Genomic DNA, 55,746 nt, shown 5'->3' with positions numbered 1-55,746 from the left:
CCGATCAGGCGATGGTGACGCTCTTGTCGAGATAGACGTCCTGAATGGCGTTCAACAGGGCAACGCCCTCTTCACGCGGCTTCTGGAACGCCTTGCGTCCGGAGATCAGACCCATGCCGCCGGCACGCTTGTTGATGACCGCAGTACGCACGGCTTCACCCATGTCGGAATGGCCCTTGGAGCCGCCGCCAGAGTTGATCAGGCCAGCACGGCCCATGAAGCTGTTGACGACCTGATAGCGCGCCCAGTCAATCGGGTTGTCGCTGAGCAGTTCGTCATAGACGCGATCATGCGTATGACCAAAGCCGACCGCGCGATAGCCACCGTTGTTCTCCGGCAGCTTCTGCTTGACGATGTCAGCGTTGATGGTCGCTGCCAGATGCACGGCCTGACTGGTGAGGTCAGAAGAGACGTGATAGTCGGTACCGTCCTTCTTGAACTCGGGGTTACGCAGGTAGGACCACAGCACGGTGACCATGCCCAGCTCATGCGCGCGCTCAAACGCCTCGCTGATTTCCTGGATCTGGCGACGGCTTTCCGGCGAGCCGAAATAGATGGTGGCACCAACGGCGACACAACCCATGTCATGCGCCTGCTCAACCTGTGCAAAGATGGTCTGGTCGTAGATGGCCGGGTAGGTCAGCGTCTCGTTGTGGTTGAGCTTGACCATCATCGGAATGCGGTGCGCGTAGCGACGGGCTACCGATGACAGGACACCCAGCGTGGAGGCGACACAGTTACAGCCGCCCTCGATGGCCAGCTCAACGATGTTTTTCGGATCAAAATACTGCGGATTGGGCGCAAAGGAAGCGCCGGCCGAGTGCTCGATTCCCTGATCCACCGGCAGCATGCTCACATAGCCTGTGCCACCGAGTCGGCCATGGTTGAAGATGGTCTGCATGTTGCGCAGTACGTGCGGCGAGCGGCTGCTGTCCATCATGACCCGAGTAACAAAATCGGGACCCGGCAGGTGCAGGTCCTCTTTCTTGAATCCGGCACAGGTATGGTTCAACAGGCTATCCGCTTCCTCTCCCAGCAGCCTGGCGATATCTGTCATTATCTTCATCCTCTTTTCTACGAAAGATTTTGCATTGCCGCAGACCAATGCCGCGGCCTGGACAGCATAAGCAACTATACGTTGCAGTTCATGTCATGTTTTGTCAGTAGTATTCACGCATGAAGGCGGCTGCACTGCATGTCTGTCACAGACGACCACATGTTCAGGGCCGCCATGACGGGTTCCCATTGTGAGGCGACAATGGCCTGGCCCACTTGACCGCGATGCGCGCTACGGCCAGTGCTTCGACGAAAGTCTCATGCCCGCCACGGCGCCCGGCCAGTCAATAATGACGCCCGCGGCGACTGTCTTCGTTTTCCATCTCCCTGCTATGCTGGGGGAAGTTTTCAGATCGGTCCTGATGGCAGTATCAGGGCTATCCTTACCGCTCAATGCTGACCACTTATCATTAATACGGGAGTAGCGACATGACTGTGCGCAAGATGTCCGAGCTGAACCTCGCCGGCCAGCGTGTCCTGATTCGTCAGGATCTCAACGTGCCGATCAAGGATGGAAAGGTCACCTCGGATGCCCGCATTCGTGCCAGCCTGCCCACCATTCGCACGGCGCTGGAACAAAATGCCCGTATCATGCTGATGAGCCATCTGGGTCGCCCGACCGAAGGCGAGCCCAACGACGAAGAGTCGCTGGCACCGGTGGCCAATCACCTGGGTGAACTGCTGGGCATGACGGTGCGCCTGGAGCGCGACTATCTGGAGCAGGACCCCGAGGTGAAGGAAGGCGAGGTCGTGCTGCTGGAAAACGTGCGCTTTAACAAGGGCGAGAAAAAGGATGACGAGGCGCTGGCGAAGAAATATGCCAGCCTGTGCGACATCTACGTGATGGACGCCTTTGGCACCGCGCATCGCGCTCAGGCCTCGACCCACGGCGTGGCCCGCTTTGCCCCGGACGCCTGTGCCGGCCCGCTGCTCTCCTCGGAGCTGGACGCGCTCGAAAAGGCGCTGGCCAATCCGAAGCGCCCGATGGTGGCCGTGGTGGGCGGCTCCAAGGTCTCGACCAAACTCGATGTCCTCAATGCGCTGTCCGAGAAGTGCGACCAGCTGATCGTGGGTGGCGGTATCGCCAACACCTTCATTGCCGCGGCCGGTTACAACGTCGGCAAGTCGCTGTATGAAGCCGATCTGGTGGATCAAGCCAAAGCGCTGATGGAGAAGGTCAACGTGCCGCTGCCCATCGATGTGGTCGTGGCCACCGAGTTCTCCGACAAGGCCGAGGCCGTCACCCGCAATGTGGATGACGTGCGCGACGACGAGATGATTCTCGATGTCGGCCCCCAGACTGCCGAGACCTACGCCGAAGCGCTGCGTGAAGCCGGCACCATCCTGTGGAACGGCCCGGTGGGCGTGTTCGAGATCGATCAGTTCAGCGGTGGCACCAAGGCCATGGCGCATGCCATCGCCGACAGTGACGGCTTCTCGATTGCCGGCGGTGGCGATACGCTGGCCGCCATCGACAAGTACAGCGTCACCGATGATATCTCCTATATCTCTACCGGTGGCGGCGCCTTCCTGGAGTACGTGGAAGGCAAGACCCTGCCGGCGGTCAGTGCGCTGCGCGACGCCGCGAAATAACGCCTGACGACACGCTGCTCAAGCTCGATAAAGGGGCCCTGTTCCTTCCCGGAACAGGGCCCCTTTTGTAACGCCTTTTTGCAAGCATGTTTCCGTGGCCCCCGCTCGGCGCTACACTGCGACAAAGTGCAAAACAGGCCATCCATGAACAAACGACTCTTTTATGCCGGTAGCTGGCCCGATTCTGCTGCCCTGCTCGAAGGTGCCCTGTGGGTAGGCTATGCCTGGAGCATTCAGTGGTCGCTGGTCAACCATCAGAGTCTCGTCTTCCTGCTGGCGACCCTTGTGGTGCTGATCTGCGCGCTGACAACGCTTTTGTGGCAACCGCTGAAACTCACACTTGCCCGCTACCGGGTCAGAAAGCGTCGCACCGAAATGTGGATGCACATTCTCTATCCACCGATGCTGCTGGCACCGCCGCTGTGGTGGCTGCTCGAACGTATCGTCGGCAGCCTGCCCGATGCCCAGCAGTGGACGCTGGCCTGTTTGCTGATGACCGTTGGCTGGCTGGTCTTTCTGATTTCACTTCTGATCAAACGCCTGATCCGCCAGTACCGTCAGTCACTGAGCGATCACGCCGCGGACTGACGGTCTGGCGGGCGGGTGCTCCTCGGCCCTAGAAGCTTTCCCACTCATCCACCGTGGCTGCCCGGGACGAGACGTGAGCGGCCTTCACTCGAGAGCTTTCACCCCTGAAGGCTTCGGAATCTTTCACGCTTTTCGAAGCTTTGGCCGCCAAACGAAACGGTGCTTCAAGCGTGGTCTTCGACTCGGCCGGTGCAGGGCTTTCAGTTGCCGAATGGGTCAGACGAAAGACCGAGACGGCCTCGACCAGCGCCTGTGACTGCTGATAAAGCCTGCGTGACGCTTCACCATTTTTCTCGACCATGACGGCGTTGTGCTGTGTGGTCTGATCAAGCTGGCCGATGGCCTCTCCCACCTGACTGACCCCGGTGCTCTGCTCGACACTGGCGCGGCTGATATCGCCCATGAGGTGGTGAACACGCTTGATGGAGGTCACCACTTCCTCAATGGTCTGACCGGCCTGATCCACCAGCACCGTACCCTTTTCAGTACGGGTAACGCTTTCTGAAATCAGCTTGTTGATTTCACGCGCCGCCTCGGCACTGCGGCTGGCCAGACTTCTGACTTCACCGGCCACGACCGCGAAGCCACGCCCCTGCTCGCCGGCCCGGGCCGCCTCGACCGAGGCGTTGAGCGCCAGAATGTTGGTCTGGAAGGCAATGTTATCGATCACGCTGATGATTTCCGAAATACGCCGTGACCCCTCGTTGATTTCCTTCATGGTGACCACCACGCTGCCAAACACCTCACCACCGCGTTCGGCCACGCCGGCGGCACTGGTGGCCAGCTGTTCGGCGTCGCGGGCATTATCGGCGTTCTGGCGCACCGTGGCACTGAGCTCTTCCATGGCAGCTGCCGTCTGCTCCAGCGCACTGGCCTGCTGCTCGGTACGCGAGGAAAGCTGACTGTTACCCTGCTCAATATGGCCACTGGCATGGGCGACCTCATGAGCGGTACGGCGCACATTGGCCACGGTGTCCTGAAGTCGGTCGGCCGTGCGACTCAACGCGGCCATAATGCTGCGATCCTGCTCGTGGTAACCCGTGCGTGGTGTATCCAGCTCGCCACGGCCGATAGCCTCTGCCAGCGCGCGCACGCCATCGGGTTCAGCGCCCAGCGTTTTCAACAACCCACGCGTAATCAGGGTGGCAATCACAATACCCAGCAGCACCGCCAGCGCGCACAGGGTAATCATGGTGGTCTTGAAGCCACCGCTGATGCCACGTACCACGCTGGCCTCGGCATGATTCATGGTCTCTTGATAATCGATGAAGGCGTTGATCGAGGCCAGCCAGTCCACAAAGGCCGGGCGCGCCTGCGACAGCAGCAGGGTTCGGGCCCCCTCGATATCACCAGCGCGGCGCGCGTCAAGTACGCGATCAATCAGCGGCATGGTACGGTCATGAATTGCGTTGATGCCGTTCAGAAGACGCTGATCTTCGGGCGTAAACTGCTCGCTGTCTGCTGCCATGGCGGCCATGCTGGCGGCAGCGGCTCGGTAATCTGCGGTCAGCTTATCAATCAGTGCCGTGACCTTTGGCAGCTCATTGTCATTGACCAGCGTGGCATCTCTCAGCGCAATGGCTCGATCATGGACACTACCGCGATAGTCGATGGCATGGCGCTGCTTGACGCTGTTGACATCGTTTATGTGGATTAGTCCACGATCAATCTCGCCGACGCGCCATACGCCAATGGTTGTCAGTAATACGATCAAAAAGAGTATTGCAGAGAAACCAAGCATCATGCGGGTGCGAACGCGCATGTTCGAAAGCGTTGAGATGCCTGAAGCCGTCGCCATGAGAATCACCTGCCTTTATTAATGCACTATTAATTAACGCACTATCAATATGGGCAGTAGTTATCGCCTCAGGCCTTCACGACTTGAGTGATGGTGCCGCCAGGAAATTTTATGGCCGCCATAGTCATGGCAAGCATTAAAGCGCCCGGGACAGGCCCGGGCTGACAGAAAGGCTACTGACGCTCCAGCACCAGCAGCGGATCAATACGGGTATCAAACCAGTTCATGCCCCAGTGCAGGTGTGGCCCGGTCGCCCGACCGGTCGCCCCCACCTCGCCGATCACATCCCCCTGCGCCACGCGATCGCCCACCTTCACATCCAGTTTTGACAGATGCAGGAAGTTGGAACTGATGCCGTAGCCGTGGTCCAGCAGCACCGTGCCACCGGTCAGATACAGATCCGGGTTGGCAAAGGTCACGATGCCTCCGGCAGGTGCCTTGACCGGTGTGCCGGTGGCCGCGGCAATATCCATGCCCGAATGCGCAGAACCCGGCGTGCCGTTGTAGACGCGCTGATTGCCAAAGCGCCCGCTGATGCGCCCTTTCACCGGCCAGATGAAGTGCTCGGCAAAGTCGGGAATCCGCTCATCGCGCGTGCGGGCGTCACTGACGCCGGCCTGCTCACGACGAATGCGCTCGGCAATTTTGGGCGGCGGCGACACGGTCTTCGGGGGCACGCCATTGATGCGCTCGACAGGGAAGTCCCGCGGCGTCACCTGGATATTCACCGTGCGCTGCTGCCCATCGGGCGAGGTAATCCCGACCTGACTGGCGCCGGTGGCATCACGGCCGATCCCGAACACCACCGTGCCGTAATCGGTGACCCCCAGCGTGCGCCCGGCATGGGTGACCTGGCTGCCGGGCGGCACCCGCCCGATGACCATGCTTCCCTGCTGGACGTGCTCGGGAAACACGATGGGGACCTTTTGAGTGTCGGCCTCGGCGGGCGCGCTCATCAGCGTGCCCAACAGCATCAGGGCCGGCAAGAGCCCGGACAGGGCGCGGCGCAGACCGGCGGTCGATATCATGACATCAGAAAACATGGGTCACTCACTCTCGAAAGATGATCAGGTCGTCAGCATATAGGGGAGATAAACGATCAGGGCAATCACGGCCAGATGCCCCGGATACCAGCCCAGCCACAGCCAGCGTGGCATGCGCACCACCCGAGGGATGAAACGGGCCAGACCCGCCGCGATCACCAGAACGATCAGGGTGGTCGAAAAGGCCACGCTTTTGCTGATGGTGTAGATATTGAGCTGCGCCGTGATCAAAAGAATCGGCACCCCGGCCAGCCAGGCCCAGATGCGCGCCACGCCGTGATCAAAGTGTTGATAAACCGCCATGGCCAGCATGAACCCCGGCACCATCAGAATACCGAAACGGCCGTACTCCAGCAGTGGGCCCACCGTGTACCAGACAAGGATGGACAGCGCCACGGCGGCGGCACTCATCACCCGAGCGCGCGTCTCGGTGGGCGGTGACACCAGCAGCTGACGCAGCCAGGCGCCCCAGACCAGTCCGAAGGCCAGCGTGAAGCAGACGTTGATCACCAGTACGCTGGAGTAACGCGGCATCAGTATATAGGGTAGCTGTGCGATCAGACCGATGACCAGTATGCGCCGTGCATAGCGCATGGGGTTGCGGGTATCGAAAAGCCCGTGCCAGGCCACCATGGCGGCAAACAGCGGAAACGCCACCCGCCCGATGGTCGAACTCGCCCAGCCGAACTGCCAGGAGAGCTCATTGGACAGCGCATAGCGCACCACGTGGTCCACGGTCATCGAGATCAGGGCGAGCCACTTGCCCCAGTCCGTCCAGTGGGACCGGGGTGCCCGGCGATCGGGCGCCGGGGCCCCGGCGGTTGTATCGGTCATGCGCGCTCCATCATTTGATCAGGTTGGCAGGTCATACCACAGGCCGCGACTGGCGCGGTGCACGCTCATACAAGGACACGGAGACAATTCATGCACTCCCCCATCAACACCGTGATTGTCGGCTACGGGCTGGTCGGGCGCGTCTTTCATGCGCCCCTGATTCGAAGCGTCAGAGGCATGACGCTCAAGGGCGTGGTCTCCAGCCGCCCGGACGACGTTCACGCTGACCTGCCGGACATCGACGTCTACTCGACGCCCGATCAGGCCTTCAGTGACCCTGAGGTGGATCTGATCGTGATTGCCTCTCCCAACGACACACACACCTCGCTTGCCATGGCAGCACTTCAGGCCGGCAAGCATGTGGTGGTCGACAAGCCCGTGTCGCTGGATGGCGAGGAGCTTGAGCACATCACGGCCTGCGCCCGCCATCATGACAGAGTTTTCAGCGTCTTCCAGAACCGCCGCTGGGACGCTGACTTTCTGACCCTGAAGGGGCTGCTGGAGACAGGCCGTCTGGGCGATGTCACCCGCTGCCACCTGCACTTTGACCGCTTTCGCCCCGAGGTCCGCGACCGCTGGCGCGAGCGCCCCGGCCCCGGCAGCGGTGCCTGGTATGACCTGGGCGCGCATCTGGCCGATCAGGCCGTAACGCTGTTTGGCACGCCGCGGGGCGTCTACGCCGATCTGGCCACGCTCAGACCGGGCGGCGGTGCGGTGGATTATTTCCACGTACTGCTGCGCTATGACCACCACCGAGTGGTGCTCTCAAGCCATGCCCTGAGCGCCCATGACGGACTGCGCTACGCCATCGACGGCACCCGCGCCTCCTGGATCAAGCACGGTATCGACACCCAGGAGCAGACCCTGCGCGACGGCGGCACCCCGGGCCAGCCCGGCTGGGGCGAGGACCCGCAGCGTGGCGTACTCTACCAGGGCGACACCGGCGAGAGCGAGTCCATCGATAACGTCCGGGGTGACTATCGCGCCTACTACGACAATATCGTCGCGCACCTGAACGGCGAGGCCGAGCTCGCCGTAACCCCCGAGCAGGCCCGCGAGGTCATGCGCGTGCTCGACGCCGCTCATGAAAGCAGCGCCACACGCTGCGAGGTCGTGCTCTAGTCGGCCTCAGGTCCCGCAGAAGGTCCGAAACACGGCCTCATCGGGCGAGGCCGGCAATGTCCAGGCCTCACGCCCGGGCTGCTCTTCAAACGGGTGGGCGAGAATCTCGCGCAGCGTCTCGAAGGGTTTAAAATCCCCTTCGGCGGCGGCGCTCAGTGCCTGCTCGACCTGGTGGTTGCGCGGGATATAAAGCGGATTGATCGCCTGCATGTGACGGGCGATCTCATCTGCGCTGCGCGCCTCGCGCGCCAGACGGGCCCGCCACTGTTCAAGCCAGGAGCGAATGCCCGCGTCCTGTTCAAACAACGCCAGAAGCGCCGCGTCACCGTCTTCACCGCGAGCACACTCGCCGAGTTGTCGAAACGTCAGGGTGAAGTCGGCGCGCCCGACCCGCATGGCCTCCTGCAGCGCCTCGATCAGCGCCTGATCACTGTCTTCTGCCTGCACAAGGCCCAGCTTTTCACGCATCACTCCAAGCCAGGCGTCGAGATACTGCTCGGAGAAGCCCTGCACCACCTCGGTGGCCCGTTCGATGGCGCGCTGCTCATCGGCGTCAAACAGCGGCAGCATCGCCTCGGCCAGACGCGCCATGTTCCACTGCAGAATCACCGGCTGATTGACGTAGGCATAGCGCCCGCCGGTATCGATTGAGCTGAAGACGGTCTTCGGGTCATAGCGCTCCATGAAGGCGCAGGGGCCAAAATCGATGGTCTCGCCGGCAATCGAGGTGTTGTCGGTGTTCATTACGCCGTGAATGAAGCCCACGCCCATCCAGCGCGCCACCAGCTCGGCCTGGCGCTGCTGGATGGCCTTTAACAGCGCCAGATAGCGATCCTGCTCGGGGGTATCGGAAAGCTCGGGATAGTGGCGCTCGATCACGTGATCGGCCAGCACTCGCACGGCCTCGGCGTCATGACGCGAGCCAAAGTACTGAAAGGTACCGACCCGGATATGACTTGAGGCCACCCGCGTCAGCACCGCGCCGGGTTCCGGCATGCGTCGCATGACCCGCTCCCCGGTCGTGACGGCTGCCAGCGCGCGCGTGGCAGGGATGCCCATGATATGCATGGCCTCGCTGATCAGATATTCGCGCAGCACCGGGCCGAGCGGCGCACGACCATCGCCGCCACGGGAAAAGGGCGTGCGCCCGGCGCCCTTGAGCTGAATGTCACGCAGCTGCCCGTGACGGTCGGTGACTTCACCCAGCAGCACCGCGCGCCCATCGCCCAGCCGCGGCGAGAAGCCGCCAAACTGGTGGCCGGCGTAGGCCTGAGCGACCGGCTCGGCGCCAGGGGGCAGCTCATTGCCGGAAAACCACTCGGTGGCCTGCTGCTCATCGAAGGCAGTCAGGTCAAATCCCAGCGTCTCGGCAAGCGTTTGATTGAAGGCAATCAGGGTGGGCTTTTCAACGGTGACCGGGGTGAAGGGTTCAAAAAAATGGGCCGGCAGACGCGAATAGCGCAGGGTAAAGGTCGGAAACATGGTGACTCCGGCGGCCGGGGCCGCGTATTGATAAAGTGATCCGTCCGGATCAAAAGAATAGAACATCACAGACATGAAGGCCCGGCACTCCCTGAAGAGGCCGGGCCCTGAACAAGCCGGTACAAAGGCGATTAATCAGTCGCTTTGCTTCATGGCCCTGACCATCTGATCGACGTTGAAGCGGAACATGTCGACGTAGGTCGACGCCGGACCATCGTCTTTTGAAAGTGCTTCCACGTACAGCTCGCCGCCGGGCTCGGCACCTGCGGCATTGGCGATCTGCTCGACCAGCCGCGGGTCGTTGGAGTTTTCAAAGAAATAACTCTTGATGTGCTCGCCCTTCATCTGCGTGATGAGTTCTGCCACATCCTTCGCCGAGGCCTCGCTGTCGGTGGTCATGCCCAGAGGCGACAGAAAGGTCACATGGTAGCGGTCGCCGAAATAGCCGAAGGCATCATGGGAGGTCAGGATTTTGCGCCGGGCCTCGGGAATGGCCTCGATCTGCGTTCTGGCATACTTGTCCAGCGACTCGAGCTCCTGTTTGTAGGCATCGCCGTTGGCGCGATATTCCTCGGCCCCGGCCGGGTCCGCCTTCGACAGCGCTGCCACGATGTTGTCGACCCACACCCCGACATTGGCCGGACTGTTCCAGACGTGGGGGTCGGGGCCGTCATGATGATGGTGATGACCGCCGTCACCCTCCTCATGGTCATCGTGATCATCCGCGTCATGGCCGTGATCGTGATCTTCGCCGTCATGGCCTTCTTCATGGCCCTCATCATGCTCGTGCGATGACTCATCCATTTCACGGGTGTGAATGTCCCTTGAGACCACCACGGGCTTGCCCTTGAAGCCGGAGGTGGTGATCAAACGATCCATCCAGCCTTCAAGCCCCAGCCCGCTCATGAATACCACATCAGCGTCGCGCACCCGACGCACGTCGTTCGGCGTCGGCTCATAGGCGTGCGGGTCGCCGTTGGTGCCAATGAGACTCGACACCTCGACCCGGTCGCCTCCCACTTCACTGACCACATCGGCCAGCACGGTAAAGGAGGCCACTGCCTTGATGTCAGCGGCCTGCGCTACCGCCGCCGACAGCGGCGACAGTGCCAGTACGGCTGCCCCGGCCCACCAGACTCTGATCTTCATGCATGCTCCCCGTTTAACAGTAGAAACGCTGGTCCAAAACCCGATCTAGCCGGCCAGGTGTGGACGTGACAGGCGCTGACGCACGATGCCCAGCCGCCCGAACAGAAACGACAGCAGATAGATACCGCTGGCCGAAAGCACGATGGTCGGGCCCGACGCCACGCCGGTATGAAAGGAGATGTTGAGCCCGACGATGCCGGCCAGAAAGGCCACCAGCATGGCGCTGAACATCATGCCCGGCAGGCTGACCGCCCAGAAGCGCGCCGCGACCGCCGGCAACATCATCAGCCCCACCGCCATCAGCGTGCCCAGCGACTGAAAGCCCGCCACCAGATTGAGCACGACCAACAGCAAAAAGAGCACGTGATAGAGATGCCCGCGCCCGCCGACCGCGCGCAGGAACCCTGGGTCAAAGCACTCCATGACCAGCGGTCGATAGATCAGGGCCAGCAGCACCAGCGTCAGCGAGGAAATGCCGGCAATCAGATACAGCGCGTTCTGATCGATGGCCAGAATGGTGCCAAAGAGCACGTGTAACAGATCCACACTCGAGCCCTTGAGCGATACGATCAGAACGCCTGCGGCCAGCGAGGTGAGATAGAAACTGGCGAAGCTGGCGTCCTCGCGTACCGCCGTCGTGCGGCTGACCAGCCCGGAGAGCAACGCTACCGCCAGCCCCACGATCAGCCCGCCCAGCCCCATCGCCGGCAGCGACAGCCCCGCGACCAGAAAGCCGACCGCAGCGCCTGGCAGTACGGCGTGGCTCATGGCATCGCCGACCAGACTCATGCGTCGAAGCATCAACAGCACGCCCACCGGGCCCGAGCCCAGCCCCAGCGCAATACAGGCCACCAGCGCCCGGCGCATGAAGCCGAAATCCACAAAGGGGGCCAGCGTTACGTCATAGACCGTGGTGAGAATGCTCATGCCTGCTCCTCATGCAGTTCACAGGTATGGGCATCCTGACGCCAGGATTCTTCCATCATGTTGGCCCGCTTCAGGTGGTGCGGTTGCAGCACCTCCTCGGTGGGCCCCCAGGCGATCGCCTCACGTGCCATCAACAGCGTCTGCGGGAAGCACTGACGCACCTGGGACATGTCGTGCAGCACGGCAATCACGGTGCGGCCATGCTCGTGCCAGTGGCGGATCAGCGACAGCAGATCGCGGGTGGTGCGCTCATCGATAGCGTTGAAGGGTTCATCCAGCAAAATGACCGGCGCATCCTGCAGCAACAGACGGGCAAACAGCACGCGCTGGAACTGCCCGGACGAGAGTTCGCTGATGCGTCGCTGCTCGAAACCGCCCAGACCAACCTTGTCGAGCGCCTCCAGCGCCCGTGCCACATCCTGGCGCTTCATGCCGCCAAACACGCCCAGTCGATGCCAGTCGCCCATGGCGACGGTATCGAAAACGCTCAAGGGGAAGCTGCGATCAACCTCGGCGGCCTGGGGCAGGTAGCCATAGCGGCTGGCCGACATTCCGGCCCGGTCGATGCGACCCTCGGAGGCGGCCATGGTGCCGGTCAGTGCCTTGATCAGGGTCGACTTGCCGGCCCCGTTGGGGCCGATAATCGCCGTCAGACTGCCGGCCTCGAAACTGCCGGTCACATGATGAACGGCCGGGTGGCGCTGGTAGGTAATGGTGAGGTTTTCAAGGTGGATGGGCGCACCCTTCAGATCAGGGCAGCTCATGGCACGGCCACCGCCCAGTGCACCATGGACCAGAGCCCGACCAGGCCCACCGCTGCCAGCAACAACCGCCAGCCCACCGAGGAGGCCAGAATGGAGCGCTGGCAGCGGCGCATGACATGATCATCGCGCGCACGCTGGGCGTTCGGCGAATCATCCGTAGAAGAAAGGTGACGAGACACGACGTGATTCCATGACGACGCGATGCCGAGCAGACCCACGCTCGGCATCGGGTAAATGTTATAAAGTATCATTACATGAGAGACTTCAGAGTGCAATGACTCTGCGCCGCACGAAGACCTTGAACAAGCGTCTCCAGCGATTTTTCGTCCACGCCCTGGTCGAGCCCTGTCCCGCAGGCCCCCGCCAGCGGGACGATAAACCCTGGCGGGCACCCTCTTCCAAGGGGAGATCAATCCTCGAGTCGTGCCAGCAGCCGCTGACCACGGCGTGACCGGCGGGTACGACGCATGCCGGCCGAAGCCATCTTCCAGCCGACGATCCTGGCCGCACCAACTGCCATACCGCTGGCCGCGCCCCATAAAAGCGCCTGACGCCACTCGATGTCATCCCGATCCGGGTTGACCGGCGGTTCAAAGATACCGTGGCGGAAGGTCTTTTTCATGGCCTGACGCATGGCAATGCCGGTGGCCGCCGCCGTGGCGGTGCCGACCAGCGTCCAGAGAGTTTGAGACTTCATGGCAGTATCCCCTTCAAGTGATCAAGAAAGCCCTTCAAGCCTGGCCGATCCCGTTCGGCGCCACCAGTGCCCATCTACCCGTACTCATCCACCAGTACCCATCCACCAGTACCCATCCACCAGTACCCATGGACAGCTCCGCCGCACTCACGCACCATCCGGCCATCCTTTTAAAGATCCACAGGACCTCCCATGACCGAGCAGCCTCCCGTCATTGTCGAACCAGAACGTACGCCGGCCACCGCCGTGGTCATCATCCTGCATGGCCTCGGGGCCAGCGCCCACGATTTCGACCCGCTCATCCCGGCGCTGTCGCTGCCTGAAGACATGCCGGTGCGCTTTGTCTCGCCTCACGCCCCCCAGCTGGCGGTGACCGTCAACAACGGCATGACCATGCCGGCCTGGTATGACATCACCAGCATGGCGCTCAACCGCGAGATTGATGAAGTCCAGCTCCGAGCCTCGGCACAGCGCATTCATCGTTTGATCGATGAACAGATCGCCAGTGGCATCGATAGCCGCCGCATCGTGCTGGCCGGTTTTTCCCAGGGCGGCGCCGTGGCCTACGAAGCGGCGCTGACCTATCCCGAACCGCTGGCCGGGGTGCTGGCCATGTCGACCTATTTTGCCACGGCCGACAGCATCAAGCCGGACGACGCCAATCGCACCACGCCGATCGGGATCCATCACGGCACCCAGGACCCGATCGTGGATGAAACCCTCGGCCAGCGCGCCGCCCAGCGCCTGACCGACATGGGATATGACGTGGAATACCGGACCTGGCCCATGGTTCACACCATCAGCGCCGATCAGGTACCGGCCATTCGTCAGTGGCTGATCGAACGGCTGGGAGAATAGGGATCTTCATCGCAGGCTCATGAAGCCCCTCAGTCGTTCAGGAGAAAAGGGCAGGCAAGGGAGCTCATGCCCGGCATCAGGAAAATCATGCCTGCCATGCCGGGGCGCTTAAATACGGCGCCGACAGGGCTGATCGCCTTTTACGGCACGGACATGAGATCACGCCAGCGTCATCCTTGGGACATCGCTTCCACAGTCTTTCAAGGTGTCGACATGTCCTTTGCCCAGTCTTCGATCATCGAACCCGCCAGCGGCCGTCCGGCGGACGCCTGCGTTATCTTCCTGCACGGCCAGGGTGGCAGCGGTTACGACTTTGAACCGCTGTTCCATGCACTCGCCCTCCCTGACAGCAGCGCCGTACGCTTTGTACTGCCCGGCGCCCCGATGCGTCAGCTTGAATGCCGTCAGGGCGAGCGTGCCAGCGCCTGGTATGACGCTGCCCCCGGTGAAATCGCCGGCGGCCATGCGCAACAGCAGATGGTCGACGCCGTACGTCAGGTCGAGATGCGCATCGACAGCGCACTGGCCGATGGCATCGATGCCAGCCGGATCATTCTGGGCGGTTTTGGCCAGGGTGCCGATATCGCTGCCCACGCCGCACTGGGCTTTCGCAAGGGGCTGGGCGGGCTGATGATGCTCTCCACGGCACTGGGCACCATGCCCTCCAACACCCATGACGCCAACCGTCATCTGCTGATCACCATGCATCACGGTCGCCAGGACCCGATCGTGGGCGAGGCCGCGGCGCGTCAGCGTTCCGATCAGTTCATACGCATGGGCTATAGCGTCGATTACCACGCCCATACCATGGGCAACGAGTTCTGCGCCGACGAGCTTTCACAGCTGCGCGCCTGGCTGGTCACGCGCTTGATTCGCACCCGCCTGGTCGCCTGATTCACATCGTGTGATGAACAGATTGGATAGCGCTTGATACGACAGCGCCGCCCTTTTGGGCGGCGCTGTCGTCGTTGTCACACTCAGGTTTTCGATGCTCGGGCGGCAATCCGGATGAACTGCGCCCCATCGCGGGGTGGCCGGGTCACAAGGCTTGTGACGAGATATAAAAGCGTCGCGACCGGCAGGCCCCAAAGGCCCGGTGGCAGGCCCAGCGGTTTGAGGCCGGTGACAAAGCTTGCCAGCACCAGCGCACCGGCACCCACAATGCTGACCAGCGCCCCGGCCGCCGTACCCCGCGCCCAGAAAAACGCCCCCACAATGGCCGGCACGGCCACGACCAGCCCGCTTGAGGAGGCCACCGACAGCACCGCAATCAGATCAAGGCGAAGCTCGGCAAAGCCCAGCGCGATCAGTGCAATGACCGGCATCACCCACTTGCCCAGCCGCAGCTGCGCCTGCTCACTGCTATCGCCCTTTGGCGACCGGCGAAGATCACGCGCAATCATTGAGGCCAGCGTCAGCATGATCGAGTCGATGGTCGATACCGCCGCGGCCAGAATGCCTACCATCACGATCACACCCAGCACCGGTGGCACGTGGTTTGAGGCCAGAAGCGTCGGCGTGGCCAGGTCGGCACTTTCAAGCGAGGGAAAGGCTACCAGCGCCGAGAAACCCCACAGCACCGACACCAATGTATAGATAAAGCCAAACACCAGAAAGCCCAGCAGCATGCGCCGCATGGCACTCAGATCCTTCGGCATGAAAAGGCGCTGGCTGACCTGCGGGTTGGACAGGCTGAAAAAGAACCACGGCAGGGTCAGCCCCAGAAAGTTGACCAGACTGAACACGCCGTTGCCCGGCACCGCCAGCGACTGCGGATGCTCCAGCGCCAGTCGGTCAAAAAGCACGCCGAATCCGCCCAGCTCATGCACCACCAGCAGCGCGACCAGCGTCGAGGCCACAATCATGAAAAGGGCCTGCAGCGAGTCGGTCCAGGCCACCGAGCGCATGCCCGCAATCCGCGAAAAGAGAATCGCCAGGAGAGTGGCGACCACCACGCCGGTGGTAAACGACACCGCCCCACCGCTCATGCCAGAGAGCAGATAACCCACGCCTGCCAGCTGTACCGAGGCATAGGGGATCAGAAATAGACAGCTGGTCAGGGTCACCGCGATTGCCACACCGCGGCTTTCATAGCGATGCCCGAGCATCTCGCCAGGGGTGACAAACCCGAAGTGCCGCCCGACGGCCCAGAAGCGCGGACCAAAAATCGCCACCAGCGACACCCCGGCAAAATAGAGAATCTCGAAGCCTAGTGCTCCGACGCCCCCGGCGTAGGTCAGCCCGGCCAGCCCCACCATCATGAAGGCGCTGTAGGTGGTGGCGCTGTAGCTCAATGCCGACACCACACCCCCCATCTGACGGTTGCCCAGGAAGTAGTCGGCCATGCTGCTGCCCTGCCCCTGCCGTGAACGCCAGGCCACGATCAGTGATACCACCAGATACAGCGCCACGGCACTCCAGATCAGTGACTCACTCATGCCGGCCCTCCTCGTCAACTGCTTGTGTGGGGCGGCCAAAATGGCGCGTGGCCAGCGCATTCAGCGCGATTACCAAAAGCCCCAGCACGCTCCAGAGCAGAAAGCTGCCATACCAGGCCTGCACGCGGGACAGCAGCGTAAAGGGCAGCACAATGGCGGGTATCACCAATAGCCATACCACTCCAATCCAGCGTGCCGCGGTCATCTCGTCTCTCCTTTTGCCCATCATTGCCGGCCGACAGCATAGCGTGTTCCACTTATGCTCGAAATAAGCAAAAAAGCGTAGAGCCCAAAAAAACCGGGCCCCAGGCCCGGTCTTTCAACAATGTGTCCCGTCAGCGCAGCTGACTGTCCTTGCTGCCGCGGCGATTAAACCCGGAAGTTCGACTCGTGTGCCGGTCTTCCTCGGCCTGGCAGTTCACGCACAGGCGAACACCCGGCACGGCCTCGCGGCGGCGCTCGGGGATGGGCGCCTCGCACTCTTCGCAGTGCGTCAGGCTTTCGCCCCGGTTCGCCAGATGACTGCGCGCCCGTGCCACGCCCTCCTCCACGGTATCGTCAATCTGATCCTGTACTGCGCCATCTCGTGTCCAGCCGCCGGCCATGATGCTTTCCCCCTAACGCTGAAAAACCGGGCATTGAAGACCCAGCCACACCCGGGCCAGCCAGTCACCGGCCCGAGCAATCTCCTGCTCATGACTTCCAGCATAGCCCAGTACCAGCCCGGCCCGAGTGGCCGGACCTGTAAAATAGCGTGACAGCGGTGAAAGCTGAATGCCTCGGGCGCGTCCTGCCTCGACCAGCGCCTGCTCCTGAACCAGGTCATCGAGTCCGGCCAGCAGGTGCATGCCGGCATGCCCCGTGGAAAGCGTCAGCCCCATCGCAGTAGCAGGTGCCAGTGCCTCGCGCAGCGCCGCCTGTCTCGACCGATAGGCCCGGCGCATGCGCGCCACATGGCGGGAAAAGTGCCCTTGTTCGATAAACTCGGCAAGTGCGGCCTGAGCCACCATCTGACCCTCCCGGTTGAGCCTGGCATTGGCTTGTCGAAAAGGCTCGACCAGCGCCTGTGGCAATACCAGATAACCCAGCCGCAGGCCCGGGTAGAGCACCTTGCTGAAGGTGCCCACGTAGATGACCGGCGCCTGGTCCACCAGCCCCTGAAGCGAGGCCAGCGGCGGCGAGCTGTAGCGAAACTCACTGTCGTAATCATCTTCGATGATCCATGCCCCATGGCGCTCGGCGGCATTCAGCAACGCCAGTCGCCGCGCCAGACTCAGCGTCACACCGCGCGGATACTGATGCGATGGCGTGACGTAAATCAATCTCGGCACTGGCCCGTCGGGGGCACGCTGCGGATCAATGCCCTCGGCATCCACCGGTACAGGCACCAGCGACAGTCCCGCCGCCGTTAGTGCCACCTGCGCACCGCCATAGCCAGGCTCCTCGATCCATGCGCTGTCACCGGGGTCGGCCAGCAGCCGGGCGATCAGCTCAAAGCCCTGTTGCGCCCCCTGGGTAATCAGAATCTGATCAGGCGTGCAGCGCACCGAACGTGACAGACGAAGGTAGTCACACAGCGCGGTTTTAAGTGCCGCCAGCCCACCCGTCGCCTGATAGGCCAGCCACTGTTCGGGCGCGCGCTGCTGATGACGGCGCAGCAGCCGCTGCCACTGCTCGCGGGGAAAAAGATCCAGCGCCGGGATACCGGGCGCAAAGGCGCGGTGGCCACCACCCGATGGGGCACAGGCCGCCAGCAAGCGATCTCCCCGGCGCGATAGTGTCTCGCGCCGAGTCAATGCCGGCGCCTGATGCACCGCCTCGGCCAGGGCAAGCGGGGCCACGAACAGCCCTGCGCCGGGGCGACTTGCTACCAGCCCCTCTGCGGTTAGTCTGTCCAGCGCCGCCAGCGCCGTGTTGCGCGCAATCTCCAGTTCCCGGGCCAGCTGGCGGGACGACGGCAGCGCCTCGCCGGCAGCGAGTTCACCGGCCTCGATCCAGCCGCGCAGTGCGGTGTACAACACCAGGCTCAACCCCGACTCACGGCTTTTCGCCAGCCGAATGGCGAGTGCCTCGATCACCCATGCCGTGCGCGCCAGTCTGCTCAACCGGTTCTCCCTGTTTTCCCGAAACTGGTTCTTATGAAAGAGCCAGTATGCGATCAGGATGACAGACCGTCACCCCACTCAGGAGCCCCCATGTCCCCTATCCGATTGGCCAGCTCATCTGATCTTGAAGCATTGACCGTGCTGCTGGACGGCTATCGAGTGTTCTATCAACAAAAAAGCGACACAGCAGCCTGTCGCACTTTCCTTCACGAGCGCCTGCAGCGCGGCGACTCCCATTTGCTGGTTCATGACGATGGCCCCGGCCCGGACGGTTTCGTGCAGCTCTATCCGGTGCTCTCGACGGTGAGCCTTGCCTCGCGCTGGCTGCTCAACGATCTGTTCGTGGCACCCGATGCACGTGGCCGCGGTATCGGCCGGTCACTGATGCAGGCCGCCGCAGACCTGGCGCTGGAACAGGGCGTACCGGCCTTGATGCTGCGCACCCAGATCCACAATCATGCCGCGAAGGCGCTGTATGAATCGCTCGGCTGGCAGACAAACAGTGATTTCGACACCTATATGCTGACCCTGCCGGTGACACGACCATGACGTCGCCCGTCGAACCCGGGACCACGCCGGTGGGTGAGCAGATCAGTGACTGGCAGCCACCGAACCTGCCTGAGCGTACCCCTATTGAGGGGCGCTATTGCCGCGTAGTTCCCCTGAATGCAGCCACCCACGGCGAATCGCTGTTCAACGCCTGGCGCAAGGATGATGTCTCACGCTGGGTCTATCTCGGTGGGCGACCCTTTGATGATCAAAAAGGCTGTCTGCAATGGATTGAACATCAGGCAGCGTTACGCGACCCGATGTTCATGGCACTCATTGATCGAGATAGCGACCGGGCGCTGGGCGTAGCTGCATGGCTCAACCTGACGCCCGAACACGGTGCGATCGAGGTGGGCCATCTGAGCTTTTCCACACTCATGGCGGGCACCCGAATGGCCACCGAGGCGCTGCATCTGCTGATCGATGACGTCTTTTCTCTGGGCTATCGCCGCGTGGAATGGAAATGTGACGCGCTCAATGCGCCCTCAAGGCGCGCGGCCAGGCGACTGGGATTCCGCCTTGAAGGCCTTTTTCGCCAGCACCGTGTTGTGCAGGGACGCAATCGTGATACGGCCTGGTTCTCGATCCTTGATCACGAATGGCCGGCTATCGCCCGTGCGCATAGGCAGTGGCTGATGCCGGACAACTTCGATGCGCACGGCATTCAGCGCCAGGCACTGTCGTCGCTGACCGCCACCGTCAACGGGGAGGCCTGACCATGTATCTACCGGGCCATTTCCAAATGAACGGTCTCAAAGCACAGCATGCCCTGATGCAGCGCTATCCGTTCGCGACGCTTGTGACTGTCGCCAATGGCACCATTGATGCCAATCCGCTGCCGATGCTGCTTGATCCGCATCGGGGAGATCATGGCGTGCTCGAAGGGCATATTGCCCGCGCCAATGGACTCTGGAAAACGCCGTCGGTGACAGCCATGGCGCTCTTTCACGGCCCGCAGGCCTACATTACGCCGAGCTGGTATCCGGCCAAACGCGAACATGGCCGGGTGGTGCCCACCTGGCACTATCTGAGCGTACAGGCGCACGGCACCCTGCGGTTTATCGAGGATCGCGACTGGCTGCGCTCGCATGTCGCCGCGCTGACAGACCGGTTTGAGCGTGAACAAACCACGCCATGGTCGATCAGCGACGCGCCAGCGGATTACATCGACGGCATGTGTCGGGCGATCGTGGGCATCGAGTTTCACATTGAGCGGCTGACCGGCAAGCACAAGGCCGCACAGCACAAGGATGACGCCACGCAGCGCGCAGTGCATGAGGGATTGCTCACCGCCGGCTGGGACGAGGTACGCGCAGGATGGCTCAGCGGCCAGACGAGCCCGTAAACGTCAGATCACTCACCAGCATCCGAGTCGGTGGTCGATGGGTTATTGCCGACATCGTCATCTGGCTGCAGACTTCTGTCATCTTTCTGTGGAAAGCCGGCGATGTCTTATACCCTTGATCTCTTGATCTACCCGAACTGTCAGCTGCTGAATACCAGCGGCCCCTGGCGGGTGTTTTCCACCGCCAACGACCTGGCCGGCAAGCCGCTTTATCGGGCCCGCTTTGGCTCGGGAGCCTTTTCATGACAATGCACTGCGTATCGACCCGGCTGCCGGCCACGGTATGGTGGCTGGCCCTGTGTCAGGCACTACTGGTCAGCGGCAATATCATGCTGATCACCATCAATCCGTTGATCGGTGCGCATCTGTCACCCGGGGAGGCCTGGATCACGCTGCCGGTGGCCGCCCAGATGCTGGGCACCACCTGTGCGACCCTGCCGGCCGGCTGGCTGACAGCGCGTTTCGGGCGACGGCGCACCTTTATCATGGCCAATCTGACCGGGCTGGCCGGCATCGCTCTGGCGGCACTGTCACTGGTAGGGGAAAGCTTTGCCGGCTTTAATCTCGGCGCCTTTGGGATTGGCGCCAGCATCGGCGCCGGCATGCTCTATCGTTTCGCAGCAGTGGATGCCGCCCCCGAGCAGCGTGATCGCGCTCTGTCGATGGTGATGGCCGGCGGCGTTCTCGCCGCGCTGTTCGGCCCCTGGCTAGCCGGCGTCTCCCGCCATCTGTTCGCCGTACCGTTTCTGGGCACGCTTGCAGGGCTTGCCAGTTTGTATCTTGTGGCGCTGGTGATTGTGGCCAGTCTCACCCTGACCGACCCGGTCCCCCGTGGCCACCGAATCACGTCGGTCTCACGGCTCACGCTGCTGCGCCGCCCGCGACTGGCGGCCGCGATCCTGGCCGCGGCGCTGGGGTATACGGTGATGAACCTGGCCATGACGGCCACGCCGCTTGCGATGGCCCATCACGGGCATGATTTTGAGGCCACGGGGCATGTCATCAGCGCGCACGTGCTGGCGATGTTTGCGCCGAGCTTTTTCACTGGTCATCTGATTCGGCGCTTTGGCCATGTCCGCATGATCATGACCGGTGCGGGGCTGCTGGCGCTGAGCGTTGTCTGTGCGTTGCTGACACCGGCCCTCCATGCCTTTGGTGTGGGGCTGGTGCTGCTGGGGCTGGGCTGGAACTTCACCTTCGTGCCTGCCAGTGCCTGGCTTGCGAGTGCCCACTGTTCCGAGGAAGCACCCCGCGTACAGGCGCTCAATGACTGCGTGGTCTTCAGCCTGGTCACGCTTTCGGCACTGGCGGCAGGGCCACTCAATGCGTGGCTGGGCTGGCAGACGCTTAATTTGTGGCTGCTGGTGCCCGTGCTGCTGATGGCGCTTGCAGTGGCCGGTTTGAATCGTCGGGCACCGGCCATGATATCGACGAGCGCGCCTCAATCGTAACGGGCAGGCGTGCCGGTCAGATTGCCGGCCGGTTTACGGGGCAGTGTCATCCTGGGTGCGCTGATCGGGTATCTCGGCGGTGCCCTGCCCGGTTTTGGTGGTATTGCTTTCGTTCATGCTGCCGGCACCGTCCTGCTGATGCTGGCCATGGGCCCCAATGGCCGGAGAAGATGTCTCATGCGATTGTTGCATCTGCTGCTGGCGATCATTTTGCATGCTGCCGCTTTGATTTTGCATGCCGCTGGCACCGCCCTGGCGGGGCATGCCTTCCATGTTCTGCCCCGTCGTCTCCATTGACTGGGACGACATGTTATCTGACTGGGACGGCATGTTGTCCGTGCTGCTGTCGCCTGACTGCGATGAAGCCAGTGTCAGTACGGGTACAAGGGCCAGTATCAGACCCCAGGATACGAGTTGTGATGCTTTCATGACGATGCCCTCCAATGAGCCATGCCAGCTCTGAGCATAGAGGGCGCAAGGGTGGACCACCGTCTTTTCTGGCTGCTGCTTTGGTCGTGTCAGCACGCAAGCCGCGATCCACGACGACGATTGCCGTGCCGGCATCTAGACTGACATCATTAGCAGGCCATCATGATGATGGCCCGTCTATCCGACATCCTAACGCCTGCCCGTTCGAGACCCGAAACATGCCCATGTATCACGACCGCTCTTCCCCCGCCCGCGCCGGCCTGCGCCCTTTTCACTGGCAGTGGCTGACACTGCTGTGCCTGTGTGTTGTGCTTTCCGGCTGTGGCATCAACAAGATTCCAACGCTGGATGAGAAAGTAAAATCCGCCTGGTCTCAGGTCGAGAATCAGTACCAACGTCGCGCCGACCTGATCCCCAACCTGGTCGAGACGGTCAAGGGCTACGCCAGTCAGGAACAGGAGACCCTCACGGCCGTGATCGAGGCACGCTCGAAGGCGACCTCGATTCAGGTCGATGCCGATACGCTCAATAACCCCGAACAGATGCAGCAGTTTCAGCAGGCGCAGCGTCAGCTGAGCGGCGCACTGAGTCGTCTGATGGCGGTCTCGGAGCGCTATCCGGAGCTTAAATCCAACCAGAACTTCCTGGCGCTGCAGTCCCAGCTGGAAGGCACGGAAAACCGCATAGCGGTGGCTCGACGCGACTTCATCCAGTCGGTCGAGGCCTACAACACCGAGATCCGCACCTTCCCGGGCAGTATCTGGCACAAGATCATGTACAGCGACATGCCGATTCGCGAGAACTTCGAGGCCACTGCCGAAAACGCAGACCAGGCCCCGCAGGTGAAATTCTGATGCCAGAGGTGACTTACTGATGCGACTGACACGCTCGCTCGCCGTCGGCTTTTTGCTGCTGCTGTGCACGGCAGTCGCTCAGGCCGCGCCCGACTTTCCCGAACTGACCGGGCGCGTGGTGGACAACGCCCAACTGCTCGATACGGCCGCCGAAACGAAGCTTTCTCAGACGCTGGCAGCCCATGAAGAGGCTACCGGTGAACAGGTGGTCGTAGTCACGCTGCCCGATCTGGGCGGAGAGACCATCGAGCAATACGGCTATCAGCTCGGCCGTGCCTGGGGCATCGGTCAGGAGGGCGAGGATAACGGCGCCCTTCTGATCGTGGCCCTTGATGAGCGCAAGGTGCGCATCGAGGTCGGCTATGGCCTTGAGGGACGCCTGACCGATGCACAGTCTTCCGCCATCATCAACCAGGTAATCACACCGGCCTTTCGTGACGGCGACTATGCCCGCGGCATCGTCGCGGGCAGTCAGGCCATGATCCAGGTACTGGGTGGCGACCCGCTGGCACAGACCCAGACCCGACAGCAGCCGGAACACGAGTCCAGAGAGCTCGGCGGTGCCGGTATCTGGCTGACAATTTTGATGTTCATCGTGCTGATGATCGTTCGAGGTGGTGGCGGTCGTGGCGGACGAGGTCGAGGTGGACTGCTCGGCGGCATGCTGCTGGGTGGCGCGCTTGGCGGTGGTGGCCGCTCGGGAGGCGGTCTCGGCGGCGGCGGTGGTTTCAGTGGCGGTGGCGGCGGCTTCGGCGGCGGCGGCGCGTCCGGCGGCTGGTAACGGTCGCGCTCACACAAGGATAACGTGGTATGTCACTACTCAAAGAGCACGAACAGCGCGAGGTCGGCGAGGCCATTGCCCGCGTCGAACGCGACACCGATGCCGAGATCGTCTCGGTCCTGGCCCCGCGGGCAGACGACTACGCCTATATTCCGCTGCTGTGGGCAGGGCTTGTGGCCCTGATCGTGCCCGGGGCTCTGGCCCTGCTGGCCGGCTGGTTCGGGCTCGACGTGTTCTGGACCGGCCCCTGGATCGTACTGCTGGTGCAGTGGGCCCTGTTTGCGGTGCTGGCGATCCTCTTTCGCCTGCCCGGGGTCATCACACGACTGATCCCGCGTCACGTACGTTTCTGGCGCGCGGCCAACCTCGCCCGGCGCCAGTTTCTCGAGCAGAACCTGCACCGGACCGAAGCCGGCACCGGCGTGCTGATCTTCGTCTCTGAAGCCGAGCGCTACGTCGAGATTCTGGTCGATCAGGGCATTTCCAGCCGGCTGGATAACGCCGCATGGGCCGACATCGTGGCCGATTTTACGCAGAAGGTGCGCGCCGGGCAGACCCAGCAGGGCTTTCTGGACTGCGTTGAGGCCTGCGGCGCGCTTTTGAAAACCCATGTGCCCGCCACTCATGATCGTGATGAACTGCCCAATCGGCTGATCGTGCTTGACCACAACGATATCGGTTAACGTCTCGCATCACGCGGCACCGACCGCAACGTTGTGATCAAGGGCCACCCCTCCTGGGGTGGCCTTTTTATTACCCGGTGGCTTACTCAATAGCCGAGCCTGTCATGCCAGGGCCAAACTGAAGGCCACTGAGTCATCGCCCCTTGTGGGGTTGTCGCCCACCCCACCCCGGGATAGCGTCTTGCCGTGAATAAGAAACATTCTCAAAAAACGGCATAACAACGAGATCACGGGAACCCACATGCCTTATCGAAATCATGTCGTCACGTCGCTGACGGCAGCGATGTCGGCCAGTCTGCTGCTGGCACCGCTTACTGTCGCGGGCGAAGCGCCGGCGTCGTCCACCTCAAGCATGATCACCACCGATGCAGCATCAACGGCCGATGCCTCGCCCACCGAGACCATGGTGGTTGTGGGCTCACGCACGCCGGCCTCACCGGAGCAGATTCCCGGTGCCGTCTGGATCGTGGACCGCGAGCAGATCGAAAGCCGCGCCCAGGGCGGCGAGGATCTCAAGACCATGCTGGGCAAGCTGATTCCGGGGCTCGATTTTGCCCCCGAAGGACGCACCGAGTATGGCCAGAACCTGCGCGGGCGCAGTCCGCAGATTCTGATCGACGGCGTGTCGATGACCAGTTCCCGAGGACTGTCGCGCCAGTTTGACTCGATCGACCCGTTCAATGTCGAGCGCGTCGAAGTGCTCTCCGGCGCCAACAGCCTTTATGGCGGCAACGCCACCGGTGGCACCATCAATATCGTGACCAGAACACCCGACGCCGGCGGCCCGCATTTTGAAACGCAGCTGGGCGCCACCTCTGGATTTGACAACCATCGTGATTTTGATCGTCGTGTGGCGCAGTCGATTTCGGGCGGCAGCGAACGCGTGCGCGGCCGGCTGAGCGTGGCCTATGAGGAGAACGGGCGCTTTTACGATGGCGACAACCAGGAGATCTTTCCGGATCTGGCCCAGACCGATCTGCAGGACAACCGGGCCGTGGATATTCTGGGCCGGGTAGATATCGATCTGACAGAAAAGCAAAGCCTGTCGCTGCTGGCTCAGCATTACGATTCGGGGTTTGAAGGCGACCGCGGCGTGCGTTTTCCCGAGCTTGATCAGGGCAGTCTGGACAGTGCTGATATCCGCAGCGGATATGACGCGGACCGCGACCCCCGCACCCGGCGCAAGCTCTATAACGCCAACTATCATCACGCCGATCTGCTGGGGCAGAACTTCTATTTTCAGACGTATTATCGCGAAGAAGACAGCAGCTTCTCGCCGTTCCCCTACTACGTGGATGACAACACTGCCGTCGAGTTTCGCGCCTCGGAGCAGCGCACCGATCTCGGCGGCGCCCGGGCGCTGTTCGTGGCGGCACTGCGACACGATCTCGAACTGACTTATGGCATTGACTACTACCACGAGCGCTTCAATTCCGATCAGGCCTTTTTTGACCGTGACCTCTCCGATGCCACCGACGGACTGCGCCTGGCTACCGACCGAACCGGACCGCGCTATCCCGACTACTCGGTCGATGGACTGGCGGGGTATGCCCAGCTTGAGTGGCAGGCGACCGAGCATCTAAAGGTGCAGGGCGGTATACGCCAGGAACACGCTGATGTGGATGTCGACCCCTTCGATAACGCCACGCCCCAGGGCAATGAGGGTGGGCGTAACAGCTATGACAACACGCTCTACAACCTGGGCGTGGTGCAGGAATACGACAACGGCCATCGCTTCTGGTCGAGCTACAGTCAGGGCTTTGAACTGCCCAATGTGGGCGCCGTATATAGCAACGCGCAGTTTGATATCGGTGACAATGCCGTCGAGGGCATCAAGACCGATCAGGTCGAGATGGGCTGGGGCTATCGCAGCCGCTCCTGGAACAGTCAGGTCGCGCTGTATTACGCCTGGTCGGACCGGGCACTGGAAAACGACCGCCAGCTGGGTACCAGCATCATCGATGAAAAGCGCCGTGACTACGGCATCGAGGCGGCGACCTCCCGCTATCTTGGCGATCACTGGGAAATAGGTGGCAATGCCCACCTGACCCGCTCCGAGCAGCTTGGTGATGACGACGACTGGCACAAGCGCGATGCACGCTACGCCTCGCTTTCAAGTGCCACGGCCTTTGTCGAATGGGCCGATAATGATCGCTCGCTGCGCCTGCAGGGCAATCACGCCTTTGACCTGTCCGACGATGCCCGTGAGCTGGAGGCAGCCAGCGACAACGAGATCGACGGTTTCACGACGTTTGATCTGATCGCCCGTCAGCGCACCGACGATTACGGCACCTTTACGGCAGGCATCGACAATCTGCTGGACAAAAGGTACGCCACCGTCTGGGGCCAGCGTGCGGCGATCTTTTATGCTCCCGCCTATGGGCCCGAGGAGCTCTATGAGTTTCAGGGTCGCGGGCGTACCTTTTCGCTGGGCTGGAACATGAACTGGTAGGCAACCGCCAGTGCGGTGGCGGCTCACACCGGGCTGCCACCGCCCAGCAGACCAATACCCTTGTAGATCAGAAACCCAGCCACCGCGACGACCAGCAACAACAGCATGGTGCGCTCATGGCGCTTCCAGAGCTTGAGCGCCCGGTCACCGAAAAAATGCACCAAAAGCGCCAGGCCAAAATAGCGCGCGCCACGGGCCAGCAGGGCGGCCAGCATAAACAGGGGGAAGGCGTAGCCGGTGCTGCCGGCCACCAGCATGGCAATCTGAAAGGGAATCGGAATGACGCCAATGGAGAGCACAGACACAAAGCCGTTATCGCTGAAGCGCTGATCGAAGTCGTTGAACGCCTGCTGGCCACCAAAGAGCGCAATCAATTGATCGCCGAACTGACCCATGGCCCAGGCGCCCAGCCCGTAGCCGATCGCGGCGGCCAGCAGATTGCCCGCCAGTGCCACCGTGGCCAGCCACCAGCGCTTCTCGGGACGCATCACCATCCAGGGAATCAGAACCGTTTCAATCGGAATCGGAACAATCAGGGTTTCCAGTATCGAGGCCACAAACAGCAGCCAGAGCGCGCGGCGATGATCCATCAGTGCGGCAAGCCGGTCACCGAAACGCTGTTTTTGATGCTGCAGGCTCAAGGCCATGGATACCCCTGTCATTCATGTCATGGGCCCATGCGTCGGACCCTCTGATCATTGACGGTCAATGAAGGCGGGGATGATGACACACTCGCTGCCGGTCCGAGTCCCGGTTTCAGATGTCTTAAAGACTTGTGACATGACGACGTGCCGGAGTGAAAAGGCGCGTGGTGGCCGGTCATGCACAGGCCAGGGTGCGCTGTTATACTCGCCATGATCGGATCGCTGGCCCATGCGCTTGCACGCGCCATGGGCCCCGGGCGCTTCGCAGGCAAGACGTATCGTCGGGCGAGTGGGTGTAAAGACAGACGACAGACTGCCCTTGCACGACCACTACGTACCGCTCCAGCTTCATGCAACCGTCATGTATCCCATGCAATCGCAGTGACAAGAGAGGTTTATACCAGGATGTCCAACACGCCGAAAATCATCTACACCCTCACCGACGAAGCACCTGCGCTGGCCACCCATTCGCTGCTCCCCATTGTTGATGCCTTCACCGATTCTGCCGGCATTATCGTTGAAACCCGCGACATCTCGCTGGCCGGCCGCATCCTGGCGCAGTTCCCCGATTATCTGAAAGACGACCAGAAAATGGGTGACCATCTGGCCGAGCTGGGCGATCTGGCCAAAACGCCGGAAGCCAACATCATCAAACTGCCCAACATCAGCGCCTCGGTGCCCCAGCTCAAGGCCGCCGTCAAGGAGCTGCAGGGTCAGGGCTACGCCATCCCCGACTATCCCGAGTCGCCCTCAAGCGATGAAGAAAAGGACATCCGCGCCCGCTTTGACCGCGTCAAGGGCAGCGCCGTTAACCCGGTCCTGCGTGAAGGCAACTCCGATCGTCGCGCGCCGAAGTCGGTCAAGAACTACGCGAAGAAGTATCCGCACCGCATGGGCGAGTGGTCGAAAGACTCGAAGTCCCACGTCTCCCACATGAGCGAAGGCGACTTCTACGGCAGCGAAAAATCCGCCGTGATCGACCGTGCCGGCAACCTGAAGATCGAACTGGTCCAGAACGACGGCACGACTACCGTGCTCAAGGAAAAGGTTGCCGTCACCGAGGGTGAAATCGTCGATGGCGCCAGCATGAGCAGCCGCCAGCTGCGCGCGTTCATCGCCGAGCAGATCGAGGACGCCAAAAAGCAGGGCGTACTGTTCTCGCTGCACCTGAAGGCCACCATGATGAAGGTCTCCGACCCGATCATGTTCGGCATCGCGGTCGACGAGTTTTATCGTGACGTGCTGGCAAAGCACGGTGATGCCCTCAAAAATGCCGGTTTCAGCCCCAACAGCGGCGTGGGCGATCTCTACTCGGCGCTGTCCTCGCTGCCCTCCGATCAGCAGGACACCATCAAGTCCGACATCGAGGCGCTCTATAAGGCGCGTCCGTCACTGGCGATGGTGGATTCCAGCAAGGGCATCACCAACCTGCACGTGCCCAGTGACGTCATCATCGACGCCTCCATGCCGGCGATGATTCGTGACTCCGGCAAGATGTGGGGGGCAGATGATGCACGTCATGACGCCAAGGCCGTGATTCCCGATCGCTGCTACGCCACCATCTATCAGGCCACCATCGAGGAGTGCCAGAAAAACGGCGCCTTTGACCCGACCACCATGGGCAGCGTGCCCAACGTCGGTCTGATGGCCCAGAAGGCCGAAGAGTACGGCTCGCACGACAAGACCTTCCAGATTCCGGCCGACGGCACCGTGCGCGTTACCGATGAGGCAGGCAACGTACTGTTTGAGCACAAGGTCGAGCGCGAAGATATCTGGCGCATGTGCCAGACCAGGGACGCCCCGATTCAGGACTGGGTGAAGCTCGCCGTGACCCGTGCGCGTGACAGCCAGACGCCGGCGATCTTCTGGCTCGACAGCGCGCGTGCTCACGACGCGCAGATGATCAAAAAGGTCGAACAGTACCTGAAGGATCACGACACCAGCGGTCTGGATATCCAGATCATGACGCCGGTCGAAGCCATGCAGTACACGCTGGTGCGTACGCGCCGCGGTGAGGACACCATCTCGGTCACCGGTAACGTCCTGCGTGACTATCTCACTGACCTGTTCCCGATCATGGAGCTGGGCACCAGCGCCAAGATGCTCTCGATCGTGCCGCTGATGAACGGCGGTGGCCTGTTTGAAACCGGTGCCGGTGGCTCCGCGCCCAAGCACGTGCAGCAGCTGGTGGAAGAAAATCACCTGCGCTGGGATTCACTGGGTGAATTCCTCGCCCTGGCTGCCTCGCTCGAGCACCTGGGCAAGACGTTTGATAACCAGCGCGCCATCGTGCTGGCCAACGCGCTGGACCGCGCCAATGGCGAGTTTCTGGACAGCGACAAGTCACCCAGGCGCAAGACCGGCGAGCTTGATAACCGTGGCAGCCACTTCTATCTGGCGCTCTACTGGGCCCAGGCGCTGTCCGAACAGGACGACGACGCCGAACTCAAAAAGCTCTTCGGCGAGCTTTATGACACGCTCAGCAACAACGAGCAGGCGATCCTCGATGAACTCAATGGCGTGCAGGGCAAGGCCGTCGAGATCAAGGGCTACTACCACCCGGATATCGAGCTGGCCGGTCAGGCCATGCGTCCGAGCAAAATCCTCAACGACGCACTCGCCACCCTCTCCAAAAAGAGCTGAAGCGTTAACGCGTGACGGTCAGCGATGACCGGCCATACCAAAACCGGCGCCTCAGGGCGCCGGTTTTTTTATGAATACCGGAAGTGTCTCGACCGCCGGCGTTTCAGAGAGAAAACGCCATGCCCCCATCGCTGGATCGCATTGCACATATTCCCGTATGGATCGCCGACCCTTTAAACAGTGCCAGCGGCAAACAGAGTGACCACCACCGCCCGAACGGCAAGCCAGACCAGCGCGAGGGTCGAGACCAGAAAAAGGGGAAAGCGCACCGCGACTCGATTGACGGTGGCCTGATACAGGGAATGGATAATACGAAACAGCACATACCCCCAGGCGAAGCACACATCCACGGGACCTGCCCCCATCATGGCCAGAATGATGACCGCCGGATAAAAGATCGTGGGCTGCTCCATCAGATGGGTGTAGTTGTGCGCTTTCCAGTTGGCGCGCTCAGGAAGCCCCCCGTCGAGATCCTGAACGCGCCCACCCGGCTGAGCGTTTTTCAGATCACCGCCGATTTCCTTCATCGCCCTGAAACGACTGAAGGCCATCCAGAACAGCATGATCAGTGACCACAGGATCAAAACGGCGGCCGGCGCGAGCATGGTGGCTTTCATCGATATTCTCCAGAACACGAGGGAGGTTCAATCACATCGCTTCGGGAGTGATTGCCGACCGGTTAACGACTCAGTTCCACATTGACCGAGCCGCCCTCCTTCACCCGTACCTGCTTCAGGATAAAGGGACTACGCCCCTGACCGCCCGGCAGGGCCACGGTGCCGGCCACATAAAAGGTGCCGGCCGGAATGCCGGTCGCCGTGAAGTAGCCATTGGCGTCGGTAGTGGTCATGTGGGTATAGGCCTGGGCGCGCGGGTCGGCAGGCTCGACGCGCTGACCCGCCAGCGCCTTGTCGGCGGCTTCGGCCGAGTACTCGGTGGCCGGTGCAATCGAGACCTTCTCACGATTGCCGTAAACGGTCTGCCCCGAGGTCAGCTGATAGGCCAGACGCCCCTTGATGGTCGCGGTACCGGTTTTGGAAAGCGCTGCGTAGGTATCGACCGGGAAAGGCACCTGACGCTTGACCGTCGGCGCACTGTCGACCGTACCCACGCTGGACATGCCGGGGAAGTTATCCGCCATCTTCTGAATACTTTCACAGCCGGCCAGCCCCATCATCAATACGGCACCTGCCCATATCTGCCACTGACGCATTGTCTGCTCCTTGAGGAATATACAGGCTGCCAAGCTTAACGGCTTCTCGGCCGCACGCCATCCTTTAAAACTGACAAGGCGCGATGAATAACTGCCTCTGCAAATGGCTGCCAGCATCCTTGCCGCACAGGCAAACTGCTAACATACGAAAGCAGGCTCGGCCGCTTGAGCCATTGATTCTGCCCTCTCTCAAGACGTCTTGATCAACATTTTTGTTTAACCATCACAGGAGCCACCGTGCCGCTTCGCGATTTCTATCTGGTGCTGGCCGTCATTCTGATCTGGGCGTTCAACAACATCATGATCAAGCTGGGTCTGGATGAGATGCCGCCGCTTTTGATCACCACCCTGCGCTTTGCACTGGTGGCGGTGCTGATCGTCCCGTTCACCCGAATTACGCGTGCGCAGCTACCGCTGGTGCTGAAGCTGGCCGCCAGTTTCGGTCTGATGCATTTCGGCTTCTTGTTTATCGGGCTCAACTACGCCGAGGCCGGCACCGGGGCCCTGCTGGTACAGCTCGGCACACCCTTTGCCACCATTCTGGCCGCCATCTTTTTGAAGGAACGCCTGCGTCTGAAACCGGTCATCGGCATGCTGGTCTCCTTTTCCGGCGTGGTGGTACTGGCGGGCGGGCCGACGCTGCCGGGGCCGCTGGCACTGACGCTTTTGCTGTTGAGCGCGCTGGGCTGGGCGATCACCAATCTGCTGGTCAAGACCGGCCCGGAGATTGAACCGCTGACCATGGCCGGCTGGCTGTCGATGTTTGCCATCCCGCTGGTCGGCATGGGCTCGCTGCTGTTCGAACAGCATCAATGGATAGCGATGACCGAGGCGGGCTGGCGAGGCTGGGGCGCGGTGGTCTACAGCGCCGTGATGTCCTCGATTCTCGCCTACGGCCTTTGGAACACCCTGCTGCGGCGATACTCGGTGTCACGTCTCATCCCGTTGTCGCTTCTCACCCCGCTGGTGGTGGTTCTGCTGGGCATCCTGATGCTGGGTGAGAGCCTGGCGGTCAGCAAGCTGATCGGTGGCGCCATGGTGGTGGGCGGGATCGCCATCATCAATGTCAGGCGCCCCAAAAGAGCGCCCCGTGAAGCTGTCGCCAATGGCAACGCCCCGCCCCCCTCATCGGAGAAGTGATCAGGCCTTCGCCGGCCCGACCGTGCCGCGCTCGATCAGCGTCGGCGTAAAAGGCAGCGAGGGCGGCAGCGAGGCGCCCGCCAACAGCTTGAGCAGGCGCTCGGCGGCGGCCTGCGCCATCTCCTCAAGCGGAGCATGGACGGTCGTAAGACCCGGCACGGCATGTCGGGCGCAGGCTTCATTGTCATAACCTACCAGCGACATGTCCCGGGGAACCGAGTATCCCCGGGCTCGGAGCACTGACATGGCTCCCAGTGCCATGTCGTCATTACCGGCCACCAACCCCGTGAAAGGTCTCTCATGCGCCAGCAGCTCGGCCATGCCTCGCTCACCGCTGCCCTCGGAAAAGTCGCCCTCGATAATCGCGGGCTCGTCGGCATCAATGCCCCATTCGCGTAGCGCTCGATGAAAACCTGCCAGCCGGTCGGCAGCGTCCTGCTGACGCAGTGGCCCGGTCAGACACGCCATGTTTCGATGCCCCTGATCCAGCAGATGCCGCGTGGCCAGGTAGCTACCGTATTCGTTGTCCAGGTAAATGCAGTGTGCATCAATTTCAGGCACCCGCCGGTTAAACACTATCAGCGGTGTGGTCTTTGCCAGCGCCGACAGCGTAGCGTCAGACAGTGCATCAGCATGCACGATCAGTCCGTCACAGCGCCGCCCACACAGAAAATCGACGGCGTCGCGCTCGCGTTCAACCTCCCCCCCGCCGCTGGCCACCAGCAAGGACATATTGGCCCGTCGCAGTGTGGCCTCCAGCGTCATCATGACCCGCCCCATGAAAGGACCGGCCAGATGCGAGATGACAAGCCCAACCCCGCCCAGCCGGTTGGACGCCAGCGAACGGGCAAAGGCATTGGGCGCATACCCCATCGCCTCAATGGCGGCCTCGACGCGCGCGCGCGTCGAGGCATTTACCGGCACCTCGCCCTTCATGACGCGGGACACCGTGGCAGGAGAGACGCCGGCACGTGCGGCAACCTCGCGAATGGTCGGCATGGTGTTGTCCTTTTGATGATCCGGCCACTTGACCAGATGCCGTGGCCCACGGCAAGCGCGAGGCACATGAACCTCATGGCGCCTCGACTTTATGTAGTAAAAAGACCATATCTTCTGCCAAGGTCGAATAGTGCAAATCCTCCTGAAAACCCATCATGAAACCGGTTTCATAAATATGAGTTAACGAGGGCAGGTCGATGCTGGGAGTGCAGGAGAAGCTGAGTTACGGACTGGGTGACTTTGCCAGCGCCTTTACATGGGCCTCGCTGTCGCTTTATCTGATGTATTTCTACACTGATGTGTTCGGTATCAGCCCAGCGCTGGTCGGAACGCTGTTTTTGGTCACTCGGCTGTGGGACGCCGTGACGGACCCGGCGGTGGGCCTGCTGGCTGATCGTACCCGTACCCGCTTTGGTCGCCTGCGCCCCTATCTGCTCTTTTTCTCGCTGCCACTCGGGGTGATGCTGGCACTGACCTTTACCACGCCGGCACTGAGCGAAAACGGACGCATCGTTTACGCCTTTGTGACCTATATCGCTCTGATGGGGCTTTATACCCTGGTCAACATCCCCTATTCGGCGCTGCCGGTATCGATGACGACCGATAACGACGAGCGTCGTCAGCTGACCAACTACCGCATGCTGCTTTCCTACATCGCCTTTGTCCTGATCAGCTATGGCACGCTGCCGCTGGTAGAATTTCTGGGCGACGGTGACAAGCAGCGCGGCTTTGCCCTGACCTATGCCTTTTACGGCGCCATCACCTTTGTTGTTTTCCTGCTGACCTTTAAAGGCGTGCGCGAGCGCTACGTGGAAGGCGACAGCGCCAGCAATCCACTCAAAAGCTTCGTCCACATCGGACGCGCCCGTCCGTTCTGGATCATGTTTGCCACCAGCATCATGATTTTCACCCTCATGCTGATGCCGGACTCGGCCGCCATCTACTTTTTCAAGTACTACCTCGGTGAGGAGTCCTCGGTCTCGCTGTTTCTGGCCACGGGCTACGCGAGCATGGTGGTGGGCGTGATCTTCAATCAGGTCGTAATGCGCCGCTTTTGCAAGCGTCGCGTAATGATCGGCGCCAATCTGGCCTACGGCGTTGCTCTGGCGAGCTTTTTTGTGGCCGCCGACCATGGCCCGGTGTTCTACTTTGCCGCCTTCATGGCCGCCAAGTTCATCAACGGCATCATCGCCCCGACCATGTGGGCCATGGTGGGCGATATCGCCGACTATGTGGAATACAAAAGTGGCCGTCGCGCGACCGGCACCACTACCAGCGCCGTCACCTTCAGCCAGAAGTTCGGCATGAGTATCGGCGGCCTTCTGACCGGCGTGCTGTTCAGCACCTACGGCTATATCCCCAATACCGAGCAAAGCGAGACCGTACTGGTGCTGATCAAATCCATGATGAGCGTGCTGCCTGCCGTGGGTGCCCTGGGCGTGGCGGTTTTGATGCTCGTCTATCCGCTGGGCGATCGCCGCATGGCCGAGATCCGCACCGCCAAACCCACGGCGGCATAAATCCACTCGCTCCCCCCAACGACCATAAGGAAGCCATCGCATGCGCAACCTGAAGACACTGATCGAACAGATGACCCTGGAGGAGAAGGCCGGGCTTTGCTCGGGCGATAACTTCTGGCGCACGAAAGCCGTTGAGCGTCTGGGTATCCCCGCGATCAATCTCTCCGACGGCCCGCACGGGCTGCGCGCCCAGGGCGGGGAGCAGGATCATCTGGGCGTCAACGACAGCAAGCCGGCAACCTGTTTTCCTACCGCCGCCGGGCTTGCCAGCTCGTGGAGTGTCGAACGACTCGAACAGCTCGGCGCCGCACTGGGCGATGAGGCTCAGGCCGAAGGACTGCACGTCGTGCTGGGGCCGGGCGCCAATATCAAGCGTTCGCCGCTGTGTGGGCGCAACTTCGAATACTTCTCCGAAGATCCGCTGCTCTCCTCGCACCTGGCCGCCGCCCACATTCGCGGTACGCAGTCGCGCGGCGTGGGCAGTTCGCTCAAGCATTTTGCGGCCAATAATCAGGAACATCGCCGCATGTCGGTAGATGCCCGCATCGACGAGCGCACACTGCGCGAGATCTATCTGGCAAGCTTTGAACATGCTGTCAAAGAGGCACAACCCTGGACGGTCATGTGTGCCTATAACCGACTCAACGGGGACTACTGCAGCGAACATCAAAGGCTTCTGACCGATATCCTGCGGGATGAGTGGGGCTTTGAGGGATTTGTCGTTTCCGACTGGGGCGCGGTCAACGAGCGCGTGCCGGGGCTTGAGGCCGGCATGGAGCTGGAAATGCCCGCGCCTGTCGGCGAGCGCGACGCGCAGATCGTTGCCGCCGTCAGGGAAGGCCGTCTGGAGGAAGCGGTGCTGGATCAGGCCGTCGAGCGACTTTTACGCATCACCTTCAGGGCGCATGATGCCCGCCTTGAACACGCCGAATTTGACGCCGAGGCCCATCATCAGCTGGCCCGTCATATCGCGCGCGAGAGCATGGTACTGCTGCAAAACAACGGCATCCTGCCGCTGGAGAACCCTCAGCGAGTGGCAGTCATCGGTGAATTTGCCGAGCGCCCGCGCTATCAGGGCGGCGGCAGCTCGCACGTCAATGCCACCCGTGTCGAAACCCTGCTGGAGGCCCTCAAGGCCCGGGGCGCGAGCTTTGACTATACAAAAGGCTTCGAGATCGACCGTGATGCGTCTGATCAGCAGCTTGAGCAGGATGCTGCGACTGCCGCAAGTCACGCCGACGTTGCCGTGCTCTGTCTGGGCCTGCCCGAGCGTCACGAGTCCGAAGGCTATGACCGCACGCATCTGAACCTGCCGGCCAACCAGCTCGCCCTGATCGAGGCGGTCACCCGCGCGCAGCCCAATACCGTGGTGGTGCTGGCCAACGGCGCACCGATCGCAATGCCCTGGGCCAGCCAGGTCAGCGCCATTCTCGAGGGCTATCTGGGCGGACAGGCGGTTGGCGCCGCGCTGGCCGATCTGCTCTATGGTGAGGTCTCACCCAGCGGCAAGCTGGCCGAAACCTTCCCGCAGCGTCTCGAAGATAACCCGGTCCATCTCAACTTCCCGGGTCAGGGCGATGTGGTGAACTACGGCGAAGGCATCTTCGTCGGCTATCGCTACCATGACACCCACGACGTCGCACCGCTTTTCCCCTTCGGTCACGGCCTGAGCTACACCCGCTTTGACTACGCCAACCTGACGCTCTCTGCCGATACCTTTGACGGTCGGGACACCCTGACGGTAGGTGTCGATATCACCAACAGCGGTGATCGCAGGGCCAGCGAAATCGTTCAGCTCTACCTGAGCGATCAAACGCAGACCGTACCGGTGGCAGCACAGGCGCTGCGCGGTTTTGACCGGGTGACGCTGGCACCCGGGGAAACAAGTCGCGTCGAGCTTGTGCTCACACGCCGTGACTTCTGCTGGTATGACGCCGAGCGCGCCGACTGGCGAATGCCCACCGGCACCTTCGAGGTGCGCATCGCTGCCTCCTCACGCGATATTCGACTCACACAGCGTCTCGAGGTGCAGGGCGACGCCACGCCGCTGCCGATGATCGATCGCAACACCCTGCTGGGGGATCTCAAGGCGCATGACGGCGCCGTTCGCGTTCTGCGTGAACATCTCGCCGACATCGCCGATGAGCTGCCCATGCTCAATGACCTGATGGGCCGGGATGGCGGCGACGATTTAATGGATGCCATGGGGCACTACCTGCCGCTGCGCGCCATCATCTCCTTTTCCAGCTTTACCGAAGCACGTCTGTCAGCCCTTCTGAAGGATCTGAAGGCACTGGCATCACCGTGATATAAAAGCCAGGGATGGCTTGGGTTCTCCCTGAGATAACTGTATATTTAAACAGTACTCAGGGAGGGCTTTATCATGTTGGATGGACCCGTCATTGGCCGTGGCGCCAGCGGCAACCTGCATCACCGCTTTGATCGTAATCGCATAGAGGCGATCGATGACGGCTGGTGGCAGGATGATGCGCCGGTCAGCCGGGCCACCGAGGTGCGCCTGGAACACAGCCGCACGGCCATCTCGCGCAACCAGTCACCGGACATGCCCTTTTCCTCCTCGCTCAATCCTTATCGAGGCTGCGAGCACGGCTGCATTTACTGCTTTGCCCGACCCTCGCACGCCTACTGGGATCTGTCGCCCGGTCTTGATTTTGAAACGCGCCTGATTGCCCGCACCAACCTGCCGGACCTGCTGGCCGAGGAACTTGCCCGCCCCGGCTACGTCTGCGAGCCCCTGGCCCTTGGCGCCAATACCGACCCGTATCAGCCCATCGAACGCCAGCATCGGCTGAGCCGACAGCTGCTCGAAGTGCTGCTACGCCATCACCACCCACTCACGATCACTACCCGCAGTGCGCTGATCCTGCGCGATCTGGACCTGCTCGAGTCGCTGGCCCACCAGCGGCTGGTACGGGTCTTTATCAGCTTCACCACGCTGGAGGCTGATCTCAAAAGGATCATGGAGCCACGGGCGGCCTCACCCGGAGCGCGTCTGAAAGTGATTCGCACCTTGCGCGCGGCAGGTGTTCCCGTCGGCATCATTACCGCGCCGATGATTCCCATGATCAACGACATGGAACTGGAAAGGCTTTTAAAGGCCGGTCTCGAGGCCGGTGCCACCAGCGCCGGCTATACGCTGCTGCGCCTGCCCCATGAAGTGCGCCCGCTGTTCGATCAGTGGCTGCTGGAGCATTTTCCCGAGCGCGCCGAACACGTCATGAGCCTGATCCGCCAGTCGCGGGGCGGGCGCGAGTACGACAGCCGCTTTGGCCATCGCCTGCGGGGTGAAGGACCGTTTGCCGACCTGCTCGCCCAGCGTTTTCGACTGGCCATTCGTCGTCTCGGGCTCAACCGACGCCGCGAGGAGGAACGCCTGGATACCACACGATTTTCACCGCCTCATCAGCAGATCGACCTGTTTTAACCACAATAATTCGAAAGGAGGACACGTCATGACCGCTGCCAACGCGATCGCCGACATAACGATCGATATGCCGGACCCCGCGCTGTGCTATCACCGCTTCGGCTCACCGCTGGAGGTCCTGCACCTAGAGCCACAGCCTGATGGCCCGCTGCCTCGAGAACAGATGCGCGTGCGCATGCGCTGCGCCCCGATCAACCCTTCGGATCTGATCCCGATTGCTGGCGCCTATCGCCACCGGATCACGCCACCGCTGGTGGCAGGGCATGAAGGCGTGGGCGTGGTGACCCAGGCCCATGGTCCATGGCGCGCGCTCGAGGGGCGCCGGGTACTGCCGCTGCGCGGCCCGGGTACCTGGCAGCAGTCGCTGGACTGCGATCCCCGCCTGGCGGTGCCCGTGCCCGACGATATCCCCGATCATGTGGCGGCGCGGGCCTGGATCAATCCGATGGCGGCCATGGCCATGCTGCGACGCTGGCCGGTCGCCGGATGCGATGTGCTTCTGACCGCGGCCGGTTCAAACTGTGCACGGCTGCTGGCGCAGTGGGCGCTGTGCTGTGGCGCCCGCTCGGTGACCGGTATCTGCCGCAGTGCCCATCACCGCAAGGCGCTGACCGACATGGGCGTTCATGTGCTGGATCAGGAAGATCACGCTGCCATCAAGGCCTCCGCCGCACGCGCCCAGCGCCTGTTTGATGCCACCGGCGGACGACTGGCCGACCGCCTGCTGAGCCACATGCCGCCCGAAGGTATACTGGTCACCTATGGACTGCTGTCCGGCGCGCCCATCAGTCCGTCCAGCATGAACGCCCGCGTGCGGCATTTTCATCTGCGCGATCATATTGCCGGACTGGAGCGCTATCAGTGGCAGGAAAGCTTCAAGACGCTCTGGGCGCTGCTACGTGACATCGATATGCCGTCCAGACGGGATTTCAGACTTGCCGACTGGCGCCAGGCATTGATCTGGCACGACAGTCATCCAGAGGTGAAACCGATGCTGATGCTCTCCTGATCATGCCAATTTTCAAGGCGCAAAGGCCGACATGAGCGCGACATGAAGAGGGGCCGCCCGATCGGGCGGCCCCTCTTGACCTGATGGGCCATGACGGGCCTGAAATATCATGACGGCAGGCTCAATCCCCGCTGATGGTCTCGACGCTGACCACTTCAGGCGCCTCGACTGGCGTCAATCGGCGCACCTGATCCGGTTGAATACGCTCACGATAGTCGAGCGGCTCGATCGACTGCGGCTGACCGGTCTCCAGTGCCCGCTCGATGGCCTCCAGAATGCGCACATCGCGCAGCCCTTCCGTGCCATCGGCTTCAGGTTCGATGTCATTGAGAATGCAGTGGGAGAAGTAATCGGTCTGCCCGCCAAACTGCTCAACCGGACCGGGCGAGTGCGCCGTGGTTTCACCGTCAACGCTCAGATCATAGTCAATCGACACGCCGGGGCCGAACATGTAGCTGGGGCGTGCCAACAGAGCACCTCGCTCACCGACCACCGAAAAATGATTGTGCCCGCTGGTGGCATAGCTGACGAAGAACTGGGCCAGCCGCCCTTCAGGGAAACGCAGGCTGACGGTCACGCTGTCATCGCAGGTGTAGTCGCGCCCCGGCGTGTTATCGCTCATGGCGCTGACCTCGACCGGCTCGGCACCAAACAGATGACGTACCGCGTTGATCGGGTAGGCCCCCATGTCGGGCACCGGGCCGGCCCAGTAGCCGTGCAGGGCACGGTGGTTTTTCTCATTGAGATCCTGGGTCAACTGGGAGGAGAACGTGCGCGGCGCGCCGATGGTGCCCTCGCGCATGTGCTGAATCATTTCCAGCGTGCCCGGCTCATGGTGCAGCCGATAGGCAATCATGAGTTTGGCATTGCCGCGCTCGGCGGCCTCGATCATCGCCTGGCAATCTTCAATGCTGGTCGCCATCGGCTTTTCCAGCAGCACGTGAATGCCCGCTTCCAGTGCCGGAACGGTGTCCTGGCGATGACGAAAGTTGGGCGTGGCGACGTAAACCGCGTCAATCTCGCCGGAGTTCAACAGCGTCTCGTAGTCGTCGTAGCCATGGACCTTGAGGTTGTAGCGCTTGCCCAGCACCTCGGCCTTTTTGGGATCACCGGTGACCAGCGCCGTCATTTCCGAATTGTCGCTGGCAGCGATTCCCGGCATGAACGCGCCCTGTGAAATTTCTCCACCGCCGACCACGGCGTAGCGCACCTTTCCCTGTGCCATGAGAGCTCCTGATGTGTTCGTGAATGAAAACGATCTCATCAAGCCTGGCGCAAGCCTTCGATGCTGTCAGGCAGCGGGGCCATATTCCGCCATCCTCAGGCGCGTTTCAGCCGGTCCGGCTGACGCCAGTATCCGACCGGGACAGATCCTCGATCACCACCCGGTTGCGCCCGGCCGCCTTGGCACGGTAGAGCGCGGCGTCGGCGGCCCCGAGCAGCTCCGCGGTCTCCGAGGTGCCCGCTGTTCCCAGCGCCACCCCAACGCTGATGGTCATGACGCTGGCCGTGGTGCTGTGATGATGTACCAGCATCAGGCGCTGCACGCTGGCGCGCAGACGCTCGGCATAAAGGGCCAGCTCATTGCCGGGGAGACCGGTCACGAAAACGGCAAACTCCTCTCCGCCCATTCGCCCGGCACGCCCTGCCGGGCGAGCAGCATCTGCCAGCGCTTGTGCCACACGCCTGAGCGCCTCATCGCCGGCGGCATGGCCATAGTGATCGTTATAGGCCTTGAAGTGGTCGATATCGATCATGGCCATCGCCACCAGTGCCCCCGGGGCCAGCCGGTCAAGATCGCTTGCAAGGCCTGCATGGAATCCGCGTCGATTGGCCAAATCGGTCAGGGGGTCAAGGGCGGCCAGCCGACCGAGCATATCGCGCTGCTCGGCCAGCTGGCGCTGGCGAAGCTGTTCACGCTCGACCAGCAGAAAATGCCGGCGGCGCTCGTTTTCCAGCGCCCGGTTGGCAAACATCGCCGGCCCCATGATCACGATGGCAATCATGACATTGTGGAGTTCAAGCACCGGTAACCGGAGAGGCCCGTAGGCGATCGCCATGCCCTGGATCAGCACCACAATGGTGGCAAGCCCCAGTACCAGCCGCAGGGGCAGCGCCATGCTGATCACCATGGCCATCAACACGGCGTAGTTGGCAAAGACAAACCCGAGGGCGTTAATGGAATCGGAGCGCGTGATCAAAAGCGCCAGAAGCGACACGGCCAGCAAATGAAAACCACAGGCAACGAGTTGCTGGCGTATCAGTGAGCAGCGGGCATGACTAAGCCAATAAAACACCGCCATGCCTATCGGCAGCATGATGCCCAGGCGAAAGATCAGGGCCAGATGGAGCTGATCGGGTACGGCGAACGCGTCCCCGGGGGCAAAAGCCACATAAAAGCTTGTCCCGATGAGCACCGACATCGACAGGGCACGGCGACGCGGTGCCAGCGTCATGGCGGCAAAGGCGCTTCTTCTGCCGACCGGTATCGTGACCCTATCGAGGCGTCCTTTGCCTTCCAGCGCGCGGTCCAGCTCGGTGGCATCTTCCTGCATGGTGGCTTCCATTGTCCGCGGCACCGATCGACAGCTTTCGAAGTGTTCGTCATTGTTTAGAAGGTGGCGTCATCGCCTTGCCAACAGGTTGTCGCCACAGCCGGTGACTCAGGCAGGCCTGCCAGTCTTATCGACCGGGTGCCTGTCGGCTTGAGCGTCAGGCGGCGACGTCTGCCCTCATGACAGGTTTCGGGACAGGCAACCGGGTAATCCCGAACCATGGACACAAAAAAGCCCCGCTTAAAGCGGGGCAGGCCTCACGAAAAATCGGGTTTAAAACGTGTATTCGACACCGATGACGGCGACCGGGTAGATATTGTACTTGTTGAGGTCGTCACGCAGATCGTCTTCCTGATCACGCGCTTCCTGTTCGGCGATAGGGCGCACACCCGGAATATTGAGGGCATCGCCGCGAGGCGTCAGAGAGACACTGGGATCGATCCAGAAGGCACCGGCCTCGGCATAAAAGCCCAGTCCCTGCTTCGAGCTGTTGCGCCAGCCAATACCCAGATAGGGCTCGACACCATCGGAGAGCTTGCCGCGACCATCCAGGCGAGCGTCATCGGCGCTAATGGAAATGCCGCCGATGTCTTCAAATGTATCGTCACCGGTATAGCGACCGACCGCCTTGAGCTGGACATCCGGCTTGACCGCACCTGCCGAGATAAAAAAGCCGCTGTTGACCCACGGATAGACGTCCAGCTTGAGGCTGTAGATGTCCATGTCAACCTCACCCTTGTAGGTGACATCACCGTTGGTGTGGTCCAGGTCATCATAGTTGTAACCGCTGTAGCCGGCCGTCAGTGCAAAGTGATCATGAAAGCGCCAGCTGACATTGGCGCCCAGACCGGTCGTACCGGCACTGCCGGCGACCGACCAGTGCTCTTCCGCCATGGCGGCGGCGCTGGTAGCCAGCAACAGGGATCCAGTGATGACGGCGGTGGCGATACGACGCATGATGTAGCCTCTCGAGAATGATCGAAGTTCCGGTGCGCCGATGAGGTCGACGTCATTTAATGACCACAATTTTACGCAGGGCCCCGGCAATCAATTGAGAGAAAAGCACCGCTTTGGATCTGTATTTCTCACGCGACGGCGCTGCCTGTCATTTCGAATGATGTCGGCGCTGCGCTATTCTTGAGCCTTCATGAGGCGAGCGGGAGTCAGACAATGTCATCACTGCGCGATCAGTTGAGCCGCAAGGTGTACTCCACCGAAACCGGGGATATGCGCAAGCACGACGAGGACGATGATCAGAAAGCGCAGGAGGCCGCGCGCCTCGCCGGGCTGGATGGCATCGTGCGCATCAAACGCGAAACGTCCGGGCGCAAGGGCAAGGGGGTGACGACGCTGCACGGCATCCCCCTGAACACCGAAGAACTCAAGGCCCTGTTGCAGGTGCTGAAAAAACGCTGCGGCAGCGGCGGGTCACTCAAGGACGGCATCATCGAAATCCAGGGCGATCATCGCGACACGCTGCGCGCCGAGCTGGAAAAGCGTGGCCATACCGTCAAGCTGGCGGGGGGCTGATCATGCAGATGCGTCGTTTTCGCCCGTTACTGGCGGCCGCCCCGCTGATGATGACAGGCCTTTTGAGTGGCTGCTCCCTGTTTGCCGGCGGCCCTGACTTTGCCACGCTCTCGGGCGAGGCCATCAGCGATGAACAGGTCCCGATTGCCGAGGATGCCCGGCTGGAAATTCGACTGCTGGATGTCACCCGGGGGCGCACCACCATCGCCCAGGTCGATCAGAACACGCACGGGCGCTGGCCGGTGCCCTTCATGCTGCAGTATGACCGTCACTATATCGACAGCGATCGTCGCTACGCCCTGAGTGCCGCGCTGCATGAAGGGGACAACACGCGCTATCTGACCCTGGAGCCGTTACCGGTACTGACCCATGGCGCGCCCACGCAGCAGGTGCGCGTGCCGCTGACGCCGGTCAGTCAATAGACGGCGTTTCCTGAGCGTCTGACAGCCCGGCCAGCAGGGCCGTCAGGCTCTCGTCGATGGGCGCCTCGCACTTGAGCGCATAAAGCGCATCGGCGCGAGTGTGCCCCCGGTTAATGCAGGCGATCGGCAGCCCCTTCGACGCGGCATGCCTAGCAAAGCGAAACCCGGAAAACACCATCAGCGACGAGCCCACCACCAGCAGTGCCTGACTGTCATCAAGCATCGACATGGCCCGTTCCAGACGCCAGCGCGGCACGTTGTCACCGAAAAACACCACATCGGGCTTTAAAATACCGTGGCCACAGCGCGGGCAGTCCGGAAGCCGGAAGTCAGAGAAATCCACATCGTCGAGATAGGCATCGCCATCCGGGGCGATCTCGGCCTCCATCCCCACCCAGTCAGGGTTGAGGGTGGCCAGATGATCGTGCAGCACATGGCGACGCACCAGCAGATTGCACTGCATGCAGCGCACCAGATCGGCCCGACCGTGCAGATCCACCACCCGCTGACTGCCCGCCTTCTGATGCAGGCGATCCACATTTTGCGTGATGATGCCCTCGATAAACCCCTGCGCTTCCAGCTCGGCCAGCGTGTGATGGGCCCGCCCGGGCGAGGCGTTCGCCAGCAGGCGAAAACCGACCAGACTGCGTGCCCAGTAGCGCTGACGGCCGAGATGGCTTTTCATATAGACCTGATGGGTCATGGGCGGCGGCCGTTTCCACTCGCCTCTTTCATCCCGATAATCGGGAATACCGCTGTCGGTGCTGACTCCGGCGCCTGTCAAAACGCACAGACGCGGGTGTCGCCGTACAAGATCGATCAGTGCCTGTTCATCGACGCCCATCGGGCTACCTGTCACAACACTACTCATGCCCTCTCCTCACGACCTGCTGGCCGAACGTGGCGTCGGCCAGCAAAAACTCTGTCGGGCATGGATGCCAACCCGACAGAACGCTAGACTAAACCTCAACCTATCGGGATGACGTCATGCGCTGGCTGGAATATCTACTTCCCCTGATTTTTCTGACTCCCCTGTTCGCCACCGCCGTGGTGGTCCTCGGGCTGCGCCATCTGTTTCAGGACAAGCCCGGCTTTTCCCCTTCCGGCCACCGGCTTCGCCAGTCCGGCAATCGTTTTCGCGAACGCCTGGCCGAGGCGCGCGTCAAACTCTTTCTCGCCGGCGCCCTTGGGCCCGTACTGGCCATCACGCCGCTGATCTATGGCATGGGCCGAATGCTGTTTTCGTCCTATCAGGACTGGATCGAATGGAGCATTTACGGACTGATCACCACGATCGCGGCAATGATCGTGGGCGCTTTCATGATGGCACTTTCCTATCGAATTTCTAATCTGCGCCTGCGGCTGGCCGGCGCCATGAACGTGGCGCATGACCTGCAGAGCCTTTTGCGGGCGCAGCATCAGGGGATCTGTATCTTCAATGATGTGCCGGCCGAGGGTTACACCATCGACCATGTTGTGGTCACCGAGCACGGCATCTTTTCACTGCTGGTCCGCACCCGTCACGCAGGCCCTGAAGCCGCCCTGGACAGCACCCGAACGCTGCGACTCGATGGCGAGCGGCTTCTCTTTCCCGATCGGGAAGAAACCCGCCCGGTACGTGAGGCACAGCGCGCCAAGCGCTGGCTGCAGGAGCGCCTGAGCCGCGAATGCAGGCGGGAAGTGCCTGTTCAGGCCATGCTGGTCATGCCGGGCTGGCGCATCGAGCGTGTCCGAAACAACGAGGATGTCCGGGTGGTCGGCGACAATGAACTGGTGGACTTCATGCAGCGCCGCGAGCAGCCGGTGCTGCCACAGCCGCTGCATGACGAGGCCATCCAGGCGCTGATCCGTCTGACCGATGACCATCAGACCCACCATGCGCTTTCTCCGACAGGGCCGTAGCCCGACGCCGGCGCTCTGCGTGCGCCGTGACGCCGACCTCACCCTTTTGATTACGACCACGAAAAGCGATGCGCCCCTGCTGCCGGAGGCCACGGGCGCACCCTGTTTGACAAGGAGTACGCCATGAATGAGCCCGCCAGCGAGAGCATTACAGCGCATGCGCCCGCCAGCCGCGCCGCCATTGCCTGGTTTTTTGCCCTTTCGGGCCTGTCCTTTTCCAACTGGGCGGTGCGCATTCCCGATATTCGTACCCTGCTGGACCTGTCGCAGTCCCAGCTCGGGGCCCTGCTGCTGTGTCCGGTGATCGGGTCGCTGTGTCTGACGCTGTTATCAAACTATCTCAACACCCGCTTTGGCAGCCGACGCATTACGCGCGTGGCGGCCTGCGCCATCGTGGTGTCGCTGGTGTTGATCGGGGCCGCCGTTTCGATGCTGACGCTGGGTCTGGCGCTGGTGGTCTTTGGTGCCGGCATGGGGCTTCTCAATATCGCCATGAACGATCAGGCCGCCACGCTCGAGCGGCGCTATCGACGCTCCATCATGTCCTCCTTTCACGGCCTGTTTAGCCTGGGCGGCATGGCCGGCTCCCTGATCGGTGGGGCGCTGGCCACGCTGGGGCTGACGCCACGCTGGCATCTGCTGCTGGTCGCGGGGCTTTTGATGGTAGGCATCCTGATCAGTCATCGCCATCTGCTGGCCCCGCCGCCGCGTGCCGAACGCCCTGTTGGTGCACTGTTCGTGCGACCGAAGGGGCGAGTCTGGCTGTTGGGTATCATCGCGGCGGCCGTGGTCTTTATCGAAGGGTCGATGGCGGACTGGTCGGCGCTTTTTCTCACCGAACTGGGCGCCTCGCGTGGGCATGCCGCTCTCGGGCTTGCCGTATTTACCGGCACCATGGCGGTCGGTCGCCTGCTGGGGGACCGCTGGCTGGACCGGGTCGGCGCGATACGAGCCCTTGAAGCCGGCAGTGCACTGGCCCTGTTCGGACTTGGGCTGGCCATTGTGGCGGCCAGCCCCACCGCGGCCCTGCTGGGGTTCGCGCTGGCCGGCATTGGCATGTCGACCCTGTTCCCGTGCCTGTTGAGTCTGGCCGGGCGTAACCGCGCCATGTCACCTTCGGGCGCCATCGCCTCGGTGGCCATGCTGGGCTATCTGAGCATGCTGGGCGGCCCACCAATGCTGGGGTTTCTGGCTGAAGCCATCACACTGCACTACGCCTTTATCGCGCTGGCCGTGGCCGCAGCACTGGCCATCGCCCTGGCACGGCCGGCGGCGCGGGCCTGATGGCCGGCAGTGCCGCGACACCGGCCCGGACAATGAAACAGCGCTCATGAAAAGGGGCCCGACCATAACGGTCGGGCCCCTTTCATTTTCGACAGCGACAGCCTTTTTAGACCGGCGGCTGTTCCGGGCTGTCCGGCATGTTGATGCTGTTGGGTTCCATGCGGTTGAGATGCAGAAACTGCAGGTGGCGCTCGTACTGATCGAGAATGTCGTCGATTACCTGCTGCTCGCTATAGCCCATCAGGTCATAGCCCTGACTGCCTTCCAGCAGATGGACTTCAAGGCGATAGTAATGGCGCGAGGCCTTGCGGGTGCGCATGGCAAAGGCAGGGGTTGCAAAGGCGCGCGTCCAGACCTGGTAGGTGAAGTTCTGCTCGTCACCGAAATCGACGTTGAGCGCGAGATAGTCATTCTCGTTCTGTTCACCGCCATTGATGTGAACGCCGACATCCTGAGGTTCAAGCCGCCCCTGGATGGCCGCCATCGCCGGGCGAACCCGCTCCTCGAGAAAGCGCTGCGCCTCGCTGCGGTCCGGGAAATTCATCGCCCGATCAAGGCGCTGCTCCCAGTTGCCGTGACCGCCCCGGCTGCTGCCCATGCGACCGGACAGCGAGCCGGCCAGGCTCAACCGATAACTCTCTTCCTTGAAGGCCTCGACCTTGAGCGCCTTGTAAAGCCCCGCCATCATGAAAAAGAGCACGACCGAAAACGGCAGCCCCGTGATCACCACCGCGCTTTGCAGGGTGGAAAGCCCCCCGGCCAACAGCAGCGACAGGGTCAGAATGCCGATGACCGCCGACCACAGAATGCGCATCCAGACCGGCGCATCGCTGCTGACATCCTTGAGAATCGAGGTGAAGTTCGACAGCACCAGCGCACCGGAATCCCCCGAGGTCACAAAGAAAATGATGGCCAGAATGCTCACCGCAATCGTGGTGACCACCGGGAAAGGATAGGCCTGCAAAAAGAGGTAGATACCCGCCGGCGGATTGTTCATCACCTGCTGACCAAAATCGGCGGCCCCATTGATGGCCATATCGATGGCGCTGTTTCCCAGCAGTGACATCCAGATCATCATGAAGGCAATCGGCAGCGTCAGGGTGCCGGCCACAAAGGTACGAATGGTGCGACCGCGCGAGATACGTGCCAGAAAGAGGCCAACAAACGGACCCCATGCAATCCACCAGGCCCAGAAGAACAGCGTCCATGCGTTGAGCCAGTCCATGGGGCGGTCAAAGGCGTAGGTATCAAACGACATCCGCACGAACGAGGAGAGATAGTCGCCGATATTCATGACCAGCGCGTTGAGCAAAAAGATCGTATCGCCGGCAAACAGCACGAACAGCAACAGCGCTACCGCCAGCAGGATATTGAATTCCGATAGCCTGCGGATGCCCTTCTCCACGCCGGTCACCGCTGAAATGGTGGCAAACAGCACGATCATCAGCACCAGTGCCGTCTGGGTCCAGGCGCTCTCGGCGATGCCGAACATGAAGTTCAGCCCATAGTTGAGCTGGATCACCCCGATGCCGAGACTGGCCGCGATACCAAAGACCGTCCCCATCACCGCGGCAATATCCACCGCATGACCGATGGGGCCGTAGATTTTCTTGCCAAAGATGGGATACAGCGCGCTCGAGATGGTGAGCGGCAGATTGTGGCGATAGCTGAAAAATGCCAGCGACATGCCCACCAGCGTATAGATGCCCCAGCCCGACAGGCCCCAGTGCATGAAGGTCAGCTGCATGGCGTAACGCGCGGCCTCCACCTGCCCCTCGGGGGCACCGGGTGCGGTATAGAACTGGGTCAGCGGCTCGGCGAGTGCAAAGAAGATGACGCCGATCCCGATACCGGCGGAAAACAGCATCGCCGACCAGGAAAAGATATTGAAGTCCGGCCGGGCATGCTCCGGCCCCAGCCGGATCTTGCCAAAGCGTGATACGCCTACAAACACCACGAAGGCGAGATAGATCACCACGGTGAGAAAGTAGTACCAGCCGAAGGTATTGGAGATCCAGCCAAGAATGGCGTTGATAACGCCGCTGGCCTGCTCGGTGGCGATCATCGCCCACAGCGAGAACGCCACGATCCCGATAAACGAGCCGTAGAAGACGGTCGGATTGAGCCTGTCCCCCGAAGGGGCGTGATCCTTTGTTGATTCACTCATGTGTCTTCCTGATTGATTATTGGAGATTGGAAGAGAGCCACGACAGCGTTTGATACCGCTTTTTTTCACCAGTGGCTCGGGGTGACGTTATCTCAGTTTAACCAGCGTTCAAAAAAATACTTATCGCACAGCGAGATTTTGAAAAGATATGGTTATTCGCAAAAGGCGGGGCGACGGGAGCCCGGGAGGGCTGGGCACAGCGGCCACAGGCCTGCAAAAGCCCGGCAAGGTGGCGCGCGGCAGTCGCCGTCAGGAGGATGAAGGACAGGTATCGCCGTGGATCAGCCAGACAGGCTGAACCACCTCGCTTTGATCGCAGTCACCGGTCACCATGCGGGCGGCCATGACGCCCTTGGCATGGCTGTCCTGATAAACCGTGGTCAGCATGGGTCGGCGGTGCTGACCTTCGGCAATCCCGTCAAAGCCGGTCAGCCTCAGCTGCCCGGGGACGGCCAGGCCGTGCTGTTCGGCCAGGCTCAGCGCCGTCAGCGCCAGCCGGTCCGACATGCACAGCAATAGATCCGGGGCGGAGTCGGCCAGCAGCGCCTCGATGACAGGTGCAGCCGCCACATGAGTATTGCCATCGACGTTCCACAGCGGTATCTGATCAGGGTCGTGGCCGGCCTCCATGAGGGCCTGATCGAAGCCTGCCAGTCGCTCAATGGCCACCGAATTGGGCTCGGACCAGCGCGAGCGCCGCTCAAGCCTGCCACCGGGGGCCTCCAGCGTCATGCGCAGGGCCAGGATGGCCGGCCGTTTTGCGCCGCCGGCCAGCGCATGCCGCGCAATGCTCAGCGCCGCGTCGCGATGATCGATCTGAATGGAGGCCAGCCCCGGCAGGCGCATGTCCACGGTCACCAACGGCTGGTGCTGATGTCGCAGCAGCGCCATGGTGCCCGCTTCAGGCATTGAGCCGTAGACCAGATAGCCGTCGGCCACGCCATTGAGCGAGGCATTCTGACGGTCGGTACGGGCGGCATCCGTCAGCAGCAGCATGTGATAGCCACGGGCATCCAGCACCTCGGCGATCCCCGCCAACAAGTCGCCCGCCACACTATCGCCGAGACTGTAACCCAGCCCGTCCGAGAGCATGACCCCGATGATGCCGGTGCGGCCGGTACGCAGCGTGCGCCCCTGGCGACTTGGACCGTTGTAGCCCAGCGCCCGGGCAGCTGCCAGAATCTCCTCACGGCGCGCGGCGGAGAGTTGATCGGGGCGATTGAAGGCGTTGGAAACCGTCGCCGTCGACACGCCCAGATACGCCGCGACGGCCTTGAGCGTCATCGGACGGGTCCGGCTCATGCCCTGCCCCGGGCCAGAATGCCCTGGCAGTGATGCATGGCCGGCACCAGTGGACGGGTCAAGGCGTCGTTAACCAGACCGCCGCATTACCGGCCAGCTGACCATGACTGATGGCATCCGTTACGCTTTGCAGAGCGACCTGGCCCTCGGGCAATGCCACCGACGTGTCGCCCAGATTGAGCACCAGCGTCACCCCCCCATTGGTCAGGCTCAGCACGTCGCGGCGCGAAGACTCCTGCCAGACCAGCTCGCCGTGGCCCAGTCCGTACTCATGCCGCGTGGCCAGCAGCCGGCGATAGAGCTCAAGTGTTGAGTCTTCATCCTCCAGCTGGCCATCGGCGGCGTAGCGGACATAGTGCTCGGGCTGCGGCAACCAGCACTCGCCGGTGGTATTGAAGCCGAAGGCCGGCGCATTGGCGCGCCAGGGCAGCGGCACGCGGCAGCCATCACGCCCGATCTGCTCACCATTGGTGCGATGAAACGTCGGGTCCTGACGATAGCGGGCCGGCATGGTGGTGTGATCCGGCAGTCCAAGCTCCTCGCCCTGATAGAGATAGGCAGAGCCTGGCAGCGCCAGTGTCAGCATGATCAGTGCCCGTGCCCGGCGCAGCCCCAGCGCCTCATCGGGCTGCTCGCTGTCGGCATCAATGCCGTTGGGCCGCTTGCCCGGATGCGAAAGCCCCAGCCGCGAGGCATGACGCACGCTGTCATGATTGGACATCACCCAGGTCGTGGGCGCTCCGACCGCGCTGTAGCTCTCAAGCGAGGTATCAATGACACGGCGCAGCTTGTCGGCATCCCAGGGGGTAAGCAGATAATCAAAGTTGAACGCCTGCTGCATCTCATCGGGTCGCACATAACGCGCGGTTCGCGCCGGCGGATGCACCCAGGCCTCGGCGACCATCATGCGGTCACGACCGAACTCGGTCAGCACCCGATTCCAGCGGCGATAGATCTCATGGACCTCTTCCTGATCCCACATGGGACCCCGGTTGCCGCCCTCGATCATTTCCTGGCTGCCGTCCCAGTCCGGCAGTTCCGGCACCTTGATCATGCCGTGGGCAACATCGATGCGAAACCCGTCGACCCCACGCTCGAGCCAGAAGCGCAGCACGTTGTCGAACTCTTCAAGCACCTCGGGATTGCGCCAGTCGAGATCGGGCTGGCGCGTATCGAAAAGATGCAGATACCACTCGCGCTCGCCCGGCACCTGCGTCCAGGCCGGCCCACCAAAGACACTCTGCCAGTTATTGGGTGGCTGCTCACCGTGCTCGCCGCGCCCTTCCCGGAACATGTAGCGCGCCCGTTCCCGACTGCCGGAAGGTGAGGCCAGCGCCTCCTGAAACCAGACGTGTTCGCTGGAAGTGTGGTTGGGCACGATGTCCACGATGATTCTCATGCCGCGCTCATGGGCGCCTGACAGCATCGAGTCAAAGTCTTCAAGCGTGCCGAACAGCGGATCGACATCGCGGTAATCGGCCACGTCGTAGCCGGCATCTGCCTGCGGCGAGCGATAAAAGGGCGACAGCCAGAGCGCATCGACCCCCAGGTTCGCCAGGTAATCGAGCCGCTGAATAATACCGTTCAGATCACCGATGCCGTCACCGTTGGCATCCATGAAACTGCGCGGATAGATCTGGTAAATCACGGCGTCATGCCACCACTGTGGCCGGGAATGCTGTTGAGTCATATGGGCTTCCGTCGTGTGGGGAGAAGTTCAGGACATTGTGGCTGACACTCTGGCCTCACTGGCGTCGACCGGCGGCAGCGCCCGGCCCTCGTGGTCAAACAAATGAGCCTGATGGGGGGCAAAGTCCAGAGTGACGCGCTCACCGCGCGCAAAGGCACTGGGCGCCTCGGTACGACATACAAGAGGCTCACCATCAGGCGTTTCCAGATAAAGGTAGGCTTCACTGCCCAGATACTCGACGTTGAGAATGTTAAATCCCACCGCCCCTGTCGCCGCTACCGGCTTCAGATGCTCAGGACGTACACCCAGCGTGACGGCGCCTCCTTCGCTGTCAGAAGCCAGCTGACGCGACAGCACATGTTCACCCATGCCGGGAACGCTGATTCGACAACCGGCATCGCCTTCGCGGCGCGCCTCCACGGTGAGAAAGTTCATCTTTGGTGAACCGATAAAACCGGCCACAAAACGTGATCCGGGTCGCTCATAGAGTTCACGCGGCGAGCCGGTCTGCTCGACGTGCCCCTCATTGAGCACCACGATACGATCAGCCAGTGTCATCGCCTCGACCTGATCATGGGTGACATAGATCATTGTGGCACCCAGGCGTTCATGCAGATGGGCGATTTCGTTGCGGGTCTGTACGCGCAGGGCGGCGTCAAGATTGGAGAGCGGCTCGTCGAACAGCAGAATTCTGGGCTCGCGTGCCATGGCCCGCCCGATCGCCACACGCTGGCGCTGCCCCCCGGAGAGCGCTTTTGGCAGCCGGTCCAGCAGACCGTCAAGTTGCAGGATCTTCGCAGTCTTTCGCACTCGCTCATCGACTGTCTGTCGGTCAGATTTCGCAAGCTTCAGGCCAAAGGCGATGTTGTCGTACACGCTCATGTGCGGATAAAGCGCGTAGGACTGAAACACCATGCCGATGCCGCGCTCCGGCGGGGTCATGTTATTGACCCGCGTGTCATCAATCATCAGATCGCCATGGGTGATCGACTCAAGGCCCGCGATCAGGCGAAGCAGGGTCGACTTGCCACAGCCCGAGGGGCCAACAAAGACCACGAATTCACCGTCGCTGATATCGAGCGAGACATCCTCGATGACCCGGGTCGAACCAAAGCGCTTGTTGACCTTTTCAAGCGTCACGGAAGCCATGTCTACCTCCTGCAGAGCGGGCCACGCCAAAGCGTGGCAGGCGTTTCGATATCAGCCCTTGACGGCACCGGCCGTCAGACCGGAGACGATGCGGCGCTGGAAGATCACCACCAGTACCACCAGCGGCACGGTAACGATCACCGAAGCCGCCATGATGGGCCCCCAGGGCAATTCATACTGGCTGCCGCCGGAAATCAGGGCGATCGCAACCGGCACCGTGCGCTGGGTATCGGTCAGCGTGAAGGTCAGGGCAAAGAGGAACTCATTCCATGCCGCAATAAAGGCCAGAAGCCCCGTGGTCACCATGGCCGGCCACAACAGCGGCATGAAGACTTTCGTCAGCGTTACCCAGGGTGAAGCCCCATCGACGATGGCGGCTTCTTCAAGTTCATCGGGCAACTGCCGCATGAAGGTGGTCAGAATCCAGACCGTGAACGGCAGGGTAAAAATGGTGTAGCTCAGAATCAGACCACCGGGCGAGTTGTAGAGATCAAGCGTGCGAATGACCTCAAAAAGCCCCGACAGCACCGCCACCTGAGGAAACATCGACACGCCCAGCACGATCATCATAACCATGGTGCGCCCGCGAAAACGCACTCGACCGAGCGCCCAGGCCGCGGTCAGACCCAGCAGCAGCGCAATGATCACCACGCTGATCGCCACGAGCACGGAGTTGCGGATGGCTGCCAGAAACGTGGGCTGAGAGAGCACCGTGGCGTAATTGGAAAAATCGATACTATCGACCCAGTAGCTCACCTCAAACAGCTCGCTTGAGGGTTTCAGTGAGGTCACGACCGCGTAGTAAAAGGGAAAAACGGCGTAGAGCACCAGCACGGCGACCAGCGCCCAGAAGCCGATTTTCAAAAGGATGGACTTCAGCATGCGCAGGCTCATTTCCCCCCTCCCAGCCGATGGCGCCCGAGGTAGAGATAAACCACCGTCACCAGTGCGATGATCATGAACAGAAGCGTCGAGGCCGCACTGCCATATCCCACATCCTGGAACTCGACCAGTTGCTGACGAGCGTAGATCGACATGGTCATGGTCGAGGCAGCGTTGGACGTCAGCACGTAGATCACATCAAACACGCGCAGCGCATCCAGCGCCCGGAAAATCACTGCCACCAGCAGCGCCGGGGTGATCAAGGGCAGCGTCACGCGAAAGAAAACCTTCACCGGAGAAATACCGTCAACCCTTGCCGCCTCATAACAGTCGCTGGGCAGCATCTGTAGCGCCGCGAGCACCAAAAGTGCCACGAAGGGGGTGGCTTTCCAGACATCGACCATGATGACCGCCCACATGGAAAGGCTGGCATCCGCCGTCCATGACAGCGGGGCATCGATTAATCCGACCCCCAGCAGCATATGGTTGATGATCCCGAACTGGTCATTGAGCATCCACGCCCAGATCTTGGCCGATACCACAGTCGGAATCGCCCAGGGGATCAGCATGGCTGCACGCACCAGGGTGCGGCCGCGAAAGCGGGCATTGAGCACCATTGCCACGATCACGCCCAACACCGCTTCCAGCGACACCGAGATCAGGGTGAAGTAGAGCGTATTCCACACCGACTGCCACCACAGCGGGTCGGCCAGAATGCCGTACCAGCCGTTATCGAAAACCAGATAATTCTCGAAGCCAATGAACTGCGCGCCCCCAAGGCTGGACAGGCTGGCATCGGTCAGACTGAACCAGAAGGTGCGCATCAGCGGCCAGCCGGCAACCACTGCCAGCCCGATCAGCATGGGCGTCAGAAACAGCCAGGCCGCACGCACCCGCTGGCGACGTACCCGGGTGCCACGCTCGCGAGGCGGGCCTTCGGCCGATGGCCTTGATGACCCGTTACCTCCTGGGTAATGGGCATTTTCAGACGAGGCGTCGTGCGACTCTTGTGCGGCCATGATGTGCTCCTTCGAGCGCCTTACCAGCGACGGCGTTTGATACGCTCAAGCTCACCTTCAAGACGCTCAAGCCCCTGATCGGCGGCGACATTGCCGGAAAGCACTTCATGAACCGTGTTGAAAAAGGCATTGGAGACGCGAGGATAGTTGTCGCCGGTGACGGCGGCCGGTCGCGGTACGGCTGAAGTGAAGGTCTCATAGAGCGTGCCGAAAAAGGGCACCGCCGCCAGTAC

Annotated in this window: 54 protein-coding genes (1 of these 54 cut by a window edge); 24 read left to right on the top strand and 30 right to left on the bottom strand. The window is 61.8% G+C overall.

All coding sequences use genetic code 11. The features are described 5' to 3' along the window. Window positions 1–4: 4 nt before the first annotated feature. A complete protein-coding gene (locus tag ACUN8C_RS01250; protein ID WP_108840956.1) occupies window positions 5–1,057 on the bottom strand; it encodes a class I fructose-bisphosphate aldolase in 1,053 nt (350 codons plus the stop codon). A 428-nt stretch (window positions 1,058–1,485) separates the two neighbouring features. Between ACUN8C_RS01250 and ACUN8C_RS01245 the strand changes: the two genes are divergently transcribed. Both ACUN8C_RS01245 and ACUN8C_RS01240 read left to right on the top strand, forming a co-directional pair. Beyond that, the gene (locus ACUN8C_RS01245; RefSeq protein WP_445620574.1) at window positions 1,486–2,649 is read left to right on the top strand and encodes a phosphoglycerate kinase; all 1,164 of its coding nucleotides are present in this window, start codon (window positions 1,486–1,488) and stop codon (window positions 2,647–2,649) included. Window positions 2,650–2,793: 144 nt separating this feature from the next. After that, a complete protein-coding gene (locus tag ACUN8C_RS01240; RefSeq protein WP_445620573.1) occupies window positions 2,794–3,237 on the top strand; it encodes a hypothetical protein in 444 nt (147 codons plus the stop codon). A 28-nt stretch (window positions 3,238–3,265) separates the two neighbouring features. Here ACUN8C_RS01240 and ACUN8C_RS01235 read toward each other — a convergent pair whose 3' ends face one another. From ACUN8C_RS01235 to ACUN8C_RS01225, 3 genes are all read right to left on the bottom strand, one after another. Continuing rightward, entirely contained in the window at window positions 3,266–5,035 is a 1,770-nt protein-coding gene (locus ACUN8C_RS01235) for a methyl-accepting chemotaxis protein (RefSeq protein WP_445620572.1), read from the bottom strand. A gap of 173 nt (window positions 5,036–5,208) precedes the next feature. Then, on the bottom strand, window positions 5,209–6,078 hold the full coding sequence (locus ACUN8C_RS01230) for a peptidoglycan DD-metalloendopeptidase family protein (protein WP_445620571.1): 870 nt from the start codon (window positions 6,076–6,078) through the stop codon (window positions 5,209–5,211). 24 nt (window positions 6,079–6,102) lie between these two features. Then, window positions 6,103–6,912 (bottom strand): TraX family protein, encoded by an 810-nt coding sequence (locus ACUN8C_RS01225; RefSeq protein ID WP_445620570.1) that lies wholly within the window; start codon window positions 6,910–6,912, stop codon window positions 6,103–6,105. A gap of 90 nt (window positions 6,913–7,002) precedes the next feature. Here ACUN8C_RS01225 and ACUN8C_RS01220 point away from each other — a divergent pair, with 90 nt between their 5' ends. After that, window positions 7,003–8,034 (top strand): oxidoreductase, encoded by a 1,032-nt coding sequence (locus ACUN8C_RS01220; protein ID WP_445620569.1) that lies wholly within the window; start codon window positions 7,003–7,005, stop codon window positions 8,032–8,034. A gap of 6 nt (window positions 8,035–8,040) precedes the next feature. Here ACUN8C_RS01220 and ACUN8C_RS01215 read toward each other — a convergent pair whose 3' ends face one another. The 6 genes from ACUN8C_RS01215 to ACUN8C_RS01190 all read right to left on the bottom strand — a co-directional run bounded on the left by ACUN8C_RS01215 (window position 8,041) and on the right by ACUN8C_RS01190 (window position 13,053). Beyond that, complete coding sequence (locus ACUN8C_RS01215; protein WP_445620568.1) at window positions 8,041–9,516, bottom strand: protein adenylyltransferase SelO; 1,476 nt, start codon at window positions 9,514–9,516, stop codon at window positions 8,041–8,043. Between the two features lie 135 nt (window positions 9,517–9,651). Then, window positions 9,652–10,665, bottom strand: coding sequence for a metal ABC transporter solute-binding protein, Zn/Mn family (locus ACUN8C_RS01210; RefSeq protein WP_445620567.1), 1,014 nt, complete (start codon window positions 10,663–10,665; stop codon window positions 9,652–9,654). A 45-nt stretch (window positions 10,666–10,710) separates the two neighbouring features. Next, window positions 10,711–11,592 carry a metal ABC transporter permease gene (locus ACUN8C_RS01205; protein WP_108840963.1) on the bottom strand — a complete coding sequence of 294 codons (882 nt, stop codon included), beginning with the start codon at window positions 11,590–11,592 and terminating at the stop codon, window positions 10,711–10,713. Further along, window positions 11,589–12,356 (bottom strand): metal ABC transporter ATP-binding protein, encoded by a 768-nt coding sequence (locus tag ACUN8C_RS01200; RefSeq protein ID WP_445620566.1) that lies wholly within the window; start codon window positions 12,354–12,356, stop codon window positions 11,589–11,591. Before ACUN8C_RS01200 ends, ACUN8C_RS01205 begins: the two co-directional genes overlap by 4 nt. After that, window positions 12,353–12,535: a hypothetical protein gene (locus ACUN8C_RS01195; protein ID WP_133240958.1), complete on the bottom strand. Its 183-nt coding sequence runs from the start codon at window positions 12,533–12,535 to the stop codon at window positions 12,353–12,355. Before ACUN8C_RS01195 ends, ACUN8C_RS01200 begins: the two co-directional genes overlap by 4 nt. A gap of 230 nt (window positions 12,536–12,765) precedes the next feature. Continuing rightward, window positions 12,766–13,053 (bottom strand): DUF4235 domain-containing protein, encoded by a 288-nt coding sequence (locus ACUN8C_RS01190; protein WP_108840966.1) that lies wholly within the window; start codon window positions 13,051–13,053, stop codon window positions 12,766–12,768. A gap of 192 nt (window positions 13,054–13,245) precedes the next feature. Between ACUN8C_RS01190 and ACUN8C_RS01185 the strand changes: the two genes are divergently transcribed. Next, the gene (locus ACUN8C_RS01185) at window positions 13,246–13,911 is read left to right on the top strand and encodes an alpha/beta hydrolase (RefSeq protein WP_445620565.1); all 666 of its coding nucleotides are present in this window, start codon (window positions 13,246–13,248) and stop codon (window positions 13,909–13,911) included. A gap of 213 nt (window positions 13,912–14,124) precedes the next feature. Beyond that, window positions 14,125–14,805 (top strand): alpha/beta hydrolase, encoded by a 681-nt coding sequence (locus ACUN8C_RS01180; RefSeq protein WP_445620564.1) that lies wholly within the window; start codon window positions 14,125–14,127, stop codon window positions 14,803–14,805. Window positions 14,806–14,888: 83 nt separating this feature from the next. Here ACUN8C_RS01180 and ACUN8C_RS01175 read toward each other — a convergent pair whose 3' ends face one another. The 4 genes from ACUN8C_RS01175 to pdxR all read right to left on the bottom strand — a co-directional run bounded on the left by ACUN8C_RS01175 (window position 14,889) and on the right by pdxR (window position 18,454). After that, window positions 14,889–16,349: a sodium:solute symporter family protein gene (locus ACUN8C_RS01175; RefSeq protein WP_445620563.1), complete on the bottom strand. Its 1,461-nt coding sequence runs from the start codon at window positions 16,347–16,349 to the stop codon at window positions 14,889–14,891. After that, the gene (locus ACUN8C_RS01170) at window positions 16,342–16,554 is read right to left on the bottom strand and encodes a hypothetical protein (RefSeq protein ID WP_445620562.1); all 213 of its coding nucleotides are present in this window, start codon (window positions 16,552–16,554) and stop codon (window positions 16,342–16,344) included. The genes ACUN8C_RS01175 and ACUN8C_RS01170 overlap by 8 nt, the downstream gene beginning before the upstream one ends. Window positions 16,555–16,684: 130 nt before the next feature. Beyond that, on the bottom strand, window positions 16,685–16,954 hold the full coding sequence (locus ACUN8C_RS01165; protein ID WP_445620561.1) for a DksA/TraR family C4-type zinc finger protein: 270 nt from the start codon (window positions 16,952–16,954) through the stop codon (window positions 16,685–16,687). A 12-nt stretch (window positions 16,955–16,966) separates the two neighbouring features. Further along, a complete protein-coding gene (gene pdxR, locus ACUN8C_RS01160) occupies window positions 16,967–18,454 on the bottom strand; it encodes a MocR-like pyridoxine biosynthesis transcription factor PdxR (RefSeq protein ID WP_445620560.1) in 1,488 nt (495 codons plus the stop codon). 90 nt (window positions 18,455–18,544) lie between these two features. Here pdxR and ACUN8C_RS01155 point away from each other — a divergent pair, with 90 nt between their 5' ends. The 5 genes from ACUN8C_RS01155 to ACUN8C_RS01135 all read left to right on the top strand — a co-directional run bounded on the left by ACUN8C_RS01155 (window position 18,545) and on the right by ACUN8C_RS01135 (window position 21,799). Beyond that, window positions 18,545–19,003, top strand: coding sequence for a GNAT family N-acetyltransferase (locus ACUN8C_RS01155; RefSeq protein WP_445620559.1), 459 nt, complete (start codon window positions 18,545–18,547; stop codon window positions 19,001–19,003). Then, window positions 19,000–19,719 carry a GNAT family N-acetyltransferase gene (locus ACUN8C_RS01150; RefSeq protein WP_445620558.1) on the top strand — a complete coding sequence of 240 codons (720 nt, stop codon included), beginning with the start codon at window positions 19,000–19,002 and terminating at the stop codon, window positions 19,717–19,719. Before ACUN8C_RS01155 ends, ACUN8C_RS01150 begins: the two co-directional genes overlap by 4 nt. A gap of 2 nt (window positions 19,720–19,721) precedes the next feature. Further along, window positions 19,722–20,348, top strand: coding sequence for an FMN-binding negative transcriptional regulator (locus tag ACUN8C_RS01145; protein WP_445620557.1), 627 nt, complete (start codon window positions 19,722–19,724; stop codon window positions 20,346–20,348). A gap of 102 nt (window positions 20,349–20,450) precedes the next feature. After that, window positions 20,451–20,594 carry a hypothetical protein gene (locus ACUN8C_RS01140; protein WP_445620556.1) on the top strand — a complete coding sequence of 48 codons (144 nt, stop codon included), beginning with the start codon at window positions 20,451–20,453 and terminating at the stop codon, window positions 20,592–20,594. Beyond that, on the top strand, window positions 20,591–21,799 hold the full coding sequence (locus ACUN8C_RS01135; RefSeq protein ID WP_445620555.1) for an MFS transporter: 1,209 nt from the start codon (window positions 20,591–20,593) through the stop codon (window positions 21,797–21,799). The genes ACUN8C_RS01140 and ACUN8C_RS01135 overlap by 4 nt, the downstream gene beginning before the upstream one ends. A gap of 33 nt (window positions 21,800–21,832) precedes the next feature. Here the strand turns inward: ACUN8C_RS01135 and ACUN8C_RS01130 are convergent, their stop codons facing one another. Further along, window positions 21,833–22,228, bottom strand: coding sequence for a hypothetical protein (locus ACUN8C_RS01130; protein ID WP_445620554.1), 396 nt, complete (start codon window positions 22,226–22,228; stop codon window positions 21,833–21,835). Between the two features lie 218 nt (window positions 22,229–22,446). Here ACUN8C_RS01130 and ACUN8C_RS01125 point away from each other — a divergent pair, with 218 nt between their 5' ends. The 4 genes from ACUN8C_RS01125 (at window position 22,447) to ACUN8C_RS01110 (ending at window position 26,998) form a co-directional block, all read left to right on the top strand. Further along, window positions 22,447–23,082 carry a LemA family protein gene (locus ACUN8C_RS01125; protein ID WP_445620553.1) on the top strand — a complete coding sequence of 212 codons (636 nt, stop codon included), beginning with the start codon at window positions 22,447–22,449 and terminating at the stop codon, window positions 23,080–23,082. 19 nt (window positions 23,083–23,101) lie between these two features. Beyond that, window positions 23,102–23,863: a TPM domain-containing protein gene (locus tag ACUN8C_RS01120; protein ID WP_445620552.1), complete on the top strand. Its 762-nt coding sequence runs from the start codon at window positions 23,102–23,104 to the stop codon at window positions 23,861–23,863. Window positions 23,864–23,892: 29 nt separating this feature from the next. Next, window positions 23,893–24,546 (top strand): TPM domain-containing protein, encoded by a 654-nt coding sequence (locus ACUN8C_RS01115; RefSeq protein ID WP_445620551.1) that lies wholly within the window; start codon window positions 23,893–23,895, stop codon window positions 24,544–24,546. A 241-nt stretch (window positions 24,547–24,787) separates the two neighbouring features. Continuing rightward, on the top strand, window positions 24,788–26,998 hold the full coding sequence (locus tag ACUN8C_RS01110; protein ID WP_445620550.1) for a TonB-dependent receptor: 2,211 nt from the start codon (window positions 24,788–24,790) through the stop codon (window positions 26,996–26,998). A 23-nt stretch (window positions 26,999–27,021) separates the two neighbouring features. Here ACUN8C_RS01110 and ACUN8C_RS01105 read toward each other — a convergent pair whose 3' ends face one another. Then, the gene (locus ACUN8C_RS01105) at window positions 27,022–27,645 is read right to left on the bottom strand and encodes a YqaA family protein (protein WP_445620549.1); all 624 of its coding nucleotides are present in this window, start codon (window positions 27,643–27,645) and stop codon (window positions 27,022–27,024) included. A gap of 402 nt (window positions 27,646–28,047) precedes the next feature. Here ACUN8C_RS01105 and ACUN8C_RS01100 point away from each other — a divergent pair, with 402 nt between their 5' ends. Next, window positions 28,048–30,285 carry an NADP-dependent isocitrate dehydrogenase gene (locus tag ACUN8C_RS01100; protein WP_445620548.1) on the top strand — a complete coding sequence of 746 codons (2,238 nt, stop codon included), beginning with the start codon at window positions 28,048–28,050 and terminating at the stop codon, window positions 30,283–30,285. A gap of 173 nt (window positions 30,286–30,458) precedes the next feature. Here the strand turns inward: ACUN8C_RS01100 and ACUN8C_RS01095 are convergent, their stop codons facing one another. After that, a complete protein-coding gene (locus ACUN8C_RS01095) occupies window positions 30,459–30,902 on the bottom strand; it encodes an MAPEG family protein (RefSeq protein ID WP_445620547.1) in 444 nt (147 codons plus the stop codon). A gap of 62 nt (window positions 30,903–30,964) precedes the next feature. After that, window positions 30,965–31,498, bottom strand: a complete 534-nt coding sequence (locus ACUN8C_RS01090; RefSeq protein WP_445620546.1) for a carboxypeptidase-like regulatory domain-containing protein — start codon at window positions 31,496–31,498, stop codon at window positions 30,965–30,967. A 237-nt stretch (window positions 31,499–31,735) separates the two neighbouring features. Here ACUN8C_RS01090 and ACUN8C_RS01085 point away from each other — a divergent pair, with 237 nt between their 5' ends. Beyond that, window positions 31,736–32,638: a DMT family transporter gene (locus ACUN8C_RS01085; RefSeq protein ID WP_445620545.1), complete on the top strand. Its 903-nt coding sequence runs from the start codon at window positions 31,736–31,738 to the stop codon at window positions 32,636–32,638. Here ACUN8C_RS01085 and ACUN8C_RS01080 read toward each other — a convergent pair whose 3' ends face one another. After that, entirely contained in the window at window positions 32,639–33,637 is a 999-nt protein-coding gene (locus ACUN8C_RS01080; RefSeq protein WP_445620544.1) for a LacI family DNA-binding transcriptional regulator, read from the bottom strand. It lies immediately after the preceding gene. 197 nt (window positions 33,638–33,834) lie between these two features. Between ACUN8C_RS01080 and ACUN8C_RS01075 the strand changes: the two genes are divergently transcribed. The 4 genes from ACUN8C_RS01075 to ACUN8C_RS01060 all read left to right on the top strand — a co-directional run bounded on the left by ACUN8C_RS01075 (window position 33,835) and on the right by ACUN8C_RS01060 (window position 39,611). After that, the gene (locus tag ACUN8C_RS01075; RefSeq protein WP_445620543.1) at window positions 33,835–35,157 is read left to right on the top strand and encodes an MFS transporter; all 1,323 of its coding nucleotides are present in this window, start codon (window positions 33,835–33,837) and stop codon (window positions 35,155–35,157) included. A 40-nt stretch (window positions 35,158–35,197) separates the two neighbouring features. Next, window positions 35,198–37,465, top strand: a complete 2,268-nt coding sequence (locus ACUN8C_RS01070) for a glycoside hydrolase family 3 C-terminal domain-containing protein (protein WP_445620542.1) — start codon at window positions 35,198–35,200, stop codon at window positions 37,463–37,465. Between the two features lie 75 nt (window positions 37,466–37,540). Next, complete coding sequence (locus ACUN8C_RS01065) at window positions 37,541–38,602, top strand: PA0069 family radical SAM protein (protein ID WP_445620541.1); 1,062 nt, start codon at window positions 37,541–37,543, stop codon at window positions 38,600–38,602. 28 nt (window positions 38,603–38,630) lie between these two features. After that, complete coding sequence (locus tag ACUN8C_RS01060; RefSeq protein ID WP_445620540.1) at window positions 38,631–39,611, top strand: zinc-dependent alcohol dehydrogenase family protein; 981 nt, start codon at window positions 38,631–38,633, stop codon at window positions 39,609–39,611. A 121-nt stretch (window positions 39,612–39,732) separates the two neighbouring features. Here the strand turns inward: ACUN8C_RS01060 and ACUN8C_RS01055 are convergent, their stop codons facing one another. From ACUN8C_RS01055 to ACUN8C_RS01045, 3 genes are all read right to left on the bottom strand, one after another. Further along, window positions 39,733–40,836: a Gfo/Idh/MocA family protein gene (locus ACUN8C_RS01055; protein ID WP_445620539.1), complete on the bottom strand. Its 1,104-nt coding sequence runs from the start codon at window positions 40,834–40,836 to the stop codon at window positions 39,733–39,735. Window positions 40,837–40,942: 106 nt separating this feature from the next. Next, window positions 40,943–42,166 (bottom strand): diguanylate cyclase domain-containing protein, encoded by a 1,224-nt coding sequence (locus ACUN8C_RS01050; RefSeq protein WP_445620538.1) that lies wholly within the window; start codon window positions 42,164–42,166, stop codon window positions 40,943–40,945. A 273-nt stretch (window positions 42,167–42,439) separates the two neighbouring features. Further along, window positions 42,440–43,123 carry a hypothetical protein gene (locus tag ACUN8C_RS01045; RefSeq protein WP_445620537.1) on the bottom strand — a complete coding sequence of 228 codons (684 nt, stop codon included), beginning with the start codon at window positions 43,121–43,123 and terminating at the stop codon, window positions 42,440–42,442. A gap of 213 nt (window positions 43,124–43,336) precedes the next feature. Here ACUN8C_RS01045 and ACUN8C_RS01040 point away from each other — a divergent pair, with 213 nt between their 5' ends. Then, on the top strand, window positions 43,337–43,696 hold the full coding sequence (locus tag ACUN8C_RS01040; RefSeq protein WP_108840994.1) for a translation initiation factor: 360 nt from the start codon (window positions 43,337–43,339) through the stop codon (window positions 43,694–43,696). Window positions 43,697–43,698: 2 nt separating this feature from the next. Then, window positions 43,699–44,118 (top strand): YbaY family lipoprotein, encoded by a 420-nt coding sequence (locus ACUN8C_RS01035; RefSeq protein ID WP_445620536.1) that lies wholly within the window; start codon window positions 43,699–43,701, stop codon window positions 44,116–44,118. Here the strand turns inward: ACUN8C_RS01035 and ACUN8C_RS01030 are convergent. Next, the gene (locus tag ACUN8C_RS01030) at window positions 44,108–44,989 is read right to left on the bottom strand and encodes an NAD-dependent protein deacetylase (protein WP_445620535.1); all 882 of its coding nucleotides are present in this window, start codon (window positions 44,987–44,989) and stop codon (window positions 44,108–44,110) included. The genes ACUN8C_RS01035 and ACUN8C_RS01030 overlap by 11 nt on opposite strands. Before the next feature lie 116 nt (window positions 44,990–45,105). Here ACUN8C_RS01030 and ACUN8C_RS01025 point away from each other — a divergent pair, with 116 nt between their 5' ends. Together ACUN8C_RS01025 and ACUN8C_RS01020 are read left to right on the top strand one after the other, a co-directional pair. Then, entirely contained in the window at window positions 45,106–46,020 is a 915-nt protein-coding gene (locus ACUN8C_RS01025; RefSeq protein WP_445620534.1) for a nuclease-related domain-containing protein, read from the top strand. 123 nt (window positions 46,021–46,143) lie between these two features. After that, a complete protein-coding gene (locus ACUN8C_RS01020) occupies window positions 46,144–47,304 on the top strand; it encodes an MFS transporter (protein ID WP_445620533.1) in 1,161 nt (386 codons plus the stop codon). Between the two features lie 106 nt (window positions 47,305–47,410). Here ACUN8C_RS01020 and betT read toward each other — a convergent pair whose 3' ends face one another. The 7 genes from betT to ACUN8C_RS00985 form a co-directional block, all read right to left on the bottom strand. Next, window positions 47,411–49,471, bottom strand: a complete 2,061-nt coding sequence (betT, locus tag ACUN8C_RS01015) for a choline BCCT transporter BetT (protein ID WP_445620532.1) — start codon at window positions 49,469–49,471, stop codon at window positions 47,411–47,413. A gap of 249 nt (window positions 49,472–49,720) precedes the next feature. Beyond that, entirely contained in the window at window positions 49,721–50,773 is a 1,053-nt protein-coding gene (locus ACUN8C_RS01010; protein WP_445620531.1) for a LacI family DNA-binding transcriptional regulator, read from the bottom strand. Window positions 50,774–50,831: 58 nt separating this feature from the next. Further along, window positions 50,832–52,463: a glycoside hydrolase family 13 protein gene (locus tag ACUN8C_RS01005; protein WP_445620530.1), complete on the bottom strand. Its 1,632-nt coding sequence runs from the start codon at window positions 52,461–52,463 to the stop codon at window positions 50,832–50,834. A gap of 27 nt (window positions 52,464–52,490) precedes the next feature. After that, the gene (locus ACUN8C_RS01000) at window positions 52,491–53,612 is read right to left on the bottom strand and encodes an ABC transporter ATP-binding protein (protein WP_445620529.1); all 1,122 of its coding nucleotides are present in this window, start codon (window positions 53,610–53,612) and stop codon (window positions 52,491–52,493) included. A 51-nt stretch (window positions 53,613–53,663) separates the two neighbouring features. After that, complete coding sequence (locus ACUN8C_RS00995; RefSeq protein WP_445620528.1) at window positions 53,664–54,506, bottom strand: carbohydrate ABC transporter permease; 843 nt, start codon at window positions 54,504–54,506, stop codon at window positions 53,664–53,666. Further along, window positions 54,503–55,513, bottom strand: a complete 1,011-nt coding sequence (locus ACUN8C_RS00990) for a carbohydrate ABC transporter permease (RefSeq protein WP_445620527.1) — start codon at window positions 55,511–55,513, stop codon at window positions 54,503–54,505. The genes ACUN8C_RS00995 and ACUN8C_RS00990 overlap by 4 nt, the downstream gene beginning before the upstream one ends. 20 nt (window positions 55,514–55,533) lie before the next feature. Continuing rightward, window positions 55,534–55,746: the 3' portion of an ABC transporter substrate-binding protein gene (locus ACUN8C_RS00985; RefSeq protein ID WP_445620526.1), read on the bottom strand. 1,059 nt of this gene lie beyond the right edge of the window; the window shows 213 of its 1,272 coding nt (coding positions 1,060–1,272); its start codon lies off the right edge, out of view — the gene reads right to left on this strand; it ends in the stop codon at window positions 55,534–55,536.

This window comes from Kushneria sp. Sum13 (assembly GCF_052692355.1).
This window is presented reverse-complemented; position numbering and strand designations above follow the sequence as displayed.

Excerpts from the sequence above, each read along its gene's own strand:
- ACUN8C_RS01250 (WP_108840956.1), bottom strand. The coding sequence starts at position 1,057 with ATGACAGATATCGCCAGGCTGCTGGGAGAGGAAGCGGATAGCCTGTTG.
- ACUN8C_RS01245 (WP_445620574.1), top strand. The coding sequence starts at position 1,486 with ATGACTGTGCGCAAGATGTCCGAGCTGAACCTCGCCGGCCAGCGTGTC.
- ACUN8C_RS01240 (WP_445620573.1), top strand. The coding sequence starts at position 2,794 with ATGAACAAACGACTCTTTTATGCCGGTAGCTGGCCCGATTCTGCTGCC.
- ACUN8C_RS01235 (WP_445620572.1), bottom strand. The coding sequence starts at position 5,035 with ATGGCGACGGCTTCAGGCATCTCAACGCTTTCGAACATGCGCGTTCGC.
- ACUN8C_RS01230 (WP_445620571.1), bottom strand. The coding sequence starts at position 6,078 with ATGTTTTCTGATGTCATGATATCGACCGCCGGTCTGCGCCGCGCCCTG.
- ACUN8C_RS01225 (WP_445620570.1), bottom strand. The coding sequence starts at position 6,912 with ATGACCGATACAACCGCCGGGGCCCCGGCGCCCGATCGCCGGGCACCC.
- ACUN8C_RS01220 (WP_445620569.1), top strand. The coding sequence starts at position 7,003 with ATGCACTCCCCCATCAACACCGTGATTGTCGGCTACGGGCTGGTCGGG.
- ACUN8C_RS01215 (WP_445620568.1), bottom strand. The coding sequence starts at position 9,516 with ATGTTTCCGACCTTTACCCTGCGCTATTCGCGTCTGCCGGCCCATTTT.
- ACUN8C_RS01210 (WP_445620567.1), bottom strand. The coding sequence starts at position 10,665 with ATGAAGATCAGAGTCTGGTGGGCCGGGGCAGCCGTACTGGCACTGTCG.
- ACUN8C_RS01205 (WP_108840963.1), bottom strand. The coding sequence starts at position 11,592 with ATGAGCATTCTCACCACGGTCTATGACGTAACGCTGGCCCCCTTTGTG.
- ACUN8C_RS01200 (WP_445620566.1), bottom strand. The coding sequence starts at position 12,356 with ATGAGCTGCCCTGATCTGAAGGGTGCGCCCATCCACCTTGAAAACCTC.
- ACUN8C_RS01190 (WP_108840966.1), bottom strand. The coding sequence starts at position 13,053 with ATGAAGTCTCAAACTCTCTGGACGCTGGTCGGCACCGCCACGGCGGCG.
- ACUN8C_RS01185 (WP_445620565.1), top strand. The coding sequence starts at position 13,246 with ATGACCGAGCAGCCTCCCGTCATTGTCGAACCAGAACGTACGCCGGCC.
- ACUN8C_RS01180 (WP_445620564.1), top strand. The coding sequence starts at position 14,125 with ATGTCCTTTGCCCAGTCTTCGATCATCGAACCCGCCAGCGGCCGTCCG.
- ACUN8C_RS01175 (WP_445620563.1), bottom strand. The coding sequence starts at position 16,349 with ATGAGTGAGTCACTGATCTGGAGTGCCGTGGCGCTGTATCTGGTGGTA.
- ACUN8C_RS01170 (WP_445620562.1), bottom strand. The coding sequence starts at position 16,554 with ATGACCGCGGCACGCTGGATTGGAGTGGTATGGCTATTGGTGATACCC.
- ACUN8C_RS01165 (WP_445620561.1), bottom strand. The coding sequence starts at position 16,954 with ATGGCCGGCGGCTGGACACGAGATGGCGCAGTACAGGATCAGATTGAC.
- ACUN8C_RS01155 (WP_445620559.1), top strand. The coding sequence starts at position 18,545 with ATGTCCCCTATCCGATTGGCCAGCTCATCTGATCTTGAAGCATTGACC.
- ACUN8C_RS01150 (WP_445620558.1), top strand. The coding sequence starts at position 19,000 with ATGACGTCGCCCGTCGAACCCGGGACCACGCCGGTGGGTGAGCAGATC.
- ACUN8C_RS01145 (WP_445620557.1), top strand. The coding sequence starts at position 19,722 with ATGTATCTACCGGGCCATTTCCAAATGAACGGTCTCAAAGCACAGCAT.
- ACUN8C_RS01140 (WP_445620556.1), top strand. The coding sequence starts at position 20,451 with ATGTCTTATACCCTTGATCTCTTGATCTACCCGAACTGTCAGCTGCTG.
- ACUN8C_RS01135 (WP_445620555.1), top strand. The coding sequence starts at position 20,591 with ATGACAATGCACTGCGTATCGACCCGGCTGCCGGCCACGGTATGGTGG.
- ACUN8C_RS01130 (WP_445620554.1), bottom strand. The coding sequence starts at position 22,228 with ATGAAAGCATCACAACTCGTATCCTGGGGTCTGATACTGGCCCTTGTA.
- ACUN8C_RS01125 (WP_445620553.1), top strand. The coding sequence starts at position 22,447 with ATGCCCATGTATCACGACCGCTCTTCCCCCGCCCGCGCCGGCCTGCGC.
- ACUN8C_RS01120 (WP_445620552.1), top strand. The coding sequence starts at position 23,102 with ATGCGACTGACACGCTCGCTCGCCGTCGGCTTTTTGCTGCTGCTGTGC.
- ACUN8C_RS01115 (WP_445620551.1), top strand. The coding sequence starts at position 23,893 with ATGTCACTACTCAAAGAGCACGAACAGCGCGAGGTCGGCGAGGCCATT.
- ACUN8C_RS01110 (WP_445620550.1), top strand. The coding sequence starts at position 24,788 with ATGCCTTATCGAAATCATGTCGTCACGTCGCTGACGGCAGCGATGTCG.
- ACUN8C_RS01105 (WP_445620549.1), bottom strand. The coding sequence starts at position 27,645 with ATGGCCTTGAGCCTGCAGCATCAAAAACAGCGTTTCGGTGACCGGCTT.
- ACUN8C_RS01100 (WP_445620548.1), top strand. The coding sequence starts at position 28,048 with ATGTCCAACACGCCGAAAATCATCTACACCCTCACCGACGAAGCACCT.
- ACUN8C_RS01095 (WP_445620547.1), bottom strand. The coding sequence starts at position 30,902 with ATGAAAGCCACCATGCTCGCGCCGGCCGCCGTTTTGATCCTGTGGTCA.
- ACUN8C_RS01090 (WP_445620546.1), bottom strand. The coding sequence starts at position 31,498 with ATGCGTCAGTGGCAGATATGGGCAGGTGCCGTATTGATGATGGGGCTG.
- ACUN8C_RS01080 (WP_445620544.1), bottom strand. The coding sequence starts at position 33,637 with ATGCCGACCATTCGCGAGGTTGCCGCACGTGCCGGCGTCTCTCCTGCC.
- ACUN8C_RS01075 (WP_445620543.1), top strand. The coding sequence starts at position 33,835 with ATGCTGGGAGTGCAGGAGAAGCTGAGTTACGGACTGGGTGACTTTGCC.
- ACUN8C_RS01070 (WP_445620542.1), top strand. The coding sequence starts at position 35,198 with ATGCGCAACCTGAAGACACTGATCGAACAGATGACCCTGGAGGAGAAG.
- ACUN8C_RS01065 (WP_445620541.1), top strand. The coding sequence starts at position 37,541 with ATGTTGGATGGACCCGTCATTGGCCGTGGCGCCAGCGGCAACCTGCAT.
- ACUN8C_RS01060 (WP_445620540.1), top strand. The coding sequence starts at position 38,631 with ATGACCGCTGCCAACGCGATCGCCGACATAACGATCGATATGCCGGAC.
- ACUN8C_RS01055 (WP_445620539.1), bottom strand. The coding sequence starts at position 40,836 with ATGGCACAGGGAAAGGTGCGCTACGCCGTGGTCGGCGGTGGAGAAATT.
- ACUN8C_RS01050 (WP_445620538.1), bottom strand. The coding sequence starts at position 42,166 with ATGCAGGAAGATGCCACCGAGCTGGACCGCGCGCTGGAAGGCAAAGGA.
- ACUN8C_RS01045 (WP_445620537.1), bottom strand. The coding sequence starts at position 43,123 with ATGCGTCGTATCGCCACCGCCGTCATCACTGGATCCCTGTTGCTGGCT.
- ACUN8C_RS01040 (WP_108840994.1), top strand. The coding sequence starts at position 43,337 with ATGTCATCACTGCGCGATCAGTTGAGCCGCAAGGTGTACTCCACCGAA.
- ACUN8C_RS01035 (WP_445620536.1), top strand. The coding sequence starts at position 43,699 with ATGCAGATGCGTCGTTTTCGCCCGTTACTGGCGGCCGCCCCGCTGATG.
- ACUN8C_RS01030 (WP_445620535.1), bottom strand. The coding sequence starts at position 44,989 with ATGAGTAGTGTTGTGACAGGTAGCCCGATGGGCGTCGATGAACAGGCA.
- ACUN8C_RS01025 (WP_445620534.1), top strand. The coding sequence starts at position 45,106 with ATGCGCTGGCTGGAATATCTACTTCCCCTGATTTTTCTGACTCCCCTG.
- ACUN8C_RS01020 (WP_445620533.1), top strand. The coding sequence starts at position 46,144 with ATGAATGAGCCCGCCAGCGAGAGCATTACAGCGCATGCGCCCGCCAGC.
- betT (WP_445620532.1), bottom strand. The coding sequence starts at position 49,471 with ATGAGTGAATCAACAAAGGATCACGCCCCTTCGGGGGACAGGCTCAAT.
- ACUN8C_RS01010 (WP_445620531.1), bottom strand. The coding sequence starts at position 50,773 with ATGAGCCGGACCCGTCCGATGACGCTCAAGGCCGTCGCGGCGTATCTG.
- ACUN8C_RS01005 (WP_445620530.1), bottom strand. The coding sequence starts at position 52,463 with ATGACTCAACAGCATTCCCGGCCACAGTGGTGGCATGACGCCGTGATT.
- ACUN8C_RS01000 (WP_445620529.1), bottom strand. The coding sequence starts at position 53,612 with ATGGCTTCCGTGACGCTTGAAAAGGTCAACAAGCGCTTTGGTTCGACC.
- ACUN8C_RS00995 (WP_445620528.1), bottom strand. The coding sequence starts at position 54,506 with ATGAGCCTGCGCATGCTGAAGTCCATCCTTTTGAAAATCGGCTTCTGG.
- ACUN8C_RS00990 (WP_445620527.1), bottom strand. The coding sequence starts at position 55,513 with ATGGCCGCACAAGAGTCGCACGACGCCTCGTCTGAAAATGCCCATTAC.